The sequence below is a fragment of the Colwellia sp. genome (assembly GCF_013215345.1).
GTDB lineage: Bacteria > Pseudomonadota > Gammaproteobacteria > Enterobacterales > Alteromonadaceae > Colwellia.
Map to the genome: position 1 here is coordinate 1 of NZ_JABSOV010000030.1, position 42,689 is coordinate 42,689.

41 protein-coding genes and 1 tRNA gene are annotated in these 42,689 nt (G+C 38.7%); 23 read left to right on the forward strand and 19 right to left on the reverse strand.

The features are described 5' to 3' along the window. Window positions 1-26: 26 nt before the first annotated feature. The gene (locus tag HRT50_RS06425) at window positions 27-410 is read right to left on the reverse strand and encodes a hypothetical protein (RefSeq protein ID WP_291612529.1); all 384 of its coding nucleotides are present in this window, start codon (window positions 408-410) and stop codon (window positions 27-29) included. 371 nt (window positions 411-781) lie between these two features. On the opposite strand from HRT50_RS06425, the gene HRT50_RS06430 reads away from it, so the two are divergent. The 10 genes from HRT50_RS06430 to HRT50_RS06475 all read left to right on the forward strand — a co-directional run bounded on the left by HRT50_RS06430 (window position 782) and on the right by HRT50_RS06475 (window position 11,172). Beyond that, a complete protein-coding gene (locus HRT50_RS06430) occupies window positions 782-1,969 on the forward strand; it encodes a methyl-accepting chemotaxis protein (RefSeq protein WP_291612531.1) in 1,188 nt (395 codons plus the stop codon). A 44-nt stretch (window positions 1,970-2,013) separates the two neighbouring features. Further along, entirely contained in the window at window positions 2,014-2,376 is a 363-nt protein-coding gene (locus tag HRT50_RS06435) for a response regulator (RefSeq protein WP_291612534.1), read from the forward strand. A 69-nt stretch (window positions 2,377-2,445) separates the two neighbouring features. Beyond that, the gene (locus tag HRT50_RS06440) at window positions 2,446-2,796 is read left to right on the forward strand and encodes a hypothetical protein (RefSeq protein WP_291612536.1); all 351 of its coding nucleotides are present in this window, start codon (window positions 2,446-2,448) and stop codon (window positions 2,794-2,796) included. Next, window positions 2,793-5,027, forward strand: a complete 2,235-nt coding sequence (locus HRT50_RS06445) for a chemotaxis protein CheA (RefSeq protein WP_291612538.1) — start codon at window positions 2,793-2,795, stop codon at window positions 5,025-5,027. Before HRT50_RS06440 ends, HRT50_RS06445 begins: the two co-directional genes overlap by 4 nt. 113 nt (window positions 5,028-5,140) lie before the next feature. Next, the gene (locus HRT50_RS06450; protein ID WP_291612540.1) at window positions 5,141-5,617 is read left to right on the forward strand and encodes a chemotaxis protein CheW; all 477 of its coding nucleotides are present in this window, start codon (window positions 5,141-5,143) and stop codon (window positions 5,615-5,617) included. Between the two features lie 41 nt (window positions 5,618-5,658). Beyond that, window positions 5,659-7,335: a methyl-accepting chemotaxis protein gene (locus HRT50_RS06455; protein ID WP_291612542.1), complete on the forward strand. Its 1,677-nt coding sequence runs from the start codon at window positions 5,659-5,661 to the stop codon at window positions 7,333-7,335. Between the two features lie 100 nt (window positions 7,336-7,435). Continuing rightward, window positions 7,436-8,248 carry a CheR family methyltransferase gene (locus HRT50_RS06460; RefSeq protein WP_291612544.1) on the forward strand — a complete coding sequence of 271 codons (813 nt, stop codon included), beginning with the start codon at window positions 7,436-7,438 and terminating at the stop codon, window positions 8,246-8,248. Between the two features lie 42 nt (window positions 8,249-8,290). Further along, window positions 8,291-8,803 (forward strand): chemotaxis protein CheD, encoded by a 513-nt coding sequence (locus HRT50_RS06465; RefSeq protein WP_291612546.1) that lies wholly within the window; start codon window positions 8,291-8,293, stop codon window positions 8,801-8,803. Next, window positions 8,793-9,899 (forward strand): chemotaxis response regulator protein-glutamate methylesterase, encoded by a 1,107-nt coding sequence (locus HRT50_RS06470; RefSeq protein ID WP_367238844.1) that lies wholly within the window; start codon window positions 8,793-8,795, stop codon window positions 9,897-9,899. The genes HRT50_RS06465 and HRT50_RS06470 overlap by 11 nt, the downstream gene beginning before the upstream one ends. A gap of 46 nt (window positions 9,900-9,945) precedes the next feature. Beyond that, window positions 9,946-11,172, forward strand: a complete 1,227-nt coding sequence (locus HRT50_RS06475) for an EAL domain-containing protein (protein ID WP_291612548.1) — start codon at window positions 9,946-9,948, stop codon at window positions 11,170-11,172. Between the two features lie 156 nt (window positions 11,173-11,328). Here the strand turns inward: HRT50_RS06475 and HRT50_RS06480 are convergent, their stop codons facing one another. Continuing rightward, a complete protein-coding gene (locus HRT50_RS06480; RefSeq protein WP_367238845.1) occupies window positions 11,329-11,598 on the reverse strand; it encodes a response regulator in 270 nt (89 codons plus the stop codon). Between the two features lie 242 nt (window positions 11,599-11,840). On the opposite strand from HRT50_RS06480, the gene HRT50_RS06485 reads away from it, so the two are divergent. Further along, window positions 11,841-12,179, forward strand: a complete 339-nt coding sequence (locus HRT50_RS06485; protein ID WP_291612549.1) for a hypothetical protein — start codon at window positions 11,841-11,843, stop codon at window positions 12,177-12,179. Further along, window positions 12,176-12,373 carry a helix-turn-helix transcriptional regulator gene (locus tag HRT50_RS06490; RefSeq protein WP_291612556.1) on the forward strand — a complete coding sequence of 66 codons (198 nt, stop codon included), beginning with the start codon at window positions 12,176-12,178 and terminating at the stop codon, window positions 12,371-12,373. Before HRT50_RS06485 ends, HRT50_RS06490 begins: the two co-directional genes overlap by 4 nt. 105 nt (window positions 12,374-12,478) lie before the next feature. On the opposite strand, the gene HRT50_RS06495 is transcribed toward HRT50_RS06490, so the two are convergent. Further along, window positions 12,479-14,173: a pseudouridine synthase gene (locus tag HRT50_RS06495; RefSeq protein WP_291612559.1), complete on the reverse strand. Its 1,695-nt coding sequence runs from the start codon at window positions 14,171-14,173 to the stop codon at window positions 12,479-12,481. A gap of 233 nt (window positions 14,174-14,406) precedes the next feature. Between HRT50_RS06495 and HRT50_RS06500 the strand changes: the two genes are divergently transcribed. Then, entirely contained in the window at window positions 14,407-14,955 is a 549-nt protein-coding gene (locus HRT50_RS06500; protein WP_291612561.1) for an NUDIX hydrolase, read from the forward strand. A gap of 32 nt (window positions 14,956-14,987) precedes the next feature. Here the strand turns inward: HRT50_RS06500 and HRT50_RS06505 are convergent, their stop codons facing one another. Further along, window positions 14,988-15,701 (reverse strand): glutathione S-transferase, encoded by a 714-nt coding sequence (locus tag HRT50_RS06505; protein ID WP_291612563.1) that lies wholly within the window; start codon window positions 15,699-15,701, stop codon window positions 14,988-14,990. Between the two features lie 147 nt (window positions 15,702-15,848). Here HRT50_RS06505 and HRT50_RS06510 point away from each other — a divergent pair, with 147 nt between their 5' ends. Next, window positions 15,849-18,176, forward strand: a complete 2,328-nt coding sequence (locus tag HRT50_RS06510) for a peptidase U32 family protein (protein ID WP_291612565.1) — start codon at window positions 15,849-15,851, stop codon at window positions 18,174-18,176. 264 nt (window positions 18,177-18,440) lie between these two features. Here HRT50_RS06510 and fdx read toward each other — a convergent pair whose 3' ends face one another. From fdx to trmJ, 9 genes are all read right to left on the reverse strand, one after another. Continuing rightward, on the reverse strand, window positions 18,441-18,779 hold the full coding sequence (gene fdx / locus HRT50_RS06515) for an ISC system 2Fe-2S type ferredoxin (protein WP_291612568.1): 339 nt from the start codon (window positions 18,777-18,779) through the stop codon (window positions 18,441-18,443). Between the two features lie 80 nt (window positions 18,780-18,859). Beyond that, window positions 18,860-20,722, reverse strand: a complete 1,863-nt coding sequence (hscA, locus tag HRT50_RS06520; RefSeq protein WP_291612570.1) for a Fe-S protein assembly chaperone HscA — start codon at window positions 20,720-20,722, stop codon at window positions 18,860-18,862. A gap of 118 nt (window positions 20,723-20,840) precedes the next feature. Next, complete coding sequence (gene hscB, locus HRT50_RS06525; RefSeq protein WP_291612572.1) at window positions 20,841-21,368, reverse strand: co-chaperone HscB; 528 nt, start codon at window positions 21,366-21,368, stop codon at window positions 20,841-20,843. 159 nt (window positions 21,369-21,527) lie between these two features. Then, window positions 21,528-21,851 carry an iron-sulfur cluster assembly protein IscA gene (iscA, locus tag HRT50_RS06530; protein ID WP_291612574.1) on the reverse strand — a complete coding sequence of 108 codons (324 nt, stop codon included), beginning with the start codon at window positions 21,849-21,851 and terminating at the stop codon, window positions 21,528-21,530. Window positions 21,852-21,862: 11 nt separating this feature from the next. After that, complete coding sequence (iscU, locus tag HRT50_RS06535; RefSeq protein ID WP_291612576.1) at window positions 21,863-22,246, reverse strand: Fe-S cluster assembly scaffold IscU; 384 nt, start codon at window positions 22,244-22,246, stop codon at window positions 21,863-21,865. Between the two features lie 128 nt (window positions 22,247-22,374). After that, window positions 22,375-23,589, reverse strand: a complete 1,215-nt coding sequence (locus tag HRT50_RS06540; protein ID WP_291612578.1) for an IscS subfamily cysteine desulfurase — start codon at window positions 23,587-23,589, stop codon at window positions 22,375-22,377. Window positions 23,590-23,640: 51 nt separating this feature from the next. Continuing rightward, window positions 23,641-24,147 carry a Fe-S cluster assembly transcriptional regulator IscR gene (iscR, locus tag HRT50_RS06545; protein ID WP_291612580.1) on the reverse strand — a complete coding sequence of 169 codons (507 nt, stop codon included), beginning with the start codon at window positions 24,145-24,147 and terminating at the stop codon, window positions 23,641-23,643. Window positions 24,148-24,393: 246 nt separating this feature from the next. Next, the gene (gene cysE / locus HRT50_RS06550) at window positions 24,394-25,203 is read right to left on the reverse strand and encodes a serine O-acetyltransferase (protein ID WP_291612582.1); all 810 of its coding nucleotides are present in this window, start codon (window positions 25,201-25,203) and stop codon (window positions 24,394-24,396) included. A gap of 58 nt (window positions 25,204-25,261) precedes the next feature. Continuing rightward, window positions 25,262-26,083 carry a tRNA (cytosine(32)/uridine(32)-2'-O)-methyltransferase TrmJ gene (gene trmJ / locus HRT50_RS06555; RefSeq protein WP_291612584.1) on the reverse strand — a complete coding sequence of 274 codons (822 nt, stop codon included), beginning with the start codon at window positions 26,081-26,083 and terminating at the stop codon, window positions 25,262-25,264. A 343-nt stretch (window positions 26,084-26,426) separates the two neighbouring features. Here trmJ and suhB point away from each other — a divergent pair, with 343 nt between their 5' ends. Together suhB and cobA are read left to right on the forward strand one after the other, a co-directional pair. Beyond that, window positions 26,427-27,230: an inositol-1-monophosphatase gene (gene suhB / locus HRT50_RS06560; RefSeq protein ID WP_291612586.1), complete on the forward strand. Its 804-nt coding sequence runs from the start codon at window positions 26,427-26,429 to the stop codon at window positions 27,228-27,230. 145 nt (window positions 27,231-27,375) lie between these two features. Then, window positions 27,376-28,167: a uroporphyrinogen-III C-methyltransferase gene (gene cobA / locus HRT50_RS06565; protein ID WP_291612589.1), complete on the forward strand. Its 792-nt coding sequence runs from the start codon at window positions 27,376-27,378 to the stop codon at window positions 28,165-28,167. 131 nt (window positions 28,168-28,298) lie between these two features. Here the strand turns inward: cobA and HRT50_RS06570 are convergent, their stop codons facing one another. The 6 genes from HRT50_RS06570 to queA form a co-directional block, all read right to left on the reverse strand. After that, window positions 28,299-29,711, reverse strand: a complete 1,413-nt coding sequence (locus HRT50_RS06570) for a DEAD/DEAH box helicase (RefSeq protein ID WP_291612591.1) — start codon at window positions 29,709-29,711, stop codon at window positions 28,299-28,301. Window positions 29,712-30,292: 581 nt separating this feature from the next. Then, the gene (gene secF, locus HRT50_RS06575) at window positions 30,293-31,240 is read right to left on the reverse strand and encodes a protein translocase subunit SecF (RefSeq protein WP_291612593.1); all 948 of its coding nucleotides are present in this window, start codon (window positions 31,238-31,240) and stop codon (window positions 30,293-30,295) included. An 18-nt stretch (window positions 31,241-31,258) separates the two neighbouring features. Further along, on the reverse strand, window positions 31,259-33,106 hold the full coding sequence (secD, locus tag HRT50_RS06580) for a protein translocase subunit SecD (protein ID WP_291612595.1): 1,848 nt from the start codon (window positions 33,104-33,106) through the stop codon (window positions 31,259-31,261). 303 nt (window positions 33,107-33,409) lie between these two features. Then, entirely contained in the window at window positions 33,410-33,742 is a 333-nt protein-coding gene (gene yajC / locus HRT50_RS06585; protein ID WP_291612597.1) for a preprotein translocase subunit YajC, read from the reverse strand. A gap of 126 nt (window positions 33,743-33,868) precedes the next feature. Next, on the reverse strand, window positions 33,869-35,002 hold the full coding sequence (gene tgt, locus HRT50_RS06590; protein ID WP_291612615.1) for a tRNA guanosine(34) transglycosylase Tgt: 1,134 nt from the start codon (window positions 35,000-35,002) through the stop codon (window positions 33,869-33,871). A gap of 154 nt (window positions 35,003-35,156) precedes the next feature. Continuing rightward, complete coding sequence (gene queA / locus HRT50_RS06595) at window positions 35,157-36,254, reverse strand: tRNA preQ1(34) S-adenosylmethionine ribosyltransferase-isomerase QueA (RefSeq protein ID WP_291612599.1); 1,098 nt, start codon at window positions 36,252-36,254, stop codon at window positions 35,157-35,159. Window positions 36,255-36,531: 277 nt separating this feature from the next. Here queA and aceK point away from each other — a divergent pair, with 277 nt between their 5' ends. The 7 genes from aceK to argS form a co-directional block, all read left to right on the forward strand. Next, window positions 36,532-38,301: a bifunctional isocitrate dehydrogenase kinase/phosphatase gene (gene aceK / locus HRT50_RS06600; protein WP_291612601.1), complete on the forward strand. Its 1,770-nt coding sequence runs from the start codon at window positions 36,532-36,534 to the stop codon at window positions 38,299-38,301. Between the two features lie 160 nt (window positions 38,302-38,461). After that, window positions 38,462-38,538, forward strand: a tRNA-Trp gene (locus HRT50_RS06605). Window positions 38,539-38,706: 168 nt separating this feature from the next. Further along, window positions 38,707-39,078, forward strand: coding sequence for a hypothetical protein (locus tag HRT50_RS06610; protein ID WP_291612603.1), 372 nt, complete (start codon window positions 38,707-38,709; stop codon window positions 39,076-39,078). After that, window positions 39,075-39,563: a ribosomal protein S18-alanine N-acetyltransferase gene (gene rimI / locus HRT50_RS06615; protein ID WP_291612605.1), complete on the forward strand. Its 489-nt coding sequence runs from the start codon at window positions 39,075-39,077 to the stop codon at window positions 39,561-39,563. The genes HRT50_RS06610 and rimI overlap by 4 nt, the downstream gene beginning before the upstream one ends. 155 nt (window positions 39,564-39,718) lie before the next feature. Beyond that, window positions 39,719-39,967, forward strand: coding sequence for a hypothetical protein (locus tag HRT50_RS06620; RefSeq protein ID WP_291612607.1), 249 nt, complete (start codon window positions 39,719-39,721; stop codon window positions 39,965-39,967). Between the two features lie 331 nt (window positions 39,968-40,298). Continuing rightward, a complete protein-coding gene (gene prfC, locus HRT50_RS06625) occupies window positions 40,299-41,879 on the forward strand; it encodes a peptide chain release factor 3 (RefSeq protein ID WP_291612609.1) in 1,581 nt (526 codons plus the stop codon). A gap of 327 nt (window positions 41,880-42,206) precedes the next feature. Beyond that, the coding region (gene argS, locus HRT50_RS06630; protein WP_291612611.1) for an arginine--tRNA ligase at window positions 42,207-42,689 on the forward strand (483 nt) is incomplete at its 3' end.

A 42,689-nucleotide genomic window follows, 5' to 3' on the forward strand; every position in this document is an offset into this window, starting at 1 on the left:
ATACACTCACAACTAGCATTATCAACTTAGTCATCAAACTGCGCTTGGTAATACGCTGGTGTTGCACTACTGGCTTGATAAAAGCTAACCACATTCAAGCCTTGAGCTTCGCTGCCCTGTTGGTCTTGTGCCACTAAGGTATAGTTAATAAATTCATCATTAGTGATGAAGCTAAACTCACCATTTTCATTCGGTTGATACACCTTAATCGTTTGCCAAGTTTCATCTTGAAGTAACAGTTCTACGTCAGTGAAGGCACTACTAACGCCGCAATCATTAGTTAACTGTGATGTTAAAGAGAAGTTGTATTCAACTGGCTCTGGTGGCTTTGGCGGAGTACTAGATGAACTACCACCACAACCTTGCAGAAATAAGGTGAGCAATAAAGGAGATATAAGGTATTTATTCAAGAGGTGTTCCTAAAATGTCATTTAAAAGTTTATGGGAAAATCAGGTGATATAGATGTTATTGCTCAGACGAGCTCACCTTAAGGTGACAAAAACATCTACAAAACAACGTTGAAGGAATTATACCCAGTTTTAACGGTAACTTGCTAACTTTTGTTATGACTATTTTCTCTACAGAAAAAGCTAAAATAGCCAAAGTAATATAATCACAATAGTTAGTTCGGTCAGTCACTTAGCATATAACTAGCAATCCTTGTTTTATTGAATTTCATTGTCTACGCTAATTTATAGCGTTACTTTTTTAGCTTTATTTTTAAGGTAAAGTTTCCATGTACTGATTGTAAATCACACGCCATCATCTATAGGAACAATAATGCTTATTGACCTGCAAAAAAAACTAAATCTTAGCTTTATCATTGTCACTATCTCCGTATTACTCGCCTTACTTGATAGTGGGCAAAGCATACTATTAGCAATTCTCCTTGGCATAGCTGTTATTGCCGGCGGTTATGCTTGTTTTTATTTTCAGAAAAACATCTCATTGGCATATCAAAAAGAGCGGCTAGAAGCCGAGCAATCATCCTCAGCAAGGAAGCAAGATAATATTCATATAGAGCAATATTTAGATTTAGCCCATCAAATTATTGAGGTCTGGGCTGGACAAACGTCATTAGCGCGAGGTCAAGGTGATGACAATATAAATCAGCTGGCAACAAATTTTGCTCAAATTAAGGAGCAATTAGCCGAAGCTATTCATACATCTCAAGAAACCTCTGGCGACATGAGTGGCGAAAGTGGTTTAACCAATATTATTAGTCAATCTGAACAGTCTTTAAATACCATTATTCAATCCTTACACGACGCTATGGTAGGTCGTGATCAAATTTTAAGTGAAATAAATAATTTATCCTCCATTGCTGAAGAGCTGTCTAAAATGGGTGATGAAGTTGCAGGGATAGCTTCACAAACTAACTTGCTCGCGCTTAATGCCGCCATTGAAGCAGCACGTGCCGGTGAAGCTGGACGAGGTTTTGCCGTTGTTGCCGATGAAGTTAGAACCTTATCAACACGCTCTGGAGAAACAGGTTCCCGAATATCTAAAACCATTGAGCAAGTTAACGCCACATTACAAAACACCCTAACCAAGACCCAAGAGTTTACCGAGCAAGACGCCCTTATCATTAACAACGCTGAAGAAACAATAAAACAAGTCATCGATGATTACAGTGTTGCAGGGGAAAAAATAATGCTCAGCGCTAACCAACTTGAACAAGAAAACACCACGGTTCAATTGGCGATAGATGATGTACTGGTATCACTACAATTCCAAGATAGGGTAAGCCAAATACTTGGTCATATTTTTGATGACATGAATAAGCTAGCCCCAAACTATCAGCAATGCCAATACAATATAAGCCAAGGACTGCCGATAGAGCCTGTAGATATCCAACAATGGCTGAATAATATTAAACGTACTTACACTACATTAGAACAAGTGTCAGTCCATGATGGCAGTGAACAAAAACAAGATAATAAAAGTGATGAAATAACCTTTTTTTAAAAACCCAACTCAAAAACACTTAATACTAAAAATAGTAGGGAAATATGAGTAAAACAATTTTAATAGTCGATGATTCCGCCAGTATCAGACAAGTAGTTACTATGACGTTAAAAGGTGCCGGTTATGAGGTTATTGAAGCGGTTGATGGTAAAGACGGCCTCAGTAAACTTGACGGTAAAAAAATCCATTTAATCGTCTCCGATGTCAATATGCCTATTATGGGCGGTATTGATATGGTTAAAGCAATTAAGCAAATGCCTGCATATAAGTTTACCCCCATCATTATGCTTACCACAGAAGCATCTGATGATATGAAAAGGCAAGGCAAAGCGATAGGAGCAAAAGCTTGGATGGTAAAACCTTTTAAGCCCGAACAAATGTTGCAAGCGGTGACTATGCTTACTTAACAGATTTAGCAAAAGTAAGTTTGATATTACAGTCAGGAAGGCTTAATAAATAACAATGGTTGAGAGAATATGGCTGAAATAAAAATCACTCAAAAGCAGAATAATAGTACTGAAATCACCATTAGTGGTGAGCTTACTATTTACTGTGCTATGGATGCTTATCAACAGCACTTTCAGCAACTAAAAGTAAAAGAAATAACATTATTCCAATTTGGCAATATTAGTGAAATTGATACCGCAGGTGTACAACTACTGATTATGCTGATGAAGATAGTCAGCGAACAAAAGAGTAGTTACCAAGTAACGACCTTAGGAGAAGCACTAACCGATTACAGTAACTTATTTCAACTAAATCGCTACTTTATTGACTTTGAAGATTTTACCGAACTGACCTCGGATAATGCAGAGGATAAGCAATGAGCTTAGATGCCATATTACAAACTTTCTTTGTTGAGGCTCAAGAGCATTTAGAGTCAATGGAGAATATGCTGCTAAAAATGGATGAGGGTGAATGTGATGACGAAATGCTTAATGATATTTTTCGTTCCGCGCACACTATCAAAGGCTCTGCAGGTATTTTTGGCTTAGATCATATTGTTAATTTTACTCATGTAGTCGAAAATGTACTCGACCGTGCTAGAGACAAAGAAATCGAAATAGATACAGATTTAATCAACGTTATTTTCAAATGTCGTGATCACATGCAAAGCTTAGTTGGTGTCACACTCGATGAATTTAATGCACAAGCGGACCTACAAAAAATAGACAATGATTTACTTGCCGCATTAGCTCCTTGGGCAAGTACAGAAAATATTGACGCAGTAAAAAAAACTAGTACTGCCATGGAAAGCCAACCCGAACAAAAGCTAACTGATGATGGAGGTACTGACAAGCTTTGGCATATTTCCCTTCGTCTATCAACAGACTGCCTTAAAAATGGCATGGACCCCTTATCCTTCATCAAATTTCTTACTAGCCTAGGTGAGATCAAGCATATAGAAACCATTGTCGATAACTTCCCTTCCCTTGATAACTTTGATGCTGAAAGCCTTTATTTCGCCTATGAAATAGCACTACAGTCTGACGCTAGCTTAGAAGAAATAGAAAATACCTTTATGTTTGTCCAAGATGACTCTGACATCACCATTTTACCACCCAGTGCAACCATTGGAGACTACCTTACATTAATTGATAAGCTGCCAGAGGAAAATCAAAGGCTTGGTGATATATTGGTGAAGTGCGGATCACTGACTAGACACTCTCTCGAGCAGGCTTTAGCTTCACCAAGTACAGAAAAAACTGTTTCAGAACAAACCATTACGGATCAACCCGACGAGTCACCTGCTGAAGAACGAAAAGATCCCGATACTACAATAAATACTGCGTTAACTAAACAGAAGCAAGCTAAAACCCAAGCCCCTGAAGGCAAACAGATTCGTATTGACTCAAGCCGATTAGACCATCTAATTAACCTCATCGGTGAATTAGTCATCAATCAACAACGCATTGAGTTGCTCTCTAAAGACAGTAAAAATCCCCAGCTAGTAGAAGCCGTTGACGATTTTGATAATTTTACTAATCAAATCCGTGATGCCGCCTTAAGTTTGAGAATGGTCCCTATTGGTGGCACTTTTCAGCGCTTTAAACGCCTTGTCAGAGATACCTCGCAAGAACTAGGTAAAGAAGTAGAATTAATTATAGATGGCGCAGATACTGAGCTAGATCGCTTGATGGTGGAAAAACTGGGTGATCCACTTACTCATATTGTTCGAAATGCCATGGACCATGGCCTAGAGTCAACAGAAGATCGACAAGCTGCTGGAAAAAACATTAAAGGTCAGCTCAAGCTATCGGCCTACCATGAAGGCGGGCACATTGTTATTGCCATCAGCGATGATGGTAATGGTATTAATAAAGTGCGCATAAGAGAAAAAGCTATCGAAAAAGGTATTATCAATAATGACTCTCAATTGAGCGATAACGAACTATTTCATCTTATATTTCACCCTGGTTTTTCTACCGCTGAAACGGTGACAAACCTTTCTGGACGTGGGGTTGGTATGGATGTGGTAAAACGTAATGTAGAAGCATTACAGGGTAGTATTGATATTAGTTCACAAACAGGTATTGGTTCAGAGTTTAAAATCCGACTACCTCTAACTCTCGCTATTATTGATGGTTTTCATGTAGAAGCTAAAGGCACACACTTTATTATTCCACAAGCGACTATCATAGAATGTATAGATTTGTCCAATCACCAAGACATTAAAGGTCGGCATTGTATTAATTTACGTGGCGATATGATCCCTTATCTAAATATGTCCGAAATATTTAACCTTGCCCCAAGCCAAAAGATGAAAGCTGCCGATCATATGACGAGGCATACCGCTAAAAGAGAGTTAGTTATAGTTCAGTTTGGCAGTGATGTTGCGGGTATCGCTGTCGATAGACTTAATGGTGAAATCCAAACCGTTGTCAAACCATTAGGACCCATTTTTAAAGCCCTTAAAGGTATAGGTGGCTCTAGCCTACTCGGCAATGGTGAAATAGCTTTTATTTTAGATGTTCCACAATTAATTGAATTAGCTATCGCCAATGAAATAGCCAACAAGGTTTCTTGCCCGGAGAGTATTAAGAGCCCAGATAAATAATCGTACCCGAAAGTTTATTACCAAAAAACGGGTAAAAGTAAAAAACAGCAAGTCATAAGCTTTTAAGAAGTAGCTTACTTAACACGTAAGTAAATGATAATTCGGAGGATACAATGGTGGATAAAACCAGCCAGTTCTTAACCTTTACCATTGCAGATGAGCATTTTGGTATGGACTTGCATCAAACGAGAGAGATTATTGAATACGCAGGTATCACGCACGTGCCATTAATGCCGCAATTTATATCTGGGGTAATAAACCTACGTGGTGAAGTGGTACCGGTAATCGACTTGAGCGTTCGCTTAGGTCGCCAACCTATTACCATACATAAAAGAACGTGTGTCATCGTCATTGAATTACACTCTAGCGAAAAACATTGTGTATTAGGTTTACTGGCAGATGCCGTCAATGAAGTTATAGATATTTCCGCTAGCGATATTGAAGACGCCCCTGCTTTTGGAGCCAAAATAAGAGCAGAATTTATTCAAGGTATAGCCAAAAAAGATGATGAGTTTATTGTGCTATTAGATGCTGAAAAAACATTGTCGCCGGTGGAATTAGCCCACTTAGTTGAAGCAGAGCTGCAATAAAACGGTCACTAAATATAATTTTGAGAGCAGAGGATAACAACATGTTAGAAAGAATAAGCTTAAAAGCCAAAGTTCTATTTTTGGGACTTCTGGTAGTATTATCACTAGTATTGTTAAGCTGGGAGGCAGTCAATGAACTTTCGAAATTTCGAGATTCAACCGAAAAGAGCTTTGTTTTAGTTAAACAAAATGTTGAGATATTAACCGCTTTAACCAATGCTCATGTAATTTTTAAAACTCAAGTTCAAGAATGGAAAAACATCTTAATTCGAGGCAATAATAAAAAACAGTTCGATAAGTATGCTACTAGATTTAAAAAAAGCTCTGATAAAGTACAATCGTTATTAGCTCATGCTATTAAAAAATCCAAAGAGTTATCCCTTGATTCTCAAGCCATAGAGGATGTTAAACTAGCCCATGAGCAGCTAAAAGTTGCCTACTTAAAAGCCTTGGATAATTTTAATAGTAAAGACCCCTTAACAGGGAAGAAGGTAGATAAAAGTGTCAGTGGTGTTGATAGACCCGCGAGTAAAGGCATGACCGAATTAGCTGAAAATACAGAAAGAGACTTCAAGGAAATAATTGCTGATAATCATACGGCTATGGAGGAAGAGTTTGCTAAAAACAAATCTGCTTTAATCACTTTTTCTTTTATTGAAGGCTTTATTATTTTAGGCTTAATGGTATTTATCTTTAATGATTTATTTAAAACATTAGGTGGTGACCCTCGTTATGCGGCGCATGTTTGTAATCAAGTTGCCAATGGTGACTTAAGTATTGAAATTGAATTAAAGCACAATGATAAGAACTCCCTGCTTTATAGTATCACTAACATGAAAAACCAATTAGCCACCATTATTCACGATGTCAGGTCATCTTCAGAAGCTTTATCTTCCGCCTCCACAGAAGTAAACTCCACCGCACAAACTATTGCTAAAGGTGCTTCAGTACAAGCTGCCAGTGTTGAAGAGACATCGGCTTCGATGGAAGAAATGTCAGCGTCTATCTCACAAAACAATGAAAATGCTGGCATCACCAATGGTATGGCGCAACAAGCGTCAAAAGAAGCAACTATTGGTGGGGAGGCAGTATCTGAAACCGTTGATGCCATGCAAAAAATTGCCGAAAAAATAAGTGTTATTGATGATATAGCATACCAGACCAACCTTTTGGCACTTAACGCCGCTATTGAAGCGGGTCGCGCGGGAGATCACGGTAAAGGTTTCGCTGTAGTTGCCTCAGAAGTACGAAAGCTTGCTGAGCGTAGTCAAGTCGCAGCTCAAGAAATTGGTGAATTAGCTAAAGATAGCGTAAAACGTGCCGATTTGGCCGGTAAATCGCTAAAAGAAATGGTACCTTCAATTAATAAAACGGCAGATTTGGTACAAGAAATTGCCGCAGCTTCTTCAGAGCAAGCCTCTGGGGTTCATCAAATTAATGAAGCCATTGCTCAAGTAAATCAAACGATGCAACATAATGCTGCGGCTTCAGAAGAGCTCAGTGCAACCTCTGAAGAAATGAATATTCAAGCATTACAGCTACAAGAATCGGTAAACTATTTCACCTTAGAAGCCTCTCCTCTACCGAAAGCTATATCATCAAACAGCAGTTCATCAATAAATACTGGTTCAAGTTCAAGCCCTAAAAGATCGGTGAGTAAATTAATCAAAGATGGCAGTAATCGAGATGATGACGATAATAAGTTTGTTAGCTATTAAACTTTATTAGTGATAACACTGAGCTACTAATTACTCACTTTACAGTGGCAATTAGTAGCTCATAAAGAGTTAAGGTTACATAATGCAAGGGTTAACCATAATGAGTACATTGGAAACACTACCTTCTGAGGAGGTTTATACCCTCTTTCAAAAGCTAGTTTATGACAAACTAGGTATTCATTTAGCCAAACAAAAGCGCATGATGCTAGGTCACCGCCTGTTAAAACGCGTTAAGCATAGCCAAGTTAATGGTTTCTCTGATTATTTTAGATTCATTACCAACCCTGATAATAGTAATGAACTAGAAGTTGCTTTGGAGTTGATGACCACAAATGAAACTTTTTTCTTTCGCGAAGAGAAACACTTTGAATATTTGGCCAATGCAATCTTGCCAAAGATAAACCCTAACCGAGAGTATAAAGTATGGAGCGCTGCTAGCTCTTCAGGTGAAGAGCCTTACAGTATTGCCATGCTGCTTAATGAACATTGTCCTACGCCTTGGTCCGTTGTCGCTTCTGATGTTAACAAGTCTGTATTAGCCCACGCTCGCAAAGGAATATATATTGATGATAGAACTAAATTACTTCCTAAAAAGTACCGGCAAACTTATTGCGTTAAAGGCACTGACGAATTTGAAGGTTATATGAGAGTAAAGCCAGAATTAAGAAAGCGGCTACACTTTTTCTATTTCAACTTACTTGACAACATGGCCAGTTTAGGAAAATTTGATCTTATCTTTATTCGTAATGTGATGATTTATTTTGATGATAAAACGCGTCAAAAAATAATTAATGGTCTGCAAAAATGTCTAAATAAAGATGGCTATCTCTTTATTAGCCACTCCGAAACCTTACATGGTTTAGAGCACTCATTTGAATTAATAAAACCAGCAATTTATCAACGTACGAGTTAAGGATTATTAATAAAGTAAAAGTAGTTTATTGGGAGAAGGTCGATGAGCCAAGATAATAGTGGCATTACTTTACAGCCAGGCGAGGTGTACTTTTCTCAGCTGCAAGAAAGTAATGCTATAAAACAGTTAAAAACAATTTTAGGATCTTGTGTGGCGGTTACTATTTGGCATGCAAAGAGTAAAACGGCTGGCATGTGTCACTACTTATTAACACAAGAAGCAGATAACACTAAATCATCACAAGTAATGCAAAAATATCGTTATGGAGACGAAGCTCTGGATTATTTATTAAAAAAAATGGCCTTACTTCACCCATTAGATGAGTATGATTTAGCACTTTATGGCGGCAGTAATATGTACCCTAGTTTAACCTCTCCCTCCATTGGCGAAGTTAATGTTAAGTTTGCCGAAAACTGGGCAAAGAAAAACGCGCTAACGATTGGTAAGCAAGATACTTTAGGTCAATATGGTCGTAGTGTTATTTTAGATTTGACTACAGGAAGTATCACAGTTATTAACTATAAAGAAGATAAAGGAGCCTATAGTGAGCATTAAAGTAATGATAGTTGATGACTCAGCTGTAGTCAGGCAAGTTATCTCGCAAATACTCAACGACTCAACCGATATAGAGGTTTATGCTGTGGCCAATGATCCAATATTCGCTTACCGTAAAATGCAAAAGCAATGGCCTGAAGTCATAGTGCTCGATATTGAAATGCCGCGTATGGATGGTATCTCTTTTTTAAAAAAAATTATGGCTGAGCGTCCAACCCCTGTCGTTATTTGCTCATCTCTCGCTGAAAAAGGCGCTGAACTTTCTTTAAATGCATTGGCTGCTGGAGCGGTTGATATTATTACCAAGCCCCAAATGGGCTTAAAGAACTTTTTAGAAGAAGCAGCCGCTCAAATAAAATCTGTTGTCCGCGCCGCAGCAAAGGCTAGATTGCAAAAGCCCCTTGTTAGTCCGGTCATTACTAATACTCAACTCTCTTCACCTGAAATTAACAATATAGAAACTAAATCTATTATTGAGTCGGTACTAAGTAACTCAAATTTAGCTGCAGAAACTGACTTAGTATCCATGACTCACACCACAGACAGAGTTATCGCTATTGGCTCATCCACTGGCGGAACTATAGCCCTTGAAAAGATACTTACCGCTCTGCCAGCAACATGCCCTGGCATAGTGGTAGTTCAGCATATGCCCGAGAAATTTACCAAAGCCTTTGCTGATAGACTAAACTCTTTATGTGAGTTAGAAGTTTTAGAAGCCAGCTCTGGTGATAGAATTATTCCTGGTAGAGTTCTTATTGCTCCCGGTGGTAAACACTTACAAGTAAAACGCTCAGGTGCGCAATATATTGCCATTGTTTCAGAAGGTCCTGCCGTAAACAGACACTGCCCTTCGGTTGATGTGTTGTTTAAGTCACTAGCAAACAGTGCTAAACAGAACGCCACTGGCATTATTCTGACGGGGATGGGAAATGATGGCGCTCAAGGCTTACTAACAATGAAAAATGTCGGCAGTAAGACTATGGCTCAAAATGAGAGTTCGAGTGTAGTGTTTGGTATGCCCAAAGAAGCAATAAAACTGGGTGCAGCGCAAAAGATTGTTGATTTAAGTGAAATAGCGGAGCTAATTAAGCATTAAAAGTAAAGATTATCTTGATAGTAAAATTAACCTTATGAGTAGTTTTATGAATAAATTAAATGTATTAGTTGTTGATGACAGTAATGTGCAACGAAACCATGTAATGAACATGTGCTTAGATCAAGGTGTTAGCAATGTAGTGGGTGCCATTAATGGCGTGGACGCTATTGATAAACTATCAGAGGAAAAATTTGATGTCGTTTTCATCGACTTAGAAATGCCAATAATGGATGGCGTTGAATTATCACGAAAAATTGCTAAAAACAAATTGGCACAATCGGTAATAATTTTAAGCTCAAAAGATCCGTCCTTGATTTCAAGTATTGGCACCATGGCTGAATCTGACGGTTTAATTGTCCTAGGTACATTTAAAAAGCCTATGCAAATTAATGACCTAGTTAATAGCTTGAATAGACTAAAAACTCATACCAATAGTAATGAAACTCATAAAATATATAATAGGTTAGTAATTGATGACTTAATTAATGGTATAAAAGAGCAACGAATCACCTTATTTTATCAACCAAAATTGACCTGTAAAGGCTTATTGCTCAAAGGCGTAGAAGCCTTAGCTCGTTGGAATCATCCCAAATTAGGTTTCGTATCTCCGGTAGAGTTTATTACTGCCGCGGAGGAATTTGGTATTATTTCTGAGTTAACTCATTATTTATTTGATATCGCACTCAAACAAAAAGTACAGTGGCGAGATCATGGCATAAATTTTCATCTCGCTTTCAATCTATCACCACTATCTCTGGCAGATAATGACCTTGCTGAAAAAATATCCAGTCAAGTTGCACTCCATAATATTGAACCAAAGGAAATTGTCCTAGAGGTAACTGAAAATGCTATTTGTGGCGAAATATCAACTGCGATAGAGACGCTAGCTAAATTAAGATTAAAAGGCTTTAAACTGGCAATTGATGACTATGGTACTGGCTTTGCTAATGCTCAACAGTTATCTAGAGTACCCGCCACCGAGTTAAAACTAGATCGTATTTTAGTTGATAATGTTGCTACTAGGCCTCAGCAATTAGCAATATTAAAAAGCACGGTCAATCTTGCTAAAGATTTAGGCTTAACGACGGTAGCTGAAGGGGTTGAAAACTTTGATGACTTTAAGATACTTTTTCAATTAAAAGTAGACTTAATACAAGGCTATTACTTTGCTAAACCTATGGACCCTAAAAAGTTAATTCATTGGCTGCAAGTTGACTTAGCTAAAATACGCCATGACTTACATGAAAAACAAGCGCAAGAGAGTAATCACTAGAACTATCACCTTGTACTGATAACATTATAACCCCTTAGATATCATAGCTATTATGCAATATTCCTATTAGAACTTATCCAATACAATTGTTTTTCAAGGTATTACAGTTAAAGGGCTTTACCATAAAGCCTGTTACTTCACTGGCAATAAGTATCATTATTGAGCCTTATCATCTTCACAAGACACCATTAACACAGGCAAGTTATGGAGTTTTTTATCTTGTCTTATTTTACTTAGCAACTGCTCGCCATCTAAATTAGGCATATGTAAGTCGGTAATTAATAAATCATAATCATTTAATCGCAACATTTTCAGCGCATGCAAGCCACAGCTAGCTTCATCGGGGTCGTTATGACCTAAACTAGCTAACATATGCAGCATAACTTGGCACATTGATGGCATGTCATCAACAACTAATATTTTCATCTTGTTAAATCCCTTTGGTTAAAGACTTACATATTAAGTAAAGATCTGACTAAAAATTATAGCGTCACATGGCTGCTTTTCCACTGCATCAATAATATGCTCTTTTCCCTCTGACATTTAGATATAAAGACTAGCAAACCAATCTTTATGTAAAGCAAGATTGTGAAAAAAATAATTACCAAACAAAAAATAATGCTAATACTGTAACCTTAAAAGCATGGACTATAGCTTGGGTAGTCACCATGGCTATTGCCACTTTTGCTCCAAAGTTTATTTGGGACTTCAACACCGCTTTAACAATTACAGCTGTGCTTATAAACCTTGCTGTAGGTTTTAAAATGTTAATTGCCAACAGAGATTATTTACGTGGTCTAGATGAAATGCAACGCACTATATTGCTAGAAGCCATGGCATTATCCTTAGGTGTTGGCTTAGTTGTTGGCTTAGTTGTTGGCTTAAGTTATGAGTTGCTAGAAGATATCAAGCTAATTACTTACCAACCAGAAATACCTCATATAGTTTTCTTAATGGTAATAATCTATGGGTTGGCTGTAGTCTCAGGTCATAGGAAGTACCAATGAAAAATCGTTTGAAAGTGTTACGTGCAGAGCGTGACTGGACACAAGCTCAGCTTGCTAGTGCCTTGGAAGTATCGAGACAAACGATTAATGCTATTGAAAAGGGTAAGTTTGATCCTAGTTTGCCCTTAGCATTTAAAGCGGCAAGATTATTTAACTTAACCATTGAAGATATTTTCCACGACGAAGTTGAATAGTATAAAAACTAAATTCCATTAAAAGTCAGTCACGTTAATATAACCTATAGACATATTACTTTAACGCGACTTTTTGCTAGTTATTAACTTGTTAACGGCTACTCTTTAAAACTTGGCAGCGACAGTAAACGCCATAGCTTCATTTGTTGTTGGGTGGTTAAGTTTTAACATTTCGGCATGTAAGTGTAATCGATTCGCTTTAGCCCCATATAAATCATCACCGACAATTGGCGTATTAAAGCCTAGGTGATGAGCACAATGCACTCGAAGTTGATGTGTTCGACCTGTTTTAGGGTATAGATGAATCCTAGTTAACGTTTGCTCACCTTGCTGTTCAAAAGCAATACGCTGCCATTTGGTTTCAGCTTCTTTACCCGTTTCAAAACAAACCATTTGTCTTGGTCTATCATCAAAGTCACCCGCTAGAGGTAAACTAATTAACCCTTCCTCATTGTCTACTAACTGCTTTGGGCAGCCAGATAATAAAGCAACATATCTCTTTTCTACAGTGCGTTTGATAAACTGCTGTTGTAAATTCTTATGAGCTTGCTTAGTTAACGCAATAACCATCAAACCAGAGGTCGACATGTCAAGACGGTGCACAATAAGTGGCCCGCTTGCTTTAGGGAAGAGTAACTTCATTCGGCTATGAACACAGTCACTAATACTTTTACCTGGTACCGACAAAAGTTCGCTGGGTTTATTAATCACCGCCATCACATCATCTTCATAGATAATTTCTACGTTTTTATCTTCTGATAAGCTTTTCAACAGTGGGTTATCATCAATAAGCATACCGCTAAGCATATGCGTTAAAATGGGCTGGCACTTGCCAATACAGGCGGTGTAGAAATTTTTATGCTGCCTTACTTCAGACTTAGGCGACTTGCCCCACCAAAACTCAGCTAAAGCGATAGGCTTCAAGCCAGCTTTAAAGGCATATTGTAAAAGTTTAGGCGCGGCACAGTCTCCTGCGCCAGCTGGTGGAACACCATATTTATGATGAAAAGCCGTATCAATAAATAAATCAGTTAAGTTTTTTTCTTCTAACTTAATATTTAGAAAACGATACTGCTCAAATAGTTTCTGCTGTAATGAGTTTGATAATAATGATCTTTGCTCTTTAATCGAAACAATAACATCAAGTAAAGTATCTACCCCTTGTTGAGCTTTTAAGAGCTTTTCTTGCCAAGATAGTTTCAAATATTTCAATTCGTTTTTATCAGCAACACTTTCTTTTGCCAATTTATCTTTTAGCAAAGTGAGTTCAGCATCTGAAAGAGAAGTCGCAGCTAAGTTACGTTGTGCTTTCCTTGCTTTTTTTTGTGCCGAATTTTGGCTTTGTAATTGACTAAAATCGTTATTCGCTACAGATGTTAATTCGGCTAATACGCGCTGCTTTACTTCAATGCCGGGATTAGCTTCTAACAAAGCAAGCTGAGCGTTAAGGTCATTAATTACCTTTTGCTCTACTTTAAAGAACTCGGTATTGATTGAATCATCTACCGGTGGCACAAAATGAGTAAGATCATTATTATCTGCCAATTTACCTGAAAATCCTGAAAGGTAGCCTAGTTCCCCTTGAGCATTTTCTACTAAAAGTACACCAAACATTTTTCCACTTTGGCTAAAGTCATGCTGCAATGCTTTTTTCTGATCTAGGCTGACTTGCAGCTCTTCTGCCGCTAATAAACACAAAGGGTGAGGCTGATAGTAAAATGGGAAAGTGAAACGTTCGGGTAAATTATAAGAATCAATAGAAGACTTAAAACGAGTAAAACAAGGATCAATTATTTGCATAGATAACGCTCAAAACAATTACAATAAAGGTACGACACAAAAAAAGTGGACTTACCAGTAAGACTGATTTCAATTCAATATTAGTCAAGCGAATCAAAATATATAACGGCTATTTTAATCGTTTGTCACCTTAAGAACAATGGATAAAACTTCATGGTCATTCCTTGCTTTACATTGATTAATTTAAAATCCCCCCCATTTAAAGCAGTATAAATTTTATAACTCCTCATATTATGCGCTTACTTAAATCAACTATTCATCCAGATATTACCCCTCTTGCTCTTAGTTCCTCTGATAAGCAACACTTTATCCGTAAAGCCAGCAGAGCCATAGTGCTTAATGGTGACAATATATTGCTACTTTATACTAAGCGATATCACGACTACAGCTTACCCGGTGGTGGTATAGATGCTGGTGAAAGTAATATCGATGGTCTAGTTCGTGAGCTTAAAGAAGAAACTGGTGCACATAATGTTAAAAACATTACTGAGTTTGGGCTCTATGAGGAGTTCAGACCATGGCATAAAGATAACTTTGATATTGTGCATATGCAGTCTTATTGTTATACCTGCACCATTGATGATGAATTACTTGAGCCTGAACTTGAAGCCCATGAGCTGAGTAATGGCATGCACCCCGTATGGATGAATATTCATCAGGCCATAGTTCACAACGAAGAAACTATTGCACAAAGTGAAAAGAAAGGTCTCTCGATTGAACGTGAAACCTTTTTATTAAAGCTTATTGTCAGTGAATTATTAAAGCAATCATTACCTGCTTAAGTATCTGCTTAGTTACATGCTTAACTAGCGGCTTAGTTACCGCCAAAAAGAACATCTTGCTGATTATCTACCCACAACGGATGTTTTGCCATAACTTTGGTAAAGACCGGGCTCTGCAAATAATTATTTAGCCATTGCCTTACCCTTGGGTAAGGTGATTGCAAATACCACTGACGCTCTATTCGAGCAAATTGTCGAATAAAAGGCATTAAAGCAATATCAGCTAAACTTTCTTTATCTGAAATTATATAAGAATGCTTAGTTAGACGCTGCTCTAATTGATTTATATATTGCTGACAAGCTTCGCGGCACTGAGCAATATTATCTTCTTGATAGCGTTTCGCGCATTTATAGGCTTCTAAGCAAGTTTTAAAGCCGGTATCAAATTCATTAATGAGTGACAGCATTTCAGCTAATGCGCCCTCTTCCTGACAAGGTTTCTGATCACCATTGTGTCTTTGTAATAAATCAGCGGGATCTGTTTGGTGCAAAGCCCATAACATAACCTCTAAACTTTCTTCTATAACTGTGCCATTTGTCAATACTAATACTGGTACTGTAGCTTTCGGCGATACCGCTATCATTTCTTCAGGCTTATTACTTAAAACTAAATCTCGTAATAATACCGTCTGCTTCGCTTTAAAAATAGCTAACCTTGCGCGCATGGCATATGGACAATTTCTTAACGAATAAAGGATAGGTAAGGTACTCGTGTCATTAACATTTTTATTAAAACTTACAGTCATTGATAGCTATTTCCCCATGCCGATATTATTAATAGTCGTCATTCTCATAATAAATAAGCGGCTTAAACAGTATTCATTGGCCCATTATACGAGTAAAATCCCCCCTTTGAAATTTAACCGCCGTTTAAATGGCTAAAGTTGTAGTAAATGAGTCCTAAAATAGAATTATTAGCCCCCGGTGGTGATATAGATGCGATAAAAGCGGCAATTATTGCTGGCGCAGATGCGGTGTACTGTGGTTTAGATACTTTTAATGCCAGAAACCGTGCTGCTAATATTTCTTTTGATGAACTCGTCCGTATTATTAGGCTCGCACACCAGTATGACTGCCAAATATTCTTAACGCTTAATATCATTATTCTCGAGCGAGAATTTAAAACCCTTGCTAAGTTATTAAGTAAACTGGCTAACACCACACTTGATGGCGTAATTGTGCAAGATTTAGGCATGCTTTATATCCTTAAAAAGCATTTTCCTACGCTGGATATTCACGCCTCGACCCAGTTAACTACCCATAACATTGGTCAAATCCCATTTTTGAAAAAGCTGGGCGCCTCGCGTGTTAATTTATCGCGTGAATTAAACTTAAAAGAAATCAGCGCAATAACTAAAGTATCACAGGAAGAAAACGTGCTTACCGAAGTATTTGTCCATGGCTCATTATGTGTCGCTTTTTCTGGTTTATGTTATTCAACCTCTGCTAGTGTGGGTAATTCAGGTAATCGAGGCCGTTGTAGCCAAGCTTGTCGTGAAGAATATAAACCTACCGAATCAGGTAATAAATTCCCATTAAATATTAAAGACAACTCAGCCTTTTTTGATTTACCGGCACTGATAGAAGCGGGTGTTCATTCATTTAAAGTGGAAGGTCGTATCAAGGGCGCAAGCTATGTACATACCGTTATTGATAGTTTCCGTAAACAAATAGATGGTTTTGTTGCGACCGGTGAATTACTTGAAGACGGCGAGCGACTTTATAAAGTATTTAATCGTGACTTCTCTAATGCGTTTTTACGTGGTGATTTAAACCAATCGATGTTTATTGAAAACCCCCGGGATAATTCAAAATATTACGCTATAGATAAAAGTAACGCTATCTCTGTGGTACAAATACAAGACGTTGAACAAAAACTAAGTGATGAAAAAGAACAAATTCACGCGGATGTATTTGATAAAATAAAACACCTTAGTATTGAAAAACGTACTCTTTCACTAGTATTCACAGGTGAAGTAGGCAAACCTTTAACCGTTTCCATCAAAATTAATACAGCGGAAAGTACTGGCTTTTCCGAGCAAGTTACGCCAGAGCAAACGTATGTTATGCACTCTGAACGTTCACTTATCGCCAGCGAAAAGAATTGCATTGACCATAGCGCCATTGAAAAGCGTTTTAAAAGCTTTAACAACGCAGAGTTTAACTTAAACGAATTAAATACAGACGCTATACCACATGGTGTCACCATTCCTTTTAAAGAGCTTACTGCTCTTAAGAATAAGATAGCCGCCTTACTCAATGACGGTACTCCAGTAATAGCTGAAGTAGAGCTACCAAAACTAGTACGTCATGCGAAAAAAGATGAGGTCGCTAAATTATCACTATTAATATCCGATGAGAGCGACATCAATCTTAGCGATGTAACTGATGCTGATATTTACTTTAAACTGCCTGATGCTTATAAACGTGGTTGTACTAAATATGTTGGATTTTTCCAAAAGAACCCACGTCTTATTCCTTGGTTCCCATCGGTATTAATTGGTAAAGATTATGATGTTGCGGTTAATATTTTAGAACAAGTTAAACCTAAGTTAATTGTCACCAATAATACTGGTATTGCCAATAGAGCGTTTGAATTAGGCATTGAATGGATTGCCGGACCTTTCTTAAATACCACCAATTCTTATGCACTATTAGCGATGAAAGAAAGCTTTAATTGTAGCGGCGCTTTTATTTCTAATGAAATTAACCGTCAACAGATGAAGACTATTGCTCGCCCTGAGAACTTTAAAATGCTCTACAGCGTGTACCACCCAATTTTATTAATGACCAGCAGACAGTGTTTCTTCCAACAAAGTGTCGGTTGTGAAAAACCTCGCATTGATAATGGCTGCATGCTTTCTTGCGATAAATCGACCAGCATCACCAATCTTAAAGGCGTTTCTTTTGCTATTGATAAGCAAAAAGCGGGTTACCCAAGTATTTATAATAACGATCAATTTTTAAATACCGAAATAATCAAAGATTTAACGCAATTATTTGATGGTTTTATGATTGATTTAACTAATATTGGTGCTGGCGATAAAGAGTCACCTGACAAAGTTGCCCTTATTGAGCATTTTGAACTGTTACTTAAACACAGTAAGAGCGAGTCATTTGGCAATGCAATTGAACTATCAAGTGAGCAAGTAAGTGCACAAGACGCACTTAACTCTCTCGTGCCTGAGTCAACCAATGTGCAATACCATAACGGCCTTTAATCTCCTAGGTTCTCATTTAACGTCTGTCTTTGATAGGATTTACTTTATAGCGGTAAAGAATAAATAAAGCCCGGACTAAGGCCTTGTTCAAAGGCTGACACTTTTGCCAGTAACGCCTTTGCCATTCAGATTACCTTCCCCTTAGTCGGGGTGATAAGGCTTCTTTCAGCCTATCGGGTTTGCCAACTTCCCTGGGCAAACAAAAAAGGCTAACAACATTCTCATGTTATTAGCCTTTTATTTACCTGAGTAATTAGCAGTTAGCTAGTGATTCTCAGAAACCATATTTATTGTGTATTTAGGGATATCGACCACTAAATCTTCATCACCAACAATTGATTGGCAGCTTAGGCGAGACTCCGGCTCTAAACCCCATGCTTTATCAAGCATATCTTCTTCAAGTTCATCGCCTTCTTCTATAGAGTCAAAACCTTCGCGAATAATAACGTGACAAGTTGTACAGGCACATACTTTTTCACACGCATGCTCTATTCCAATATCATTTCTTAACGCTACGTTAAGTACGCTCTCACCTTTTTCGGCTTCAACAACTGCGCCATCTGGGCATAATTCTTCATGAGGTAAAAATATAATTTTTGGCATTTTATCTATTCTCTGCTTGCAAGGCTTTCGCCATTCTTAAATATGAATTAAATATAAATTAAATATTATCTGAAGATAAGCTAAAGCTTATCAACCGATTGGCCAGCAAGGGCTTGGCTAATTGAACTATCCATACGACGTTCCGCAAATATTGCCGTACTATCGTTTAACTTATCAAGGGCACTTTCTATCGCCTTAATATCACTACCTTGGCTTACTTGAGCGAGGAGCTTAATCGCACTTTCAATAACGCTAATCTCATCACTGTTAAGCAATTTACTATCCGCAGCTAAGGCCGCTTGTACTGATTCAATAACACGTGATGCATCAACTTGTTGCTCTCTTAGCATACGCGCTTGCATATCTTCAGCAGCGTTGCTCATTGAATCTTTAATCATCTGACTAATTTGATTGTCATCAAGACCAAATGAAGGTTTAACTTCAATACTTGATTCAACACCTGTAGATTTTTCCATCGCCGTTACCGAGAGTAAACCATCTGCATCAACGTTAAATGTAACTCTGATATGGGCAGCACCAGCAGTCATCGGTGGAATGCCACGTAACTCAAAACGAGCTAATGAACGACAATCATCAACTAACTCGCGCTCACCTTGTAATACGTGTACCGCCATGGCTGTTTGGCCATCTTTAAAAGTGGTAAATTCTTGCGCTTTTGCTACAGGAATAGTGGTATTTCGTGGGATGACTTTTTCAACTAAGCCGCCCATAGTTTCAAGACCAAGAGACAATGGAATAACGTCAAGTAATAACATATCACTATCGGGTTTATTACCCGCTAAAATATCCGCTTGAATAGCAGCGCCAATAGCAACCACTTTATCCGGGTCAATTGAGGTTAAAGGTGTCTGATTAAAGTACTTTTCAACTTCGCTACGTACTAAAGGTACACGTGTTGAACCACCTACCATAACAACCTCTACCACTTCACCAATGGTAATGCTGGCATCTTTAAGTGTACGTCGACAAGCACGTAATGTTTTATTAACTAATGAGCCAATAAGTTCATTTAACTGCGTCTTGGTGAAGTTTATTGACCAACTTTTACCATTATCAAGCGATAGATTGATAGCAACTTGTTCGGTATCGGTTAACTGCTCTTTAGCAAAACAAGCTTGTTGCATCAACTGACGCTCGAGCGAAGGAGATAAAGGTCTTTGTAGACCGGCTTGCTCAACGAGATAGTCAACAAGCACAACATCAAAGTCATCACCACCAAGTGCCGAATCGCCACCGGTCGCTAATACTTCAAAGACACCTTTATTTAAACGTAATATAGAAATATCAAAAGTACCACCGCCTAGGTCATAGACAGCAATAATACCTTCTTGCCCTGAGTCTAGTCCATAAGCAACTGCTGCAGCCGTTGGTTCATTTAATAACCGTAATACAGTAACACCCGCTAATTTTGCCGCATCTTTGGTACTTTGCCTTTGAGCATCGTCAAAGTGAGCAGGCACTGTAATAACAACGCCTGTTAGCTCGCCGCCTAAAGCAGCTTGTGCACGTAGTTTTAAGCTTTTTAATATTTCTGCTGACACTTGCACTGGGTTAATAGCGCCTTGTCTGGTCATAATTTCAGGATGATTCTCGTCACCACAAAATTCATAGGGTAAAGATGGATATTTACTTTGAATATCTGGCAGTGAGCGTCCTATTAAACGCTTAGCAGAAGTAATGGTATTCGGTGCATCTTCAATGCTAAATGCTTGAGCGGTATGACCCACTAAGATATTGTCTGCTTGATAACTGACAATAGAGGGCAATAAATCACGGTCTTGACCATCGCTCAAAGTACGTGCGTTACCGCTTTGCACACTGGCTATCAAGGAGTTGGTGGTACCAAGATCGATGCCAGCAGCTAATCTATGTTCGTGAGGAACGGTACTTTGACCGGGTTCTGCAATTTGTAATAAAGCCATGATGTTAATTCAATGATCTGAGTTTAGGTTAATGGTAAATGTTAAATGTTAAATGTTAAATGTTAAATGTTAAATACTAATGTGCTTGGCTGTTAATTATTGATTTCTGCTAGCATTGCTAGTCATCAAACAAAGCATCTTCAAGGCGATCCACTTCAACATTTAACTTTTGATAAAACTTTAATTTGCGTAAATTATCGCATGCTGCACCATTAGATGCTGAGTTATTTTCACTTATTTGTGCCCTCATCAGTTGAGTGAGCTGTAAGTATTCACTCGATAACACTCGTTGAACTTCAAGCAGGGCGGCATCAACATCACCGGCAGACTTAACGTCCTCAAGCATTTCTCGCAATTCCATTTGATGCATTAAAAAGCTCGTATCACCAAAAGAATGCTGTTCGTTAGGCATATCCACACCGCGTTGAATTAATATATATTCAGCACGTAATAATGGTTGTTTTAGCGTTTGATAAGCGTCATTAATTTGCGCAGACTTTTGTACGGCAATGCGTTGTTCTTGCGCTGATGCGTGAGCAAACTTGTCAGGATGGACAGTCTTTTGTAGGGTTTGATAATTTGATGATAAATTTTGTAAATCGACATCGAAAGAGGCTTCAATGCCGAATAATTGAAAGTAATTCACTATGAGTTTTCTCTAAGTACCAAAGTAACGAAATAGATTTTCTGTTTAGCTCAAAGTTATTTTAGCTCAGGTTCAAGGAAGGAGCGCGGAGTTGACGCTAGTCAATGAGCACTTCTGACGATGAACCTGGTTAAAGTAACACAGAGATCAATAGACAAATTATACGTTGAAGCTCTCACCACACCCACATTCGCCTTTGGCGTTAGGGTTAGTGAATTTAAAGCCTTCATTTAAGCCTTCTTTAACAAAGTCGAGCTCAATGCCGTCAAGAAAAACCAAGCTTTTCGCATCAATGATAATGTTGACATCATCAATAGAGAACAACTGATCATCTTCATTTAAATCATCAACAAACTCAAGCACATAAGCAAGACCTGAACAGCCGGTAGTTTTAACACCTAAGCGAAGTCCAAGCCCTGTGCCACGATTTTGCATGAACGACTGAACACGTTCAGCTGCTGCAGGTGTCATGGTAACAGACATTGTTTTCTCCGTTATTTACCTTGTTTACTTTTATAATCTTCAATCGCTGCTTTAATGGCATCTTCAGCCAAGATAGAACAATGAATTTTTACCGGTGGTAAAGCTAACTCTTCAGCAATATCGGTATTTTTAATTTTACCCGCTTCTTCAATTGACTTGCCCTTTACCCATTCAGTAACCAATGAGCTTGACGCAATTGCTGAGCCACAACCGTAGGTTTTGAATTTTGCATCTTCAATGATGCCATCTTTCGATATTTTAAGTTGTAACTTCATCACGTCGCCACACGCAGGTGCGCCAACCATACCAGTAGCTACTGATGGATCGTTTTTGTCCATTGAACCAACGTTACGTGGGTTCTCATAGTGGTCTAATACTTTTTCGCTGTAAGCCATGTTACTCTCCTAACTTGTGCCAAATTGTGATTAGGTAATTCCAGAAATTACTTAATACACTTTATTTGACACCAAATTTATCTAAAGTGCTGAACTATTTTACTAAACATAATGTTGTTAAATATAGTTTAGTGAGCAGCCCATTCAATTGAATCTAAATCGATACCGTCTTTAAACATTTCCCAAAGCGGTGACATATCACGTAAGTGACCGATTGAGTTTTTAATTAACTTAATTGCGTAATCAATTTCTTCTGCAGTAGTAAAGCGGCCAAAACTAAAGCGAATTGAGCTATGTGCCATTTCATCATTTAGTCCTAAAGCACGAAGTACATAAGAAGGCTCTAGACTCGCCGATGTACAAGCACTACCAGAAGATACCGCTAAATCTTTCAATGCCATGATAAGTGACTCACCTTCAACAAAGTTGAAGCTGACATTTAAGTTACCAGGGTAACGTTTATCAAAATCGCCGTTAACAAACACTTGTTCCATGCTGTTCACACCAGCCCATAAACGGTCACGCATTGCAGTAACATGAGCAAGATCTTGCGCCATTTCTGCTTTAGCTAAACGACACGCTTCACCCATACCAACAATTTGATGCGTCGCTAAAGTACCTGAACGCATACCACGTTCATGTCCGCCACCGTGAGTTTGTGCTTCAAGACGAATGCGAGGTTTACGGGACACATATAATGCGCCTATACCTTTAGGTCCGTACATTTTATGTGCAGAAATCGACAGTAAATCAACTTTCAATGTTTGCATATCAATGTTAATTTTACCGGCACTTTGCGCGGCATCAACATGAAAAACAATTTTACGTGCTCGACAAATCTCACCAATTTCATTGATGTCTTGAATAACACCTATTTCATTGTTTACATGCATGATGCTCACTAATACTGTGTCATCACGCATGGCGTCACTTAATTTATTTAAATCAATTAAACCATTTTCTTCTGGGTCAAGGTAAGTCACTTCAAAGCCTTGACGCTCTAATTCTCGACAAGTATCTAAGACCGCTTTATGTTCAGTTTTGCTGGTAATAATGTGTTTACCACGTTTGTGATAAAAATTAGCAGCACCTTTAATGGCTAAGTTATTTGATTCGGTTGCACCTGAAGTGAAAACGATTTCACGTGGGTCGGCATTAATTAATTCAGCAACTTGATTACGAGCGATATCAACCGCTTCTTCGGCTTGCCAACCAAATTTATGTGAACGTGACGCAGGGTTACCAAAATGACCATCTGTGGTCATATATTGCATCATTTTTTCTGCGACACGTTTATCTACTGGTGTAGTAGCTGAGTAATCAAAATATATAGGAAGCTTCATTCGCTAACTCTCTCCGATGGTAAATCTTTAATACGACACGATAGGTAATAATTACCAATCGTTCATTATATTTTTAGTGGTTATTAGTGTATCTAACGCTATGCTTTTATTAGCATTTATATGTAGTTCATCTTGGCGTTTAGATACTTCTTTCACATCTCGCTTAGCCACTAATTCTGATAAGCTGATGTTTTGCAAAAATTCTTCAATTCGTTGACTTAACCCTTCCCAAAGAGAATGAGTTAAACATTGTTCGCCATCCTGGCAATTGCCTTTACCTGCACATTTAGTTGCATCAACACTTTCATTTACTGCTGAAATCACATCCGCAACCGCTATTTGAGCTGAACATCGGCCCAAACGATAACCGCCTCCAGGACCACGAACACTGGTTACTAACCCTTGCTTGCGTAAACGAGAAAACAGTTGTTCTAAATAAGACAAAGATATACCTTGGCGTTCTGAAATATCAGCCAAAGATACAGGTCCAGATATGGCATGAATAGTAACATCTAACATGGCAGTAACTGCGTAACGACCTTTAGAAGTAAGTTTCATAATCTACTCTCAAACACTATGTTGGTGGACTCAATATATCAATTTAGTAGGACAACTAAGTCAAAACTATTTAACCGCAATACATAGAAAAACATGCCTTGCTTTGCAAATTCTGCGCAATTCTACATAACCCTACAGATTAGTCAAATGAATACCCGAGTAATTTACTCAAGTATTGTACACCAAGAAGTACTGAGCGAAAAGTAATAGTTGACTAATTTAGTCAACTATTACTTATTAATGAAATTAAATTTCAGGATCAAAGCTAGTTACTTTGCTTTCACGACGCTGTGCCGCCTCTTTTTCATCTTCAACAAACTCGCCGACTCTTAATTCAGGCAAGTTTTTATCACAAATATCGCCACCTAGGGTATTAACTTCTTTGCAAAGAGCGCTAACACGATCATCCATGAGATGCACATGGTCAAGCAAACGACCAATGGCTTTTGCCACAGGATCGGGATTATCGTGCGAAACAGCATAGGCATCAAAGCCATATTTTTTAGCGGCAGCTTCTCGTTGTTGTCCTTCACCTTTACTTGGTTTATCTGGAACTATTCTCCCAGGGATACCTACCGCAGTAGCGTTAGCTGGCAGGTCTTTAACCACCACTGAATTAGAGCCAACTTTACCGCCCTTGCCTATCGTGATAGGACCAAGTACTTGTGCACCAGCGCCAATAACAACATTATCTTCTAGGGTAGGATGGCGTTTACCTGCTTTCCAGCTAGTACCACCTAAGGTAACACCGTGATATAAGGTTACATCATTGCCAATTTCGGCGGTTTCACCAATAACAATGCCCATACCATGGTCAATAAAAACTCGACGACCTAACTTAGCACCAGGATGAATTTCAACTCCGGTTAACCAACGAGAGAAAGTTGATATAACTCGCGCTATGAGTTTCCAATCAGCGCACCATAACCTATGACTTAATCGGTGAATCCAAATTGCATGCAAACCAGGGTAATTGAGGATAACTTCAAAACTGGTACGAGCGGCGGGATCTCTATCAAAGACACTATTGATATCTTCTTTGATACGGCTAAACATAAATTATTCCTTCTCTTTCTCTTAAGTGACTAACAGCTATGTTAGTCACAATTAACTGTTATGACTTCTCTTTACTAGACCTTTCCATCGAGGCAAAAATCCCACGCATCATCTTAACTTCTTTAACATCTGGTCTAGCGCGATTAAATAAGCGTCTTAGCTTAGTCATCACTAGACCAGGATGGTTTTCTACAATAAAGCCTGTGGCTTTAAGTGCTTTTTCAAAGTGGTGATAAAAACGCTCTGTTTCTTCACTTACAGGATAAAGTTCTTCATCTTCATTCTTAGCTTTAGCCACTGATTTACCATTACCGGTACTGCGTTCTTGATAACTTTGATCATGCGCCAGTAAGTAACTGGTACGCACTTCATAACTTAACGTTTGTACTGCCATGGCCAAGTTCAGTGAACTATAATCTGGGTTCGCTGGAATCTGCACATGAAAATGACAAAGCTGTAACTCTTCATTAGTTAAACCACTACTTTCGCGACCAAAAACTAACGCTACAGGATATTCATCTGCCTCGGCTATCATCTTCTCACCACAGCCTCTCGGCTCTAACATAGGCCAAGGTAATGTTCTCGAACGCGCACTAGTTCCAACAACTAAGCCACAATCTTCAATCGCTTCAGCTAGCGTACTAACCACTTTAGCATTGGCTAAAACGTCAGTTGCCCCAGCAGCCATTGCTTGCGCCTGACCATTAGGCATTTCAATTGGGTCAACTAATATAAGCTGAGTTAAACCCATAGTTTTCATAGCGCGTGCTGCACTACCAATATTTCGACAATCTGAAGTGTTTACTAAAACGATTTTAACGCGATCTAATAGTGAACCTGAGGTGTTACTTTGCTGAGAACCTTGTTGAGAATCTGACATTTTCGCTCTACTTGTTTGTTTAATTGGATGAGTAAACATATTTAATAAGCTTATCTAACCCATCTAGATGGCCAGTATTCTAACATAGAAGATTACTGCTGTAGCTAATAAAAAGCACGCTTAATAAGCATATTTATCTATGGTAATTTGATATTTAATAGTCTATTTTTCTCTATTAAAAAAAACAAAGCCACAAAATGCTCACTTATTAAACGACTATTTTTTTAATGCTATCGCTTAATGTTTTTTTATTTGCTATAATCTGCGCGCTCGATTTTCAAGACAATGTTTGCTTGAAAATGAATTGTTCTTTTAAAAATTATTTACAAATAGGTACACTATTATGCATCCCATGCTAAATATTGCCGTGCGCGCAGCGCGTACAGCAGGTAAAGTTATCGTTCGCTCTATGGAGCAACTTGATAAAGTTGAAATTGAATCAAAAGGCACTAACGATTTCGTCACCAGTGTTGATATTAGCTCTGAAGAAGCCATAATTGAGACTATTCGTAAATCTTACCCAGATCACACTATTATCGGTGAAGAATCTGGTGTTTTAAAAGGTAAAGATGACGATTACCAATGGATTGTTGATCCACTTGATGGCACAGCTAACTTCATAAAAGGCATTCCTCATTTTGCCGTTTCTATTGCTTTAAAAGTAAAAGGCAAACTAGACCAAGCGGTAGTATTTGATCCAATTCGTGGTGAATTATTCACTGCCAGTCGTGGTAAAGGTGCACAACTGAACGGTTTCAGAATTCGTGTAAATAAAAATAAAGAAATTTCAGGTACTATTTTAGCTACTGGTTTCCCTGTTAAATACAAACAACATAGCGTTGCTTATATGGCAATGTTCTCAGCTTTATTCCAAAAATCAGCTGATATGCGTCGTGCAGGTTCAACCTCACTTGATCTTGCTTATGTAGCTGCAGGCCGTGTTGATGGTTTCTTCGAAATTGGTACTAAGCCATGGAATACTGCTGCAGGTGAACTGCTAATTATTGAAGCCGGTGGTTTAGTGACTGACTTTATTGGCGGCCATAATCATGCACAATCAGGTAATATCGTTGCCGCAAATACTCGTATCTTAAAAGATGTATTAAAAGAAATTCGTCCTCACTTAGGTGATGCTCTTAGCAAGTAACTCCTAGCTGAGTTAACTTAATAAGCCTAAGTAATAGCAGAATAATATTAAGCGCCACAGTGACCTTACTCAAATAAGGTCACTGTGGCGCTTTTTTTGCTTTAGACTAACCCTATAGTTTTTAGTACATTTGTTAAGAGAGCTCATGGAAAACATTAATACCACGAAACAAGCCTTCGTCGCAGGAGAAGTTGCCCTAGTAGGCGCTGGTCCTGGCGACCCTGATTTACTCACTATTCAAGCTTATCGTTTTATCAAACAAGCAGAAGTGGTTATTTATGACCGCCTTGTTAGTGAAGAAATAATGGCATTACTACCTAGAAACTGTCAGCAAATATATGTAGGTAAAAAGCAAGCAGATCATAGAGTTCCGCAAGAAGGTATCAATCAACTTCTGGTTGATAATGCCCTATTGGGTAAAAGAGTAGTACGGTTAAAAGGCGGTGATCCTTTTGTCTTTGGCCGCGGCTCTGAAGAAGCACAGTTTATATTAAGCCGTGGCGTAGCGTGTCACATTGTGCCTGGTATGACAGCGGCATCAGCTTGCACCAGTTATGCGGGTATCCCATTAACGCATCGAAAAGTTGCTCGCAGTTGCACCTTTATCACCGGAAATGTGCAAGATAATGGTGCATTAGACTTACCTTGGCAGGCATTAAACGATAAAGAACAAACCATTGTTTTTTACATGGGTATAAAAAGCTTACCGACAATTATTGCTCAGCTTACCGCAGCAGGTCGCGATATAAATACGCCAGCAGCATTGATTCGAAAAGGCACTCATCAAGACCAACAGGTGATAAAAGGCACATTAGCTAATTTAACCGAACTAGTGACCTTACATAAGATAACACCACCTAGTTTAATTGTTATTGGTGATGTCGTGGGAATATTTGCCAGTGAGCGATTGACTAACTTAGGCTATTTAACGCCTTAAGTGCTCGAATAACAGTACTCGATAATCCCTAGCTAATGACTACTGAGCTAATATCAAAAAAGGCTTATGATGAATATTTTACTATTCGTCATAAGCCTTTTTCTTTATCTATTAAGAAGTTCTAATTAGAACTAGCTATTATTTGTACGTCTAGGTCTACGAGGCTTAGGCCCTGTACCGTCATATTCAGGCTTTTTACGTCTAGATGAGTCGTTACCTGATTTTGTGTTATTTCTACCGGTATTATTGCCGCTAGCATTGCCACCTGAGCGTTGACCATCTTTATGCTCAACTCGACCTCTACCACGTCCTGAATTCTGACTTGGTTTAGATTTTGGCGGTCTACCTGTTCTTAAAGGTTTGATCTCACGTGATTCACCTAATTCATTGGCAGGTATAAACTTATCAATAACTTTTCGTTCGATGTGCTGCTGAATAACATGTTCAATGCCCCACAATAAGTCTAACTCATCGGCACAAACTAATGACAATGCTTGTCCAGTATTACCGGCACGGGCTGTACGGCCAATACGATGCACATAATCCTCAGGAACATTCGGTAAATCAAAGTTAACCACTTGTGGTAATAAATCAATATCAATACCACGGGCAGCAATATCGGTTGCCACAAGTACTTTTACCGAGCCATCTTTAAAGGCAGCAAGGGCCTTAGTACGCGCTCCTTGGCTTTTATTACCATGGATAGCCGCCGCAGTTAAGCCTTCAGCTTCAAGATGCTTAGTTAGCTTGTTTGCACCATGTTTGGTTTTAGTGAAAACCAACACTTGTTGCCAGTTATTTTCTTGTATTAAATGCGTTAATACCGCTGGTTTACGTTTTTTATCAACGGCCATCAACCATTGAGTGACTTTTTCAGCCGTGCTATTTTCAGCATCTACCGAAATCTCTAAAGGGTTATTGACTAAACCTTTAGCTAAAGCGCGGATTTCAGGAGAGAAAGTTGCCGAGAACAATAAGTTTTGACGGCCTTTTGGTAGCACTGCGATAAGCTTTTTAATATCGCGAATAAAGCCCATATCTAACATACGATCGGCTTCATCAAGAATGAACACTTCAAGTTGACTAAATTTTACCGCTCTTTGATTGTATAAATCGAGTAAACGTCCTGGTGTTGCCACAAGTACATCAACGCCTTGGCGAAGTCTCGTTATTTGTGGGTTAATTTTCACGCCACCAAAAACTACCATTGAGTGTAAATTTAAATACTTACCATAGGTCTCTATGCTTTCGTGGATTTGCGCTGCTAGTTCACGCGTAGGCGTAAGTATTAATGCTCTTACGTTGTTTGATGCAACTTTATTGCCTTTGTTAGTAGAAAGGCGCTGTAATAGCGGTAAAGTAAATCCTGCTGTTTTACCGGTACCCGTTTGTGCTGCAGCCATAATATCGCGTCCGGAAAGAACTGCTGGAATAGCTTGCGCTTGAATAGGAGATGGCGTTTCATAACCCTTATCACGCACTGCTTTTAGTAATGGCTCAGATAAACCTAAATCAGTAAACTTGGTTGTCGGGGTATCGCTCATAAGAATCTCTTTAGTAAATAGCAAATACTGACAGCGGGATGAAAATGTTGGCAGTATGAAGGGGCGGCAGCATACAGTAAGGTTAATACCAAGTCTATGAAGTTATCTCTCACTCAGCTAGATATATACCCAAACAACCTCAAGGTGCAGGATTCAGCTGGAATTAGAAACGTATTTAGGCAAGGCATTGATTGAAGACAATGGTTACTCAGGAGAATATGCTCCTGCATTCTCTAAGAAGCGACATCCATGTAGCGTCCTTATCGAAATCAATAACGATGGATAAAACGTTTCTAAACCAGCCCTAGGGTGCGTATGAGCAAATAATATTCATCGTTGCGTATGTAATTAAGGGGATGACCATTAATGAAATATGCGCCTTGATTATGAATCGCTCTTCCGCCCTGAAACGAGCATCTTGAAGTAGCTTGGCTATATACCTGTTATGGCTGAATTCTGCAGCTTCAGGTCGAACAGGTATAAATAGTTTCTGTAAGTGTAGTGCAAAATAAATAGGCTAAAAATAAAAAAACCGAGCAACTTTCGTTACTCGGCTTTTTATTATCATTTAACAATAATGCTTAAGGCATCATAGCCTCTTGATCAGCACCTTCTTTTTCAATCACTTCCGGTATCAAGTCTTCTCTTGAAATACCTAAGCCTAATGCCACTAACGAAGCAACATAAATTGATGAGTAAGTACCAACAAAAACACCAAATAATAATGCCGTAGCAAAACCGTGAATTAGCTCTCCACCTCTAAAGAATAAAGCCGCCAATACTAATAAGGTTGTTATTGAAGTAATAAAGGTACGGCTCAAGGTTTGTGTTAAGGAGATATTAATCACTTCTTCAGCTTCTGTATTTCGTATTTTCCTAAAGTTTTCACGAATACGGTCCGAAACAACAATGGTATCGTTAAGAGAGTAACCAATAACCGCTAATATGGCCGCCAGTACCGTAAGATCGAACTCTAATTTTAAAATAGAGAATAAACCTAGAGTTAATAACACATCGTGAAATAAAGCCACTACTGAGCCAACGGCAAAGCGCCATTCAAAACGAAAGGCAACATACATAAGTATGCATATAAGGGCCGTTAACATGGCTAAACCGCCCTGTTCAGCTAACTCGTCACCAACGCTGGCACCAACATACTCGATACGACGCATATCAACTTTCTGCCCTGAGCCAGACTCTAAAAGAGCCAAGATTTCATTGCCAAGCATTTCAGCTTTTACATCTTCACGTAAACCAAGGCGAATTACCACATCACGGCTGCTGCCGTAAAATTGTACTTTGGCATCAGCAAAACCATTATCAGTCATTACTTGGCGTATTATCTTTAAATCAGCGGGTTGTTCAAAACCGACCTCAATCAAGGTGCCACCAGTAAAATCTAAACCAAAGTTTAGTTTATTGGTTGCTAGTGAGACAATTGAAGCAATCATCAATATTGCACTAAATACCATGGCTATCTTGCGATAGCTCATAAAATTGACAGTTTCTTTTAAGTGTAAAATTTGCATAATTTATCGTTCCTGTCTTTATATAGGTAATTTATCAAGGCGTTTACCGCCCCAAATAGCATTAACGACTGCGCGAGTACCAATAACAGAAGTAAACATTGAAGTGATAATACCGATAGACAAGGTGATTGCGAAACCTTTAACAGGTCCGGTGCCAATCGCATATAAAATCACTGCGGCGATTAAAGTGGTAATGTTCGCATCGATGATAGTAGAAAACGCGGCATCATAACCTTGATGAATAGCTTGCTGAATTGTCTTACCTTCGCGTATTTCTTCTCTAATACGCTCAAATATCAGTACATTAGCATCAACGGCCATACCTACAGTTAATACTATACCCGCCATACCAGGTAAGGTTAAAGTCGCACCTGGCATCAATGACATTATGCCAACAATTAATACTAAGTTTGCCGCCAGTGCCAAATTAGCAACAACACCAAAAGCACGGTAGTAAATAATCATAAAGATAAAGACTAAAGCAAAACCCAACATAATGGCTTCAAAGCCAAGTCGTACGTTTTCAGCACCTAATGTAGGACCTACAGTACGCTCTTCAACGATAGTAATTGGCGCAATTAAGGCACCAGCACGTAATAATAACGCTAAGTTATGTGCTTCGGCTGGGCTGCCAGCACCCGTAATGCGAAAGCTTTTACCTAAACGTGATTGAATTGTCGCAATAGAGATGATCTCTTGGACTTTTTCAAAAATAATATTACCTTCGGCGTCACGTTTACCGGTAGGTTTATATTCAATAAATACCGTTGCCATTGGTTTACCAATATTACTTTTGGTGCCATTGGACATTTTTGAGCCACCAGCACTATCCAGTGAAATATTTACTTGTGGACGTGAGTATTCATCAAAGCCTGATTTTGCATCAGTAATATGATCACCCGTTAACATCACGCGTTTTTTCAATAAGCTCGGTCGACCATCTTTATCTCTCAATAAAATAGAATTTGCCGGTATGCGACCGTTTATCGCATTAGCTAAATCACCTTCGGTATCGACTAAGCGAAATTCAATAGTTGCCGTGGCATTAAGTATTTCTTTTGCTTTAGCGGTATCTTGTACACCGGGTAATTCGATAACAATGTGTTTTTTACCTTGGCGCTGCACTAATGGCTCAGCCACACCTAGCTCATTAACACGATTACGAATAATAGTAATGTTTTGTGCCAAGGCATAATCACGAATTTCTTTCAGCTTTTGCTCGGTCATTTTCGCGGTAAGCGTTAACTTATCGTCATCCGTTTTTATCAATAAATCACGGTAACGTTTTTCCAGTAGTGATTCTGCCGCGTCTAGATCGGCAACTTTCCGGAAAATAACCACAATGCCATTATTGCTTTCTTTTACACTGCGGTAGCGAATTTTTTCATTACGTAAATCACCACGGAAATCACTTACCATGCTGGTTTTAGCTTTATTAATGGCTTCTTTCATGTTCACTTCCATCAAGAAGCTAACACCACCACTTAAATCTAAACCTAACTTCATTGGCATACCGCCAATGGCCGCTAACCAATCCGGTGTATTAGGCGTTAAGTTAAGTGCTACTGAGAATTTTTTACCTAAGCTATCGTCCAATACATCACGGGCTTTAAGCTGGTCTTCGGTATTTTTAAAGCGCGTTAATACTTGGCCATTTTCTAATACGATACTGTCGAAACTAAGGTTACTTGCTTCTAAATGTGCTCTGATATTATCAAGAGTTGCGGCATCAGCTTCAACGCCACGTAATCCTGAGACTTGCACTGCAGGTGATTCACCATATAAGTTTGGTGTGGCATAGAGCGCACCTAAGGCGACAATAAATGCCACCATTAGTGTTTTCCATAAAGGGTATTTGTTTAACACAATCTGTCCTTTTAAATTTATAGCAATCTCACTAAATTACTGTCCCTTTGTGCGGGTTAAAATACGCACAAAAAGTCCACGAATTTAATGAAAATGCTATTACTGTTCGCGCGAACAAAACTGTTGTAAAACAAGCTGCCCACTCTACTAAACTTAACTCTTGATAGCTTTTAGCTAAGAACTATGTGTAATTTATAGTTCTTAGCTAAGTTAGTTGGCTTTAGTTCAAAGAAAAAGCACAGAGTTGACGCATGTCAATGAGTACTTTTGATGAAGAAATGAAGCCAAATAACAAAGATAAAGCTATAAAGACTTCATTGTGCCTTTTGGAAGTACTGCGTTGATTGCGCCTTTTTGTACTGTTACTTCAGTACCTTCACTAATGCTAACAACAATAAAGTCTTTTTCATCAGATACTTTAACGATTTTACCAACAATACCGCCTTGTGTTAGCACTTCATCGCCTTTCGCTAATGAAGACATTAAACCTTTATGCTCTTTTACACGTTTAGCTTGTGGACGGTAGATCATGAAAAAGAATACCAAACCAAAAACGGCTAGCATAATGATCATTTCCATTCCGCCACCGGCTGGTGCTCCGTCTGCGGCATGGGCTGTACTGATAAATAAACTCATAAACTTACTTCCTTACTTCTTATTTTAATTAATTAGTTAGTAACTTTTCACTTTCGACAAGTTACTGGATTCTTTAAATATTTTAATTACTCGCTAAATAACCGAGCTTAAAATTAATTTTTAACGCTAAACTTGTTTGCTGCCTTCCGCTAATGGCGGTACAGGTAAACCACGTAAAGCATAAAACTCTTCAACAAAGGCGTCTAATTTACCTTGCTCGATGGCTGCACGCAAACCTTGCATGACTTTTTGGTAAAAATGTAGGTTATGCAGGGTATTTAACTGCGAACCCAAGATTTCTTTACACTTATCTAAATGATGTAAATAAGCACGTGAGTAGTTCTTACAGGTGTAACAATCACAGGTATCATCAAGTGGTGCAGTATCTATTTTATGAGCAGCATTGCGGATCTTAATAACACCGGTATTAACAAACAAATGACCATTGCGAGCATTACGTGTTGGCATTACACAGTCAAACATATCAATACCACGACGTACGCCTTCAACTAAGTCTTCTGGCTTACCTACTCCCATCAGATATCGGGGCTTATTTTTAGGTATCAAGGGCGCGGTATGATCTAAAATACGGATCATATCTTCTTTAGGCTCACCTACTGATAAACCGCCAATCGCATAACCATCAAAGCCTATAGATTCTAGGCCAGCAACAGAAACTTCACGTAAGTCTTCATACATGCCGCCTTGTATTATGCCAAATAATGCATTTGGGCTATCACCGTGGGCATCTTTTGAGCGTTGTGCCCAACGAAGTGATAACTCCATTGAGTCTTTTGACTCGGTATGCGTTGCTGGATATGGCGTGCACTCATCAAAAATCATGACAACATCAGAGTTTAAGCTACGTTGTACTTCCATTGAGCGTTCAGGGGTAAGCATAATTTTTTCACCATTTACCGGTGAACTAAAGCGCACACCTTCTTCGGTGATTTTACGCGTTTTTCCTAAACTAAAAACTTGGAAGCCACCGGAGTCGGTTAAAATTGGTTTATCCCAATTCATAAATCCGTGTAAGCCACCATGCTGCTCAATAATGTCAGTACCTGGACGTAACATTAGATGAAAGGTATTACCTAAAATAATATGAGCGCCAGTGGCCTCAACTTCTTCAGCTTTCATGCCTTTAACAGTACCGTAGGTACCAACGGGCATAAATGCTGGGGTTTCCACCACACCACGATCAAAGGTTAATCGGCCACGACGGGCTTTACCGTCAGTGGTAATTAACTCATATTTCATTTTGTTTTTTACTGTTTCAGTCATAAATTTTCTCTGTCACCCACTAGCAAAACAGGCTGGCGGTGTTTGGGTTTAAAATAATATTTAAAATTAATTTTCGCTATAACTCAGCGTATTGCTGAGCTATAGCGTTTAGTATTTACTTAACTCTTATTTAGTCAGCTTCTTTTATCTTTTGTTTAGTTAAGAACATAGCATCACCATAACTAAAAAATCGGTATTCTTTATCTATAGCGTGTTGGTAAGCTGGCATTATATGGTCATAACCAGAAAAGGCACTAACCAGCATCAATAAAGTTGACTCTGATAAGTGAAAGTTAGTCACTAAAGCATCGATGATTTGAAATTGATAACCTGGGGTGATGAATATATCGGTATCACCATAAAAAGCACCTAAGGCTTCGCCTTTATCTTTAGAAGCTTTTGCCGCACTTTCAAGAGAACGTACTGAGGTTGTGCCAACCGCAACAACTCTACCACCCGCTGCTTTGGTTTTTGCTATCTGGGTAACCACTTTATCTGATACTTCAACGTATTCCGCGTGCATAATATGATCGGCAATCTCGTCAACTTTTACCGGTTGAAACGTACCTGCGCCGACGTGCAAGGTAACAAAAGCTAACTCAACGCCCTTGGCTTTAATTTTTTCTAACAGAGCATTATCAAAATGTAAGCCAGCTGTTGGCGCGGCAACCGCACCAGGCTTTTCATTGTAAACTGTTTGATAACGCTCTTTATCACTGTCTTCATCAGGTCGGTCAATATAAGGTGGCAGTGGCATATGTCCAATTTCATCTAAAACATCTAACACTGATTGACCATCAGCAAATTTAAGCTCAAAAAGTGCACCGTGACGGGCAACCATAGTTGCTTTAAATTTAACGGCACTATCGTCATTGCCAAGCTCATTACCTTGCTCTCTACATAGGTAAAGTTCATTGCCTACTTTGGGTGATTTACTGGCACGAATATGAGCAAGGGCGGTATTTTGATCAATAATGCGCTCAATCAAAACCTCAATTTTACCACCACTGGCTTTTCGGCCAAACATTCTGGCCGGGATCACACGAGTGTTATTAAAAACGAGTAAATCACCTGAATTTAATTGCGCTACTATATCGGTAAAAACACCATCGGTTATCGCACCAGAATCACCATTTAAGGTCATTAAACGGCTAGCAGTGCGCTCGGTTTTAGGGTAACGAGCAATAAGGGCATCGGGTAAATTGAAAGAAAAGTCTGAAACACGCATGATATTGGCTATTTTTCTGGCTTAAAAAAAGGCGTAATTTTAGAGCTGCACGCCCTTGATAGCAAGTTAATTCGCCACTTTTACATCTTAAGCCTAGCCTTAGTAGCAAAGAACCGTCGACAAAGTTGTATTGAAGCACCATTATTACCAGTGATAACCAGTATTTATCAAAATAATCTCGACAATAAGGCTTTTAGTGTATGTTGGTAAATCATGCATTATTGATATGAACTTTATACAAGCCTGATTTAATACTGACTAAAGAGTTATTTGCCATATGAAAGATGAACTTGCCTTTACTATAGCCAACACCATTATTAGTGGCTTTGAACGCCATGTTGCACTGTTCACTGAGATTACTCAATCAGCCAGAGAGCGATTTCAACAATGCCAATGGCATGAAGTGCACCGCTCTGCCAGAGCGAGAACTAATTTTTATGACGAACGAGTAACAGAAAGCTGCAGCGTTATTAAAGAAGACTTCAATATTAGCGATCTAGATGATGCTTTGTGGCAAGAGGTTAAAACAGTTTATTCAGATTTATTATCTAATCATAAACAACCCGAGTTAGCGGAAACTTTCTACAATTCGGTCTTTTGTCACTTATTCGAGCGCAAGTATTATCACAATGATTATATTTTTGTAGAAAGTACTGCCCATCGCCTTGATGAGAAAGAAGTTCCAAAGATCTACACCTCTTATCGACCACAAGCACTAGGTTTAAAACAAACTATTTGTGACATTATGAATAGTCATAGAACTGTAATCCCCTTTGAAGATCTAGACCGTGATGTTGATGCACTTATTAATGCCTTTCGCCGCAAAGCTCATAAAACCATGGTAAAATTAGAAGATTTACAGTTTGATATCCTCAACTTTACTTTTTATCGTAATAAAGGTGCCTACTTAATTGGTCGGGTGTTATCGCCCGCAGGAGAAACCCCCTTTATTGTTGCGGTACTTAACAACGAGAAAGGCGGTTTATATATAGATGCATTACTGACTACCAGCGAAAACATGGCGGTGGTATTTGGTTTTGCCCGTGCTTACTTTTTTGTTGATTGCCAGCATCCGTATGCGCTGGTTAATTTCTTACAGGGGTTAATGCCTCATAAAACCAAGGCTGATTTATATTCTGCCATCGGTTTTCACAAACAGGGCAAGACCCAATTTTATCGAGACTTTCTCAATCACCTTGAAGACAGTAACGACCAATTTGAATTAGCTGCCGGTATTAAAGGCATGGTGATGTCAGTATTTACCCTGCCCTCTTATCCTTATGTATTCAAAATAATCAAAGATAAATTTTCCCCCAGTAAAAACATGACCAAGAAAGATGTAAAGGGAAAATACCGCTTAGTGAAACTACACGACAGAGTGGGTCGCATGGCTGATACCATGGAGTATTCTGAAGTCGCTTTTCCTAAAGCGCGCTTTAACAATGAACTGTTAGCGGAGCTGAAAAAAGTTGCTTCTTCCATTATTCGTTATGAAGGTGAAGGCGAGAATGAGCTTCTTATCATTGAGCATTTATATATAGAACGTCGCATGGTGCCACTCAATTTATACCTGATGGATGCGCTTAAAAATAAAAAACAAGATGAAATAAATGACGCCATGTTTGGTTACGGCGAAGCCATTAAACAACTGATTTCTGCCGATATATTTCCGGGTGACATGTTACTGAAGAACTTTGGTGTCACTCGTCATGGCCGGGTTATTTTTTATGATTATGATGAAATCACCTATATGGACCAAGTTAACTTTCGGGTAAAACCTAAAGCGGTCACTGAAGAACAAATGTATGCTGCTGAGCCTTGGTACAGTGTAATGCCTGGTGATATGTTCCCTGAAGAGATAGCAACTTTTGCTTTGGCCAATCCAAGCTATTTAAAAGCCTTTAAAATACATCATCAAGATTTACTTACACCAACCTATTGGCAACAATGCCAACAAGATGTCGCTAATGGTATTTATAAAGATGTTTTTCCTTATCCCGATAAATACCGTCTTTGTCATCAAGGCTTTAGCAGCGAGTTAAAGTAATTTAGCTGGTGTTAACTGCACCATAAAATAAAAAAAGCTACAGACTGGCTACTTTACTACCAGTTTGTTGGTAAATTAGCCGAACAGACGCGATTTAGTAAAAAGATGAACATTAGGGCTTTACCTTTTAACCTGCATCAGTATAATTCGAATCTGTTGCAGGGGTGTAGTTCCAATTGGTAGAACAGCGGTCTCCAAAACCGATGGTTGGGAGTTCGAGTCTCTCCACCCCTGCCATTTTCTCTTCCAGTATATCTTTATATTTCTTTATCCATATTCCAAAAAATCTTTCGCTAATATATTCCCAGAATTAATTTATCTGCTGTTCGTTAACAGCGAATTCTGTCATTATATTCAGCCTTAAATCATACCTAGCTAATGAGCATTCACTGATGAGCTTTACTAATGAGCATTAATCAACATCAATTTGAGCAATTAACTGAAATGGGTATCAGCCTTTGGCAGCATCGTGATAGTCAAAATAAAACCCTAGAGACTCATAGTCAAAGTTACCTTGATATTGATTTAAAAAACTTAGCCAAACAGCAATTATTTAATGATATTTTATTAGCAACTGGCTTAAGTATCGGTGAAATTAATCAGCAAGGTGACCATCTAGATTTAGGGCTCTTTAACTGGTATTTCACCGACAAATCATCCCCCGTTAAAATACAATGGCTTGAGCAGCAGTTGATCACCCCAGCTATCGCCGAAATTTCAAAGTCGCCTACGCTTAAAAAGCAACTGTGGCAATTACTGAGTAGACAAGCACAATGAATAAAACATCAAAAAGTAACAATAATCACTTTGCTGAAATAAAGCCCGGTGATGTAGGTAAGTTAATGCCAATAGAGCTGGCTTGTCACTCACACCCCTGGAGTGAGAAAACCTTTTTAAGTTGTATTGGTGGTCGTTACTTTGGTGATAAGCTTGGTGAAAAACTCGGTGAGCAGCATGGTGACCTAAGCATTGGTTTCTACATTGGTGAATATGTTGTCGGTGAAGCAACCCTGATGGATATTTGTGTTATGCCAAGTGAGCAAGGCAAAGGTTATGGTAAAGTTTTACTTAATCAATTTTTAGCCCAAGCGAAAAAACTTGGCGCAAGCAAAATATTCTTAGAAGTACGAGCAAAAAACATCGCCGCACAAATGCTTTATATGAATTCCGGCTTTATCGAAATTGATCGCCGCACAGGTTATTATCCTAGTAGCTCAGGGTTTGGTTATGAAGATGCCATTGTTATGTCGCTAAAGTGCTAATAGGCAGCTCTTTGATTAACAAGTAACAAACTATTCAGTACATTAACAAATCACAACACTTCGAAACGCAAAGCAGCTAGTTAATCCTTCGCCTTTGGTTAATATAGTTAACAAGATTGTTAACTATATTCTTAAAGGTCATGAGGGTGAGCCAAATGTTTACTAAAATAAGTCCTACAGCAGATAGTCAGTTGTCAAATGAAGATGTTGCCAACCTGATGGTGAATGATGCACTAAAAAATATTAGCCAATTGACCGGACTGAACCAAGAGCAAGCTTTTGCTTTATTAGTGAATCAGGTTAGCCAACAGACAGACCAAGTTAGCCATACAAAAAGATCTAAAGTACATTCCCCTTTATTAGAGCAAAATGAAGCTCAATTCATTTCAAGCTTATTTAATTAACGATTTAACTAATACGGTTAACCTCAGCTGCATTGCTTTGCAGCTGATAAACTAGCTTCAGCCTACTGTTTACTACCTTTCCCTAGATTTCATCTAGCATTAATAAAACGTTAAATCTGCTATAACAAGCCAATTGACCTGCCCCGTTTATTATCAATAAAAGTGTTACCTTTTTAACAAGCTGCTATCAACCTACAAAGTTGCTCTTTATAACCTCGCTTTATTACAGATTCACTCTGTTTTAATGGTACAATGCGCGCAATTTTATAATTTTTAAAAAGTCCCTAATTAACTGGGTGTTTTTCTACTATTTTCTTAACAGGTAATTTGCATGTCTGCACAGCAACAGCAAGTCGACTTACGTCGCACCTTTGCTATCATTTCTCATCCCGATGCGGGTAAAACCACCATCACCGAAAAGGTGCTTTTGTTTGGTCAAGCTTTACAAAGAGCCGGTACGGTAAAAGGTAAAAAGTCAGGTCAACACGCAAAATCTGATTGGATGGAAATGGAAAAAGAGCGTGGTATTTCAATTACTACCTCAGTTATGCAATTTCCTTACAAAGGCTGCTTGGTAAACTTGCTTGATACTCCAGGTCATGAAGATTTCTCGGAAGATACTTACCGTACATTAACAGCTGTTGATTCTTGTCTAATGGTAATTGATGTTGCCAAAGGTGTTGAAGCACGTACAGTTAAATTAATGGAAGTTACTCGTCTGCGTGATACACCAATCATCACTTTTATGAACAAAATGGATCGCGATGTGCGCGATCCTATTGAAGTGATGGATGAAGTTGAGACGGTATTAAACATAAAATGTGCACCAATTACCTGGCCAATTGGCATGGGTAAAGAATTCAAAGGCGTGTATAACTTATTGACCGATGAAATATTTTTGTATCAATCAGGCCTAGGTCACATGATTCAAGAAAGACGTGTCATTAAAGGCCTTGATAACCCCCTTCTTGATGAAGCCATTGGCCCCTTTGCTGAAGATTTCCGCGAAGAAATGGAATTAGTACTAGGCGCCTCCCATGAGTTTGATTTAGAAGCGTTTCTAAAGGGTGAGTTAACGCCAGTATTTTTCGGCACGGCACTCGGTAACTTCGGTGTTGACCACATGCTTGACGGTTTAACCAAATGGGCACCTAAGCCCTTACCGCGCCAAACAGATTTACGCACAGTAACCCCGGAAGAAGAAAAATTTACTGGATTCATTTTTAAAATTCAAGCCAATATGGATCCGAAACATCGCGACCGTATTGCTTTCATGCGCATTTGCTCAGGCAAGTATGAAAAAGGCATGAAGATGAAACAAGTACGCATTAATAAAGATGTCAGAATTGCCGATGCGGTAACCTTTATGGCTGGTGATAGATCCAACGTAGACGAGGCTTTTGCTGGTGATATTATCGGTTTACACAACCATGGTAGTATTCAAATTGGTGATACTTTTACCTCAGGTGAAATGATGAAGTTCGGTGGCATTCCTAACTTTGCCCCGGAAATGTTCCGCCGTATTCGCCTACGCGACCCACTTAAAGCTAAGCAGCTACAAAAAGGATTAATCCAGTTATCTGAAGAGGGTGCTGTGCAAGTATTTAGACCTTTCATTAACAATGACATGATTGTTGGCGCGGTTGGTGTACTACAGTTTGAAGTTGTAGTGCAACGATTAAAGAGCGAATATAAAGTTGATGCTATTTACGAACCCATTAGTGTTGCAACTGCGCGCTGGTGTACATGTGATGATGAACGCACCTTAGAGCAATTTAAGAAGAAAGCCGGTGATTACCTAGCCTATGATGGTGGTAATAACTTAACGTATATTGCACCAACTATGGTTAATTTATCATTAGCGCAAGAGCGTCATCCTGACATCAAATTCCACTCGACGCGTGAACATTAATTTTTTGCTTCCTAAATGGAATTTTTGCAGCATTGTCGGCAAAATTTTATCAAGTCACTTAGTGTACTAAGCTCCCTGATAAAATGTCTTGACCGCTTTGCTAAAATCCAATTTAGTTTGCAAAACTGAGTAAGGTTCAACCGGTTAATATTATTTTGCTGAAGATATAAATCAGCAAAATAAAACAAATTAAGTTACTAGCTGTGAGTTACTCACTTCTCGCAGTTAGTTGGTTCAAGACAGAAGAAAACGCGCGGAGTTGACGCATGTCAATGAGCACGATTGATAAATGTATTGAACCAAATAACAAAGAGAATGAGACAACGTATGAATATTAAAGATATTTTGAGTGCTAAAGTTAGCGCTGCAATGGTTGCTGCTGGCTTACCTGAAGGCACTAACCCTGCTGTTAGCTTGTCTAATCGTCCAAACTTTGGTGATTATCAAGCCAATGGTGTAATGGGCGCAGCGAAAAAGCTTAAAACTAATCCGCGCGAATTAGCCACTAAAGTTGTTGCCGAGCTAAACCTAGACGGCATTGCTAGCAAAATAGAATTAGCTGGCCCTGGCTTTATCAATATTCACCTAGATGAAAAGTGGTTAGCAGCTCAGCTTAATGTTGTCGCTCAAGATGACTTTATTGGTGTTAGCCAGCGTAGTGCTGCTACAGATGAAAACAGCGATGATAAACAGCAAACAGTAGTTGTTGATTACAGCGCGCCTAACCTTGCTAAAGAAATGCACGTTGGTCACTTACGTTCAACCATTATTGGTGATGCCGTAGTACGCGCACTAGAGTTTCGTGGTGAC

Coding starts and splice junctions, on each gene's coding strand:
- HRT50_RS06430 (WP_291612531.1), top strand. CDS start 782: ATGCTTATTGACCTGCAAAAAAAACTAAATCTTAGCTTTATCATTGTC.
- HRT50_RS06435 (WP_291612534.1), top strand. CDS start 2,014: ATGAGTAAAACAATTTTAATAGTCGATGATTCCGCCAGTATCAGACAA.
- HRT50_RS06440 (WP_291612536.1), top strand. CDS start 2,446: ATGGCTGAAATAAAAATCACTCAAAAGCAGAATAATAGTACTGAAATC.
- HRT50_RS06445 (WP_291612538.1), top strand. CDS start 2,793: ATGAGCTTAGATGCCATATTACAAACTTTCTTTGTTGAGGCTCAAGAG.
- HRT50_RS06450 (WP_291612540.1), top strand. CDS start 5,141: ATGGTGGATAAAACCAGCCAGTTCTTAACCTTTACCATTGCAGATGAG.
- HRT50_RS06455 (WP_291612542.1), top strand. CDS start 5,659: ATGTTAGAAAGAATAAGCTTAAAAGCCAAAGTTCTATTTTTGGGACTT.
- HRT50_RS06460 (WP_291612544.1), top strand. CDS start 7,436: ATGAGTACATTGGAAACACTACCTTCTGAGGAGGTTTATACCCTCTTT.
- HRT50_RS06465 (WP_291612546.1), top strand. CDS start 8,291: ATGAGCCAAGATAATAGTGGCATTACTTTACAGCCAGGCGAGGTGTAC.
- HRT50_RS06475 (WP_291612548.1), top strand. CDS start 9,946: ATGAATAAATTAAATGTATTAGTTGTTGATGACAGTAATGTGCAACGA.
- HRT50_RS06480 (WP_367238845.1), bottom strand. CDS start 11,598: ATGAAAATATTAGTTGTTGATGACATGCCATCAATGTGCCAAGTTATG.
- HRT50_RS06485 (WP_291612549.1), top strand. CDS start 11,841: ATGGCTATTGCCACTTTTGCTCCAAAGTTTATTTGGGACTTCAACACC.
- HRT50_RS06490 (WP_291612556.1), top strand. CDS start 12,176: ATGAAAAATCGTTTGAAAGTGTTACGTGCAGAGCGTGACTGGACACAA.
- HRT50_RS06495 (WP_291612559.1), bottom strand. CDS start 14,173: ATGCAAATAATTGATCCTTGTTTTACTCGTTTTAAGTCTTCTATTGAT.
- HRT50_RS06500 (WP_291612561.1), top strand. CDS start 14,407: ATGCGCTTACTTAAATCAACTATTCATCCAGATATTACCCCTCTTGCT.
- HRT50_RS06505 (WP_291612563.1), bottom strand. CDS start 15,701: ATGACTGTAAGTTTTAATAAAAATGTTAATGACACGAGTACCTTACCT.
- HRT50_RS06510 (WP_291612565.1), top strand. CDS start 15,849: ATGAGTCCTAAAATAGAATTATTAGCCCCCGGTGGTGATATAGATGCG.
- fdx (WP_291612568.1), bottom strand. CDS start 18,779: ATGCCAAAAATTATATTTTTACCTCATGAAGAATTATGCCCAGATGGC.
- hscA (WP_291612570.1), bottom strand. CDS start 20,722: ATGGCTTTATTACAAATTGCAGAACCCGGTCAAAGTACCGTTCCTCAC.
- iscA (WP_291612574.1), bottom strand. CDS start 21,851: ATGTCTGTTACCATGACACCTGCAGCAGCTGAACGTGTTCAGTCGTTC.
- iscU (WP_291612576.1), bottom strand. CDS start 22,246: ATGGCTTACAGCGAAAAAGTATTAGACCACTATGAGAACCCACGTAAC.
- HRT50_RS06540 (WP_291612578.1), bottom strand. CDS start 23,589: ATGAAGCTTCCTATATATTTTGATTACTCAGCTACTACACCAGTAGAT.
- iscR (WP_291612580.1), bottom strand. CDS start 24,147: ATGAAACTTACTTCTAAAGGTCGTTACGCAGTTACTGCCATGTTAGAT.
- cysE (WP_291612582.1), bottom strand. CDS start 25,203: ATGTTTAGCCGTATCAAAGAAGATATCAATAGTGTCTTTGATAGAGAT.
- trmJ (WP_291612584.1), bottom strand. CDS start 26,083: ATGTCAGATTCTCAACAAGGTTCTCAGCAAAGTAACACCTCAGGTTCA.
- suhB (WP_291612586.1), top strand. CDS start 26,427: ATGCATCCCATGCTAAATATTGCCGTGCGCGCAGCGCGTACAGCAGGT.
- cobA (WP_291612589.1), top strand. CDS start 27,376: ATGGAAAACATTAATACCACGAAACAAGCCTTCGTCGCAGGAGAAGTT.
- HRT50_RS06570 (WP_291612591.1), bottom strand. CDS start 29,711: ATGAGCGATACCCCGACAACCAAGTTTACTGATTTAGGTTTATCTGAG.
- secF (WP_291612593.1), bottom strand. CDS start 31,240: ATGCAAATTTTACACTTAAAAGAAACTGTCAATTTTATGAGCTATCGC.
- yajC (WP_291612597.1), bottom strand. CDS start 33,742: ATGAGTTTATTTATCAGTACAGCCCATGCCGCAGACGGAGCACCAGCC.
- tgt (WP_291612615.1), bottom strand. CDS start 35,002: ATGAAATATGAGTTAATTACCACTGACGGTAAAGCCCGTCGTGGCCGA.
- queA (WP_291612599.1), bottom strand. CDS start 36,254: ATGCGTGTTTCAGACTTTTCTTTCAATTTACCCGATGCCCTTATTGCT.
- aceK (WP_291612601.1), top strand. CDS start 36,532: ATGAAAGATGAACTTGCCTTTACTATAGCCAACACCATTATTAGTGGC.
- HRT50_RS06610 (WP_291612603.1), top strand. CDS start 38,707: ATGAGCATTAATCAACATCAATTTGAGCAATTAACTGAAATGGGTATC.
- rimI (WP_291612605.1), top strand. CDS start 39,075: ATGAATAAAACATCAAAAAGTAACAATAATCACTTTGCTGAAATAAAG.
- HRT50_RS06620 (WP_291612607.1), top strand. CDS start 39,719: ATGTTTACTAAAATAAGTCCTACAGCAGATAGTCAGTTGTCAAATGAA.
- prfC (WP_291612609.1), top strand. CDS start 40,299: ATGTCTGCACAGCAACAGCAAGTCGACTTACGTCGCACCTTTGCTATC.